Raw genomic sequence first — 56,941 nt, 5'->3', positions numbered from 1 at the left:
AGCCCTCGACCAGGCCCAGTGCCAGCCCCGCGACCAGCGAGTCGCCGGCCCCGGTCGGGTTCCCCTGGACGGTGTACGGCATCCGCGCCCGGAAGGTGCCCTCGCCCGTCACCGCGAGCAGCCCGTCGGCGCCCATGGAGACGACCACGGCCTCGGCCCCCCGCTCGCGCAGCGCGTGGGCGCCCTCCTCGGGGGTGCCGCCGGGGACGGCCCTGGCCAGCTCCTCGGCGTTGGGCTTGACGACGGACGGGCGCCCCTCCGGCGCGTGGCGCAGCGGGTCGCCGTCGGCGTCGACGATGGCCGGCACGCCCGCGCCGGCCGCGAGGGAGGCCAGGGTCGCGTAGACGTCGGCCGGCACGCCGCGGGGCAGGCTGCCGGAGATGACCACGGCCTCGGCGCCGGCCAGCAGCGACGTGTAGTGCTCCGTGAACGCCGCCAGCTCGGCCGCCGTGACCTCGGGGCCGGGCTCGTTGAACAACGTGGCGCCGCCCGGCTCGGAGACCACCAGCGTGGTGCGGGAGTCGGCGGCGACGCCGGTCAGGGCGGCGGGCAGGCCGGCGGCCCGCAGGTCGTGCTCGATCGCCTGCCCGGTGGGCCCGCCCGTCAGCCCCGTGACCAGGACCTCCTGGCCGAGGGCCGCCAGCACGCGGGCCACGTTGACGCCCTTGCCGCCGGCGCGCCGGTGGACGGCGCCGACCCGGTTGACGCCGTCCCAGGTGACGGACGGGACCTCGTAGGTCACGTCGAGCGCGGCGTTGAGCGTCACGGTGATGATCATCAGGGCTCCGTGATCCAGTCGCCGTTCTTCATCACGCCGTCGACCTCCAGCTCGCCGGAGAGCACGACCAGGTCGGCGGCCTTGCCGACGGCGATCGAGCCGATCTCCTCGGCCAGGCCGAGCACCCGCGCGGGGGTCAGAGAGGCCACCTGGACCGCGTCGGGCAGCGACATGCCCAGCTCCCGCACGCCGCGGCGGAAGGCGGCGTCCATGGTGAGGGTGGAGCCCGCGATCGAGCCGCCCTCGACCAGCCTGGCCACGCCGTCGCTCACGCGCACCCGCATGGGGCCGAGCACGTAGTCGCCGTCGCCGAGGCCCGTGGCCGCCATCGCGTCGGTGATCAGTACCGTACGGCCGGGGCCGGCCACCTCGTAGGCCAGGCGCAACATCGCCGCGTGCACGTGGACGCCGTCGTTGACCAGCTCGACCGTCACCCGCTCGTCCTCCAGCAGGGCGGCGATCGGGCCGGGCGCGCGGTGGCCGAGCTGCGGCATCGCGTTGTAGAGGTGGGTGGCGACGGTGGCGCCCGCCTCGATGGCGGCGATCGCCTGGTCGTAGTCGGCGTCACTGTGGCCGAGCGCCGCGATCAGGCCCTCGCCGACGGCCGTGCGGATCATGTCGAGGCCGCCGGGCAGCTCGGCGGCGACGGTGACCATGCGCGCGTGCCCGCGCGCGGCCTTGACCAGCCCGGACAGCTCCTGCGGCGACGGCTCGCGCAGCAGGGAGGGGTCGTGCGCGCCGCAACGCGCCTTGGCGATGTACGGCCCCTCGAAGTGGATGCCCGCCAGCAGCCCCTCCTCGCACAGCTCGGCCAGCGAGGAGGCGGCCCTGGACAGCCCGTCGAGCGCGTCGGTGACCAGGCTGGCCATCATCGTGGTCGTGCCGTGCCGCCGGTGCAGGGCCACGGCGTCGCGTGCCTTGTCCTGGTCGCCGGTCGGGAACGACCCGCCCGCGCCGCCGTGGTTGTGGATGTCGACGAACCCGGGGACGACGTGCCGCCCCCCGAGGCTCAGGCCGGGGCTGGGCGCCGATCCGTGGCCGACATGCGTGATGCGGCCGTCTTCGATGGTCAGCCATCCTTCGTGCACCCCTTCGGGGGTCACGATCCGGGCGTCGGCGAGAGTAAGGCTCATGAAGAAAGGATCACAGATCGCGTGAGGTGCATGGGCTCGTCGGGGTTCAGCCCACGGGCGAAGGCCCGCGCGACCGCCACCCGCTGGGCGCGCACCAGCTCGGCCATGGGGTCGAGGCCGCTCTCGACGAACGTGCCGCCGGTCGCCTCGACCTGCTCGCGCAGGCCCTCGGGGGCGGTGCCGAGCATCCAGGTGACGCGGCCGGGGCCCGCGATGCTGATCGGGCCGTGCCGGTACTCCATCGCCGGGTACGCCTCCGTCCACGACCGCGACGCCTCGCGCATCTTCAGCGCGGCCTCCTGGGCCAGGCCGACCGACCAGCCGCTGCCGAGGAAGCTGAACTGCTCGGCCTCGATCAGCTCGGCGGGCAGCGGCTCGGCCAGGGCCCGCTCGGCGTCGGCGATCGCGCCCGTGAGGTCCTCGCCGAGGCTGGCGCGGAGCATGGCGAGCTGGGTGGTGGCGAAGCGGGTCTGCACGACCGAGGTCTCGTCGGCGTAGTCGAGCACGACGACCTCGTCGGCGGCCGTCATGACCGGCGTCTTCGGGTCGGCGGTGATGGCCGTGGTGCGGGCGTTCGTCCTGGACAGCAGCTCCAGGACCTCGGTCGTGGTGCCGGAGCGGGTCAGCGCGAGCACCCGGTCGTACGAGCGGCCGACCGGCGCCTCGGAGGCGGCGAACGCGTCGGTCTCGCCCTGCCCGGCCCGCTCGCGCAGCGTGGCGTAGGCCATCGCGATGAACCACGACGTGCCGCAGCCGATGACGGCCACCCGCTCGCCGGGCTGGGGCAGCGCGCCGGCGGGCACATCGGCCACGGCACGCCGCCAGCAGGACGGCTGGGACTCGATCTCGGCTTCGGTATGGGTGGTCACCGCGTTCCTCCCCGTAGTTGTTTGTTTCTGCCTTTTTTATACAGTAAAAGCGCATCTTTGTGCAGTGGTCGCTCAGACCTGTCCGTCTGTGCCACGCTTGATCCTGTCCGGATCTCATTGGAGGCTTCGTGTCCCGCTACGATCGCTGGAACGCCATCCTGGAGCTGCTCGCGCAGGAGGGCCGGCTGTCGGTGGAGGAGGCGGCCGAGGCGCTCGACGTCTCCACCGCCACGATCCGGCGGGATCTCGACCAGCTCGCCCAGCAGCAGATGCTCATGCGCACCCGCGGCGGAGCCGTCACCCAGAGCGTCAGCTACGACCTGCCGCTGCGCTACAAGACCGCCAGGCACGCCGACGAGAAGCACCGCATCGCCGCCGCGGCGGCCGGCCTGGTCACCCCGGGGGCCGTGGTCGGCCTCAACGGCGGCACCACGACCTCCGAGCTGGCCCGCACCCTCGCCACGCTGTCCACGCTGGAGAGCGGGTTCACGATCGTCACCAACGCCCTGAACATCGCCGCCGAGCTGACCGTGCGGCAGCACGTCAAGATCGTGGTCACCGGCGGGGTGGCCAGGCAGCAGTCGTACGAGCTGATCGGGCCGCTGGCCTCGGGCGTGCTCGAACAGGTCACCCTCGACGTGGCCTTCCTCGGCGTCGACGCGATCGACGTCGACCTCGGCGCCTCGGCCCACCACGAGGGCGAGGCCAGCGTGAACAACCTGCTGATCAGCCGGGCCGCCCAGGTCGTCGTGGTGGCCGACTCCTCCAAGGTGGGCCGGCGGGCCTTCTCCCGCATCTGCCCGATCGAGCAGATCGACACGCTGGTCACCGACGCCCGGCTCTCCGACGAGCTCACCGGCCGGCTCACCGACGCGGGCGTCAAGGTCGTACGCGCCTGAATCCGTCCGGCGTTACATGGAACCGGGCGTACGGGTAGGTACTGACCGCAGACGACCCATGGGGGGATGATGACGGCTGGTAGGAGTGTGGCCCGGCTCGGGCCGGCCGAGCGCGCGGCGGCGCTGGCGGAGATGTCCGCCCAGGAGTTCGACGTGGTCGTGGTCGGCGGCGGCGTGGTGGGGGCCGGGACCGCGCTCGACGCCGCGACCAGAGGGCTCGACGTGGCCCTGCTGGAGGCCCGTGACTTCGCCTCCGGCACCTCCTCGCGCTCGTCCAAGCTCATCCACGGCGGCCTGCGCTACCTGGAGCAGCTCAACTTCGAGCTGGTGCGCGAGGCCTTGCAGGAGCGGGCCCTGCTGCTCCAGCGCCTGGCCCCGCACCTCGTCCGGCCGGTGCCGTTCCTGTTCCCGATGACCCATTTCGGGTGGGAGCGTCCATACGTGGGGGCCGGGGTGGCGCTCTACGACACGCTCGGCTTCGCCTCCGGGCTCACCCGCGGGGTGCCGGGCCATCGGCATCTGTCCAGGTCACGGGCGTTGCGGTTGGCCCCGGCGCTGAAGAAGAGCGCCTTCACCGGCGCCGTCCAGTACTGGGACGCCCAGGTCGACGACGCCCGCTACGTGATGACCATGCTGCGCACCGCCGCCACCTACGGCGCCCGGGTCGCGCCGCGTGCCCAGGTGGTCGGGTTCCTGCGGGAGGGCGAGCGGGTCACCGGCGTGCGGGCGCGCGACCTGGAGACCGGCGCGGAGTTCGACGTACGCGCCCAGCAGGTCGTCAACGCCACCGGCGTGTGGACCGACGACATCCAGGAGCTGGTCGGCGGGCGCGGCCAGATCCACGTACGGGCCTCCAAGGGCATCCACCTGCTGGTGCCGCGCGACCGCATCCACTCCAGCACCGGCGTCATCCTGCGCACGGAGAAGTCGGTGCTGTTCGTGATCCCGTGGGGCCGCCACTGGATCATCGGCACCACCGACACCGAATGGACGCTCGACAAGGGCCACCCGGCGGCCTCCCGTACCGACATCGACTACCTGCTCGACCACGTCAACGAGGTGCTGGCGGTGCCGCTGACCCGCGACGACGTCGAGGGCGTCTACGCCGGGCTGCGGCCGCTGCTGTCGGGGGAGTCCGACCAGACGTCGCAGTTGTCGCGCGAGCACGTCGTGGCGCATCCGGTGCCGGGGCTGGTGATGATCGCCGGCGGGAAGTACACGACGTACCGGGTCATGGCGCGCGACGCGGTGGACGCGGTGGCGCACGGGCTCGACCAGCGGGTGCCGCGCTCGTGCACCGACCGCGTGCCGCTGGCCGGGGCCGAGGGCTACCAGGCGCTGTGGAACTCCCGCTACCGCCTCGCCCACACCTCGGGCCTGCACGTCGCCCGGATCGAGCACCTGCTCCAGCGCTACGGCTCGCTCATCGACGAGGTGCTGGTGCTGGTCGAGGGCGATCCGTCTCTGGGCAGGCCGCTGGCCGGGGCCGACGACTACCTGCGGGCCGAGATCGTCTACGCCGCCACCCACGAGGGCGCCAGGCACCTCAACGACGTGCTGACCAGGCGGACGCACATCTCCATCGAGACCTTCCACCGCGGGCTGGCCGTGGCCCAGGAGGCCGCCGAGCTGCTGGCCGGGCCGCTCGGCTGGGACGCCGAGCAGGTCAAGCGGGAGGTGGAGTACTACACCAAGCGCGTCGAGGCCGAGCGGCGCTCGCAGGAGCAGGACTCCGACCAGGAGGCCGACGCCATCCGGCTGGGCGCGCCCGAGATCGTGCCCGTCGTCGCGCCGGAGCGCGGGTGACCGTCCCGGCGGACCGGTCACCCGCCCTCGCGAGGGGCCGCGGGGGTCAGCGCAGCGCGATCCACCCCTGACGGGCCAGAGTCGTGGCGTCGTTGACCTGGAGGCCGTCCCAGGACAGCGTCCAGAGGGCGTCGCCGATGATGATCGAACGCTGGATGCCGGGCTGGTAGGCGTAGTCCTCGGCCTGGTGCGTCGGGTGCTTGATCATGCCGAGCTTCGTCACGGCCGAGTCGTCGATCTTCAGCACCAGCGCGCCCGACTCCTTGGGGGTCATCAGCGGGATCACCGACAGGCCGGTCTTGGGCCAGTACAGGAACGCGTGCGGGTCCCACTCGGCCTCGGAGCCCGCCTCCTTCTGGAAGAGCTGCGACAGCCTGCGCGGGGCGGCCGGGTCGCTGACGTCGAACAGCGAGACCTGCGTGCCGAGCGTCCTGCCCTTGTCGCTGGCCTCCTGGCCGATGCCGATCAGCCGGCCGTCGGCGCCCGGGTGCAGGTACGCCGAGTAGCCGGTGATCTTCAGCTCGCCGGTCACCTTGGGGGCGGCCGGGTCGCGCAGGTCGAGCGTGTAGAGCGGGTCCACCTGCTTGAACGTCACGCAGTAGCCCACTGGGCCGATGAACCTGACCGAATAGATGCGCTCGCCCCGGCCGAGGCCGCCGACCTCGCCGACCTTGGCCATGGTGTCGGCGGCGAGCACGTACACGCTGCTGGCGCTGTCCTTGCCGTCGGTGGAGGTGAGGGTGGTGGCGACGCGGAGGTGGCCTTCGTACTCCGACAGCGAGTACTGGTTCAGCAGGCGGCCGGGGACCTTGCCGGAGGCCACGTACGTGGGAGCGCCGGGGGCGCCGATGTCGAACCGGTGGACCTCGGTCTCCTCGGGCGGGGCCGTCGGAGTGGGGTCGGGGGCGGGCTCGGACGTGGCGGGCGTGGCGGGCGCGGACGTGGCGGACGTGGCGGGCGTGGCGGGGGCGCTGCTGGTGACCGCCGGTTCGGCCGGGCCGGTGGTCACGGCCGGGTCGCTCGGCGTGGGCTCGACGGCCGGGGCCCCGTCGGTGGCCGTCGGCACGGGCTCGACGGGCATCGGTTCGGTGACCATCGGGAACCACCAGCGGGGGTTGCTGGCGACGTACAGGCTCTTGCCGCTGCCGTAGACGGTGTCGCCGTCGGCGGCCAGGCTGATGGGCTCGGTGCCGGTCGCGGCGACGTCCTGGGCCAGGTCGATGGTGTGGACGGTCAGCAGCGAGGTGCCGGTGTAGTCGGCGGGGTGGCTGACCCGCTCGCACTTGACCGTGTCCTTCTTGACCGCGCCGGACCCGCTGGTGATCTCGACCGTGGGCAGCCAGGCGGTGAGCGGCGCCTGCCGTACGACGGCCTGGTTGGCCTTCTTGCGGTCGGCCTCGGTGGTGTCCGGGCTCTTGGGCTCGGGGAAGGTGATGTCGGGCTGGCTGCGGGTGACGAGCCGGACCGTGGAGCCGATCATCCGGGCGTCCACGTACGAGCCCTGCGCCCGGATCGTGCTGAGCACCTTCGGCTGCCCGGCCAGGTCGACCACGACGTAGCGGGTCTCGCCGGGCGGCGCGAAGCGCTTGAGCATGATGTCGCCGCCGCGGAACAGCACCAGCGCGCGGTCGCCGGACAGCAGCAGGTCGGCGGGGGCGAAGGTCGGCTCGTCCTTCTTGGTGAGCTTGAGCGACGCGGTGACCTTCTTGGTCGCGGTGTCGATGATCCGCAGGTTGCCGTCCACGACCGTGACGATCCGGTTGCCGTCGGTCTTGATCAGGTCGGGCTCGTCCACGCCCGCCTCGTGCACGTTCGTGGTGGAGTGCTCAGGGGTGTCGGAGGTGGTCTTCGCCCTCGCGGTGGTGGCGGTGTCCTCCATGTACATGATCTGCGGGCCGCCGAAGCCCCAGGGGCCGACGTTCTCCGCGGCGTGCTCCCGCAGGCCCGACAGCATGTCGTCGCAACTGTCGTAGGCGACCAGGCGGACGGCGTCGAGCGTGACCTTCGGCACGGGCGCCTGGCCCGTCGCCGCCGAGGTGCAGGCCGCCGTGACCGTGGCGAGGGCCGCGGCGGTCACGGCCGTACGGATCAGCGTCTTCATGACCTCCTTGACGGCTGCGCGGGCCGGATGGTTCAGGAGCCCTTGGCCGGGTTGGCGGTGAAGACCGGGCTGAAGTCCACGTCGCCGGGCACGTCGAGGATCCTGCGCAGGAGGGTGCCCTTGAAGTCGACGACCTGGATCTCGTCCTTGGTGTTGTTGTCCTGTTCCCAGCAGTAGAGGCGGCTGTCGTCGTACCAGCCGAGCACCTTGTCGCAGTCGGAGGTGAACTTGTGCGTGCGGTCGCCCGACTCGGTGTCCCACACGCAGGTGTCGCCGTCGCTGCCGTTGGGGCAGGTGGACAGGAACGACTCGCCCGAGGGGGAGAAGATGTCCTGGGTGCCGGCGGGCAGCGTGCCGATCGAGCGCACGTCGCGCGTGGCCTTGCCGGCGGCGTCGAAGAAGCGCAGGTTGCGGTTCTTCTCGGGGCCGAAGACGTTGACCACGCCCTGGCCCTCGCCGTCCCAGCCGAAGGCGGTCTTGCGGACGGCGGTGTCGTCCACCATGACGATCCTGGCCTTCTTCGTGGCGACGTCCACGATGACGAAGCCCGGGTAGGTCCAGGTCTCGCCGCTCTTCCGCTCGATGTTGAGCAGGATCTTCGAGCCGTCCTCGGACCAGCCGCGGATGCTGGCGATCAGCGGGCCGCGGACGGTCTTGATCGTGGTGCGCTCGCCCGTCTGGCGGTCGCTGACGATGATGTAGTCGTAGTTGTCGTCGGTGTACTTGCGGCCCCGGGTGGCCAGGTAGCGGCCGCCTGGGGAGACGTTCGACTCCCAGTTGCCGGCGTACTTGCGGAACGGGCCGCGCAGCGAGTCCCTGGCGTGGTCGATCCAGTCGTCCTTCTTCTTGTCGTAGATCTCGTACGAGGTCAGGACGATGGCGTCGGAGGTGTTCTCGTACAGGCCGATCGCGGCGCCGGGCAGCGCCTGGCGCGGGCCCTCCTTGGGGACGGAGACCTCGGCGACCGACGGCGCGACCGACGGCGAGACGGTCGGGAGGCTCCGGTCGGACGGCTGGGCGGACGCGGGGGGCGTGCGGCCGTCGTCGGCGGCCACGGTCCCCCTGTCGTTGGCGATGAGCACGGCGAGCCCGGCCAGCACGAGTAAGGCGACGCCCAGCGTGACCCCGATGACCAGCGGTGCCCTGCTCTTCCTGGCCGGGTGCCCGGGGTGCACGTTCGGGTGGGTGGGCTGCGCGTACGGTCCGGCCGGACGCCACTGCTGCTGCGGGTACGGCTGCGGGCCCCCGGGCACGGGCCCGGTCATCGGCCCCGGCGGCGGCCCTTGATGCGGTCCCTGGAAGGGCCCCTGCGGGGGCGCGGTCATCGGTCCGGGCCGGGGAGGCCCGGCCGGGACGGCTTCGGCGGCGGCCGCCGCGAGGATCGGCGAGTTCGCCGGCATCGGGTGCTGGAGCAGGCGCATGATCACCTGCTCGGCCGTCGGCCGCTGCGCCGGGTCCTTGGCCAGGCACGCGGCCACCACGTCACGCAGCGCGCCGTCGAGCACGCCCAGGTCGGGCTGCTGGTTGAGGACCCGGTTGATCACGGCGGGCATGGTGTCGCTGCCGAACGGCGCCCGCCCCGACGCCGCGTAGACCATCGCGCTCGCCCAGGAGAACATGTCGGCCGCCGGCCCGACGGTGTGGCCCATGATCTGCTCGGGCGGCATGTACGACGGCGTGCCCACGACCATGCTGCTGATCGTCGAGGTGGCGTTGAGCGCCCGCGCGATGCCGAAGTCGATCACCCGCGGGCCGTCGGCGCCCAGGATGACGTTGGCGGGCTTGAAGTCGCGATGGACGATGCCGGCCTGGTGGATCGCGGCCAGCGCGGTCGCGGTGCCGATGGCCAGCCGGTGCAGCGTGGACCCGGTGCGCGGCCCCTCCTCCTGCACCACCCGCTGCAGCGACGGCCCTTCGATGAACTCGCTGACGATGAACGGCCGCTCCTGCTCGACGCCGGTGCCGAGGACGGCCGCGGTGCAGAACGGCGCCACCTGCTGGGCCACCTGGACCTCGCGCAGGAACCGTTCGACGCTCACGTCGTCGCCGGACAGGTCGGGACGCAGCCATTTGACGGCGACGTGCGTGCCGGAATGATCTTTCGCGAGGTAGACGACGCCCTGGCCGCCCTCGCCAAGCCTGCCGAGGAGATCCATGCCGGCCAGACTCGCCGGATCTCCCGGGCGTAGCGGAGCGAACGATGGCATAAGAGGATTCTGACCCCACCCCGCGAATCCGCAAAAACTACCCGCCGGTAGCCAAGCGGAATATCCTTCTGGCATGCACGTCACGTCCAGCGGCAAGACCCGGCAGATCACCGCCCCCTTCACCGGCGAGCCGCTCGCCGAGCTGCCCATTTCCACGGCCGACGACGTACGCCTGGCCTACGAGCGAGCCAGGGCCGCCCAGGCCGAGTGGGCGGCCAGGCCCGCCGCGGCGCGGGCCAGGCCCTTCCTGCTGCTGCACGACGCCATCCTCGACCGCAGGGACGAGATCCTCGACATCGTCCAGGACGAGACCGGCAAGGCCCGCAAGCACGCCTTCGAGGAGGTGCTCGACGTCGCCGGGTGCAGCCTCTACTACGCGCGGCGGGCCCCCGGCCTGCTCGGGCCGCGCGGCCGCAAGGGCATCTTCCCCGGCGCCACCCGCGTGGCCGAGCTGCGCCAGCCCAAGGGCGTGGTCGCGCTGATCTCCCCGTGGAACTACCCGCTCTCCCTGGGCGTGACCGACGCCGTGCCCGCGCTGCTGGCCGGCAACGCGCTGGTGCACAAGCCGGACACCCAGACCGCCATGTCCACGTTGTGGACCATCGACCTGCTGGCCGAGCTGGGCATGCCGCGCGAGATCTGGCAGGTCGTGCTGGGCGAGCCCGCCGAGATCGGCGACGCGCTGCTCGACGACGCCGACTACGTCGCGTTCACCGGGTCGACCAGGGGCGGCAGGAAGATCGCCGAGGAGGCGGCCAAGCGGCTCATCGGCTGCTCGCTGGAGCTCGGCGGCAAGAACCCGATGGTGGTGCTCGCCGACGCCGACCTGGCGCTCGCCGTCCAGGGGGCGATCAGGGCCTGCTTCACCAACGCGGGCCAGCTCTGCCTGTCCATCGAGCGGCTGTACGTGCACGCGTCCGTGTTCGACGACTTCGCCGCGCGCCTGGTCAAGCAGGTCGGGAACCTCAAGCTCGGCGCGGGCCACGACTGGTCGGTCCAGATGGGCTCGCTCACCTCGCGACGCCAGCTCGACGCGGTCAGCGCCCACGTGGACGACGCCGTGGCCAAGGGCGCGACCGTGCTGACCGGCGGGCGGGCCAGACCCGACCTCGGCCCGCTGTTCTACGAGCCGACCGTGCTCACCGGCGTGCGCGACGACATGGACCTGTGCCGCAACGAGACGTTCGGGCCGGTGGTCGCCCTCTACTCCTTCACCTCGGAGGAGGAGGCGGTCGAGCTGGCCAACGACACCATCTACGGCCTGAACGCCTCCATCTGGACCACCGACCTGGCCCGCGGCCGCGCCCTGGCCGCCCGCGTCAAGGCCGGCACGGTCAACATCAACGAGGGGTACGGCTCGGCCTACGCCTCCTACGACGCGCCCATGGGCGGCATGAAGGCGTCCGGTCTCGGCCGCCGGCACGGCGCGGAGGGCCTGCTGCGGTACACCGAGTCCAAGACCGTGGCCTCGCAGGCGTCCTGGCTGGGCTTCGAGCCGCCCTTCGACCTGACGTACGAGACGTGGGCCGACGTCCTGGCCGGCACCCTCAAGACGATGCGGAAGCTGCGGATCAAGTGACGTTCGACGTACTGGTCATCGGCTCGGGGTTCGGCGGCAGCGTATCGGCGCTGCGGCTGAGCGAGAAGGGGTACAAGGTCGGCGTGCTGGAGGCGGGCCGCCGCTTCGACGAGTCCACGCTGCCGGCCACGTCGTGGAAGCTGCGCGACTTCCTGTGGGCGCCCTGGCTCGGCATGAAGGGCATCCAGCGCATCCACGTGCTGCGCGGCGAACGCGGCACCGGCGTGATGGTGCTGGCCGGAGCCGGGGTGGGCGGCGGCTCGCTGGTCTACGCCAACACCCTCTACGAGCCGCTCGACCCCTTCTTCCGGGACCCGCAGTGGGCCGGCATCACCGACTGGAAGTCGGAGCTGGCCCCCCACTACGACCAGGCCAAACGCATGCTCGGCGCGGTCACGAACCCCACCTTCACCCGCGCCGACGACATCATGCGCAGGGTCGCCGACAAGATGGGCGTCGGCGACACCTTCCACCTGGCCCCGGTGGGCGTCTACTTCGGCGAGGACGGCGTCGACCCGTACTTCGGCGGCGCGGGCCCTGAGCGGCGCGGCTGCATCGAGTGCGGGCAGTGCATGACGGGCTGCCGCCACGGCGCCAAGAACACGCTGGTCAAGAACTACCTCCACCTGGCCGAGCAGGCGGGGGCCCGGGTCTACCCGGAGTGCACGGTCACCTCGGTGCGTCCGCTGCCCTCCGGCGGCTACCGGGTCGTCGCCCGCCGGACCGGGTCGGCGCTGCGCCGCCGTTCGTTCACGGCCAAGCAGGTGATCTTCGCGGCCGGCACGTACGGCACCCAGCGCCTGCTGCACAAGCTGCGCGCCACCGGCGACCTGCCCCGCCTGTCGCCCAGGCTCGGCACGCTGACCAGGACCAACTCCGAGGCCCTGCTCGGCTTCGAACGCACCTCGGCGGGCGGCGAGAAGCTCAACAAGGGCGTGGCCATCACCTCCTCCATCCACCCCGACGCCGAGACCCACATCGAGCCCGTGCGCTACGGCGACGGCTCCAACGCCATGGGCCTGCTCCGCACCCTGCTCGTGGACGGCGGCCAGTCCCGCTGGCGCGGCCTGCTCCGGGAGGTCGCCGCGCGGCCCATGGAGGCGCTGCGCCTGCTCGACCTGCGCCGCTGGTCGGAACGGACCGTCATCGCGCTGGTCATGCAGGCCAAGGACAACTCGATCACCATCCGGCGCACCCGCTGGGGCCTGCGGTCGGCCCGCGGCCACGGCGAGCCCAACCCGACCTGGATCCCGGCCGGGCACGAGGCCGTACGGCACGCGGCGGCCGAGATCGGCGGGGTGCCCGGCGGCACCTGGCTCGACCTGTTCGACATCCCGACCACGGCCCACTTCCTCGGCGGCTGCGTGATCGGCGACTCGCCCGAGACCGGCGTGATCGACGCCTACCACCGCGTCCACGGCCACGAGGGGCTGCACGTGGTGGACGGCTCGGCGGTGTCGGCCAACCTGGGGGTGAACCCGTCGCTCACCATCACCGCGCAGGCCGAACGGGCCATGTCCCTGTGGCCCAACGCGGGCGACCCCGACCCCAGGCCCGCCCCGGGCGCGCCGTACGTGCGGCTGCCCCCGGTGGCGCCCCGCAGTCCGGCCGTGCCGGAGCGGGCTCCGGGCGCACTGCGTCTGTATACACTGTAAACGTGAGTGAGCGAGGGACGGCGGCGCGCATCGAGGCCGTGGCCCGGCGCATCCTGCTGGAGGAGGGCGCCGAGGCCGTCAGCATGCGGCGCGTGGGCGAGGCCGTGGGCGTCACCGCCATGGCCATCTACCGGCACTTCCCCAACAGGGAGGCCCTGCTGCGTGCCGTCGCCGACGCCGCCGCCCGCGAGCTGGCCGAGGCGTGGGCCCGCCGGCCCCGGACGGGCGGCCTGGAGGAACGCGTGAGGGCGGCGCTCGACGACTTTCTCGACTTCGCGCTCGGCAGCCCCCACCTGTACCACTTCCTGATCTCCGACGCCTGGGCGCGGGCCCGCCGCTTCCCCGACGACTTCCACGACGGCCAGGGCCCGCCGTTCAGCGTGGTCGTGGCGCTGGTCGAGGAGGGCATGCGCACGGGCGTGCTGCGCGAGGACGACCCGCTGGAGACCACGCTCGCGGTCACGGCGAGCACCCAGGGCCTGGTCCAGCAGTACCTGAGCGGCCGGATGGGCATGGCGGAGCCCGACTTCCGCGCGCTCTGCCATCGCACGCTGACCCGGGTGCTCGACGGCCTGCGGAATAAACCCGCCGTGCCGCCGTGTCGTTGACGGACATGAAGATTCGTTACGCCGGTGGTCCTACCGCCGTCATCGAGCTGGGCGGCGTGCGGCTGCTGGTCGACCCCACCTTCGACGCGCCGGGCGACCACCCGGTCGGCGCCAGGGTGCTCAAGAAGACGGCCGGCCCCGCCTTCGCCCCTGACGAGGTGGGCCCGGTGGACGCCGTGCTGCTCTCGCACGACCAGCACCCCGACAACCTGGACAATGCGGGCCGTGCGCTCCTCGCCACGGTGCCGCTGGCGCTGTCCACCGCGTCGGCGGCCGAGCGGGTGGGCGAGCCGGTGCGCGCCCTGCCCAACTGGAGCGAGACCGAGGTCGGCCCGGTGCGGGTGACCGGCGTGCCCGCCCAGCACGGCCCCGACGGGACCGAGCACCTGACGGGCGAGGTCACCGGCTTCGTGCTGAGCGGCGAGGGCCTGCCCACCGTCTACGTGAGCGGCGACAACGCCTCGCTCGACGTCGTACGGGCCGTGGCCGCCAGGTTCCCCCAGATCGACGTGGCGCTGCTGTTCGCCGGCGGCGCGCGCACCCCGCTGGTGGACGGCTTCCTGACGCTGACCAGCGAGGACGCCGTCACCGCCGCCGACATCCTGGGCGCGCGGCACGTCGTCCCGCTGCACTTCGAGCAGTGGGCGCACTTCACGCAGGGCCGCGACACGCTGGAGAAGGCGTTCGCGGGGCTCGGCGAGCGGTTCGTGCTGCTCGCCCCTGGCGAACAGGTGGAGCTTTCCTGACCTCGTCCTGACATGGTGGTCCGGTGAGCTGGAGCACGCGCGCGCTCGACGCGCTGGCCGCCGGGCCCCCCACCAGGCTGATCGACTTCCCCGTCCGGGTCCCGGGCGTGCGCCTGCTGCTGAAGGACGAGTCCGGCCAGCCGACGGGCAGCCTGCGGCACCGGCACGCCAGGGCCCTGTTCCGGCAGGCGGTGCTCGACGGCCTGGTCACCGAGGGCACTACCGTGGTCGAGGCCACCGGCGGCAACGCGGCGGTCGCGCAGGCGTGGTTCGCCCGGCGGCTCGGCCTGCCCTATGTCGTGGTCATGCCGGGGAGGCACGACCCGGCGCGGGCTCGCGCGGTGGAGGCGCTCGGCGGCGAGTGCCGGTTCGTCACGCCGCCGCTGGCCATCTACGACGCGGCCAGGCGGATCGGCGGCCACTTCCTCGACCAGTTCGGCCGGGCCGCGCCGCACGACCTGGCCGAGGAGCTGTTCGCCCAGGTCCGTCCCGACTGGGTGGTGACGGGCGCGGGCACGGGCGCGACCTCGGCCACGCTGGGGGCCGTGGCCGGGCAGTTCGGCTGCCGGGTGGCCGTCGCCGATCCCGACAATTCCGCGTACTTCCCGGGCTGGACGCTCGACGTGCCCGACTACGCCACCGGCATGCCCTCGCGGATCGAGGGCGTCGGCCGTCCGCGCGTGGAGCCGGGGTTCCGGCCCGACCTGGTCGATCTGGTGGTCCCGGTGCCCGACGCGGCGAGCGTGGCGGGGGCCCGGCTCATCAGGGAGGTCACCGGGCTGCCGGTGGGCGGCTCGTCCGGCACCGCGCTGTGGGCCGCGCTCGACCTGGCCGCGCGCATGCGGGCCAGGGGCGAGACCGGCACGGTCGTCTCGCTGGTGGGCGACGCGGCCGACCGGCACCTGGCGACCTACCACGACGACGCCTGGGCCGCCGCCAAGGGCCTCGACGTCGCCGCACGCCTCACCGAGCTGCGGAAGCGGGTCTGATCCAGCCCTCCAGCCCCGCCAGGAAGTCCTCGAACAGGTGGCGGTGGATCGTGTGCTCGGCCCCCGCGACCACGCGCACCTCGAACCCCTTGCCCCGCAACTCCTCCTGGAACGCCGGCGGCACCAGGAGACTCGGGTCGGCCACCTGCACCAGCGACGGCACGACGGGCGCGGGCGTGAAGTCCATGCCGGACGCCTCGACGAGCGACAGCGCCGACCCGCGGTCCCAGCGTGCGAGCATCTCGACCTCGACCGCCACCTCCTCGGCCGAGAAGCCGGGGTGCAGAGCGGCGATCAGCTCGCCGGTCTCGTCGGTGAACTCCGCCATCGACTCCAGGGCGCCGCTCTCCGGCGTCGGCAGGCGGAAGGCCGGATCGGAGTAGATCGCCCGTACGGGCATGAGCCGTTCGACGGCGAGGCCGAGCGTGAGACCGCCGAGCGAGTGCCCGATGGCCAGCTCGGGGTGCGCGGGCACCGACTCCGCCAGCGACGAGGCGAACAGCTCGGGCGGATAGGCGTCGGCGCGGGGGCTCTCGCCGTGGCCGGGCAGATCGACGGCGATGACCCGGTAGCCGCGCGCGGCCAGCTCGGGGCCCACCCGCCACCAGCAGCGCGAGTCGGCCATGATGCCGTGGACGAGGACGGCCAGGCGGTCGCCCGAGCCCCATTCACGAGTGTGCAGCTTCATGCGGCAGCCTCTCCAGATTATACGTATAAGCAGTTGATACCATCCACCCCGTGAACACGACAAGGGGGGACCGCCCGCCGACCAGCGTCGACGTGGCCAGGGCCGCGGGAGTCTCACAGGCCACGGTCTCCTACGTGCTCACCGACAACCCCCACGCCCGCGTGAGCGAGGAGACCCGCAGGCGGGTCCGCGACGCCGCCGCCCGGTTGGGCTACGTGCCCGACGCCGCCGCCCGCACGCTGCGTACGGGCCGCAGCGGCATCGTGCTCATGCCGCTGTCGCGGGCCAGGGTGGGCCGGCTGGCGCAGCAGGTGTTCGACGAGCTGGAGGAGGAGTTCAGGGCCCGCGGCTACACCCTCGTCCAGTACGGCGAGCGCACCCTCAAGGGCGTGGCGGCGGCCAGGAGCTGGCTCGCCCTGCGGCCCTCGGCCGTCATCGTCGAGGCCGCGCGGCTGACCAGGCCCGCCGTGGACCTGCTGCACGCCTCGGGCGTCCGGGCCGTCGTCGGCCTGTCCGACCAGCCCTCGCCCCTGGTGCCGGCCGTGGTGTTCGACCACCGGGCCCTCGGTGCCGCGGCCGCCCGCCACCTGGTCGAACGGGGGAGCCGGCGGCTGGCGGCCGTCGTGCCCCGGGAGGAGGGCGTCGACGCCATGGGACGGGCCCGGCTGGCGGGGGTGCGGGAGGTCGTTCCCGGGGCCGCGCGCATCGACCTGGCCTTCTCCGAGGAGGAGGCGGGGCGGATCGTCCGCGCGGGCGACCTGCCCGACGGCGTCTTCGCCTACAACGACGAGTACGCGATGTTGCTGATCAGCGCGTTGCAGGACGCCGGTCTGCGGGTCCCCGAGGACGTCGCCGTCGTCGGCGCCGACGACTTGCCGATCTGCACGCTCATGCGGCCCCGGCTGACCAGCGTGCACTTCGACGCCACCGCGAGCCCGGCCGACCTGGCGGGCGAGGTCGACGGGATCGTCCGAGGAGAGCGGCCGTCCGTGGCCGGCGAGGTCGTCGCCCGGTTCGAGCCCCGGCTGGTGATCAGGGCCAGCGCCTGAGGTGCGTAACGAGTTGGACGCGCGTCTTGTCAGCCCTTCCCGTGCGACCTACAGTCCAGAGCAATCGTCGGTGATACGTATCATCACTGCTCGGAAAGGTCCCCCCATGGCTGAAGTTCTGAGCGGCGCGCACAGGGACACCCGGCGGCTCGGGCCGCTCCACCTGACGCTTCCGCTGGCCAACGTCGCCGTCATGTTCCTGTGGATGAGCGTGGGCGCGTTCGTCCTGCCCGTGCACGTGCAGCGCATCACCGGCGTCAACGACGTGGCCGCGCTGGGCCTGGCCAACTCGATCGGCCCGCTCATGGCCACCCTCGCCAACCCCGTCTTCGGCCAGATCTCCGACCGGACCAGGTCACGCTTCGGCCGCCGCTCGCCGTGGATACTCGGTTGCGTCCTGCTCGGCGTGCTCGCCCTGTTCGCGCAGGCCAACGCGGGCAGCGTGCTCATGCTCGGCATCAGCTGGGCGGGCGTGCAGACCATCATGAACGGCTACCAGGCCGCCATGACCGCGATCCTGCCCGACCGGGTCCCGCCGAGCCGGTACGGCACCTACTCCGGCCTGTTCGGGCTCGGCACGCCGCTGGCCACCATCGCGGCGTCGATCATGTTCGTCGTGTTCCCGCAGTTGGCCGCCGGCGGGGCGTACTACGTGGCGATGGTGCTGCTGCTGGTCGCGGCGGTGCTGGTCGTGGTCGCGACGCCGGACACGTCCTCGGTGGGGATGGCGCGCGAGCCGTTCGGCCTGAGGGCGTTCCTGGCCGGGTTCGTACGCCCGCTGAAGAGCCCGGACTTCACCTGGGCCTTCGTGTCCCGCTTCGGCGTCATGCTCGGATATTTCGTCATCTTCACCTTCAACCTCTTCCTCCTTGAGGACTTCATCAAGATCCCCAAGGGCGAGGTGGTCGCCACGATGGGCCTGCTGATGCTTACGGGCCAGGCCGCCACGCTGCTCGCGGTGCTCGTGATCGGCCCGATCTCCGACCGCCTCGGCCGCTTCCGGCTGTTCGCGCTCGTCGCCGGACTGTCCTCGGCGGTGTTCCTGGGCATCCCGCTGGTGATGCCGACGTTCGAGGGCATGATCGTCTACAACGTCGCGCACGGCATCGCGTTCGGCGTCTACCTGGCCGTGGACATGGCCCTGGTGGCGAAGGTGCTGCCGGACCCCGACGACGCGGGCAAGGACATGGGCGTCATCAACATCGCCAACGCCGGGCCGCAGATCCTGGCGCCCGCCCTCGCCGCCGTCGTGGTGGGGACGGGCGGCTACCCGGCGCTGTTCGTCGTGGGCATCGTGATCTCGCTGGTCGGCTCCGTCGGGGTCCTCAGGATCAGGGCCGTGCGCTAGCGTCGGCGACATGACAGAACTTGACCCCAGATTGCGCGCGATCACCGACTTGATGGTGTCCGAGGCGCGCGAAGGGGGCGGCAGGCACGAGTACGACGGCCAGATCCAGGACCTGTCTCCCGAGGGCGTACGGGCCGGTCTGGAGCGCCTGGGCAAGGGCGAGGCGCCGGCCGACCCGCACGACGCCGAGCACCTGCAGATCTTCGAGGAGACCATGCGCGCCCAGCTCGGCGAGCTGGAGCTGCACCGCAGGAACCCGCTGATCCACCTGTCCAACCTCGACCTGGCCTGCTACGACCGCGACTACGGCCCCGAGGCCGAGCGCGCCGCCGCCAAGGCCGCCCACCTGGCGCAGTGGCCGGCCGCCGTGGACGCCGCGATCGCCTCGCTCGACCAGGTCGCGGCGCCGGTCGCCACGTCCCTGCTGGGCGCGGTGAAGGGCCTGGCCGCGGGCATCACCGACGAGGCCGCGATCGAGGCCCACGGCAGGCTCGTGGCCCACGTCGCGCGGGCCGCCGCCGAGGGCGACCCCGACGCGGCGCTCGGCGGCGCGGCCCTGGTCAAGCTCATGAGCAGCGCCGAGGGCCTGCCGGTCGACCTGGGCAGGCTGGCCGAGCGCGCCGACGCCGAACGCGACCGGCTCATGGGGCTGCTCGCCGAGTCCTGCGCGAAGCTCGGACGCTCCGAACCGCCCCTCGACGTCGTACGCGAGCTGGTCAAGGACCACCCCGACGCCGACGGCGTGATCGAGGCGGCCAGGATCGGCACCGAACAGGCCATCGCCTTCACCCGCGAGAAGGACCTCGTGCCCTACCACGACGGCGAGTGCCTGGTCGGGCTGGCGCCGGAGTCGCGCCGCTGGGCCATGGCCATGATGGCGTGGAACTCGCCGGGCGAGCCCGAAGGGCCCTCCTGGTACCACATCACCCCGCCGGACGCGTCCTGGAGCGAGCGCGACCAGGAGGAGTGGCTGGAGGTCTTCAGCGCCACCACGCTGCCCGCCATCAACGTGCACGAGGTGGCCCCCGGCCACTTCTCGCACGCCCGCGCGCTGCGCCGGGCCCCCTCGGACGTGCGGCGGCTGCTGCAGTCGATGGCCTTCGTCGAAGGCTGGGCGCACTACGCCGAGGAGTTGTGCGTCGAGGAGGGCTTCGCGCCCGACGACCCGCGCTTCGAGATCGGCGTCTGGGTGGAGGCCCTGATCCGGGTCACCCGGCTGGCCTGCGCGATCGGCGTGCACACCGGGCAGATGACGGTCGAGGAGGGCGCCAGGCGCTTCGAGTCCGACACCCACCTGGCCGGTCCCGCCGCGCTGTCGGAGGCCCGCCGCGCCTCCTTCGACCCGACGTACGGCCGCTACACCTGGGGCAAGCTGCTCATCCTCGACCTGCGCGAGCAGGCACGCGAGCAGTGGGGGGCGGGCTTCACGCTCCAGCGCTTCCACAAGGCGCTGTTCGACCTCGGCTCGCCGCCCCTGGGTTTGCTCGGCGCGATCCTGTAGCGTCGGGGGGACCGAGCGAGCGCTAGGGAGGTTCAGGCGGTGCGTGAACTGTCCGGCAAGGTCGCGGTGGTGACGGGCGCGGCCAGCGGCATCGGCAGGGCCCTGGCCGTCCGGTTCGCCGCCGAGGGCATGGCGTTGATGCTGGCCGACGTCGACCCCGGCGGGCTGGCCGGGACGGCCGCGCTCGCGGAGAAGGCGTCCGCCGGGCCGGGCGAGGTGCTCACGCAGGTCACCGACGTCTCCGACGCGGCCGCCGTGCGGCACCTGGCCGACCGGAGCTTCGGCGAGCTGGGCGCGGTGCACGTGCTGTGCAACAACGCCGGCGTCTACCAGGGCGGTCACATGTGGACCAGGACCGCCGAGGACTTCGCCTGGCTGCTCGGCGTGAACCTGTGGGGCGTGCTGCACGGCGTGCACGCGTTCGTGCCGCGCATGATCCGGCAGGACACCGAGGGGCACGTCGTCAACACCGTGTCCGTGGCCGGGCTGCTCGCCGCGCCGGGCGCGGGCGGCTACGCGATCACCAAGTACGCCGCGCTGGCCGCCTCCCAGTCGCTCGCCCAGGACCTCGCCACCGTGGGCTCCAAGCTCCGCGTGACCGCGCTCTGCCCCGGCGCGGTCCGGACGCGGATCGACGACTCCGACCGCTCCCGCCCGGCCGACCTGGTCACCACCCCGACGGACGACGAGTCGGCCGCCCGAGAGGCCGTCGCGGCGGCCATGGCGCGCGGCGTCGAGCCCGCCGAGGTCGCCGCCCTCGTCGTCCGGGCCATCCACGAGGAACGTTTCCTCGTGCTGACCCACCCCGAGTTCGGCGACCGCCTGCGCAGGCAGACCGAGCTCCTGCTGGCCGGCGACCTGCCCGGCGCTACCAGCGGCGCTCGTGGACCAGCACGCTCACCACGCTCCCACGCCGGGGATTGACCAGCAGCCGGACGAAGTCGCCCGGCAGCACGTCCTGGTAGAACCGCTCCTTGGCCCGGTAGGCCGGCGCCCGCTCCGAGGTGCCGTCGTGCACCGCCACGTAACAGGTGCGCGAGGAGGACAGGTCGTCGCCGTGCTCGGTCACGATCCAGCGCTTGACCACCCGGCCCTCGACCTCCTGCCGCTTGGCCGCGCCGCCGTCGCGGGGCGCGGGCTCGACCAGGACGCCGCGCCACTCGTCGCCGGTGAAGATCCACTCCTGTCGCGGGTCCACCGGCGCGGGCTCGGGCCCGGCGACCTCGCGGCCGAGCGGCGTCAGCAGGAAGCCGCGCCCGCCCAGCAGCAGCGCGGTCCCGGCCACGAACGCCCCCGCCGTGGCGATCCAGCCGGGCCACGACACGCCCGCCTGGGAGATGGTGACGTACCAGGGGACGGCGAGCGTGGCGGCCAGCAGCAGCGGCACGAGCATGCTCTGCCAGCGCCGCCGGGCCAGCCCGAGGTCGATGGCGCTCTGCCGCACCAGGGGCACGAACTCGGCGTCGAGGTCGCCGCTGTCCGGCATCACAGCGACGACCGGCGCCTGCGGCGCTCCCGCCAGCCGCGCGGCCATCCGGTCGAGCACCCACCGCTCGTACGGCCACAACTGCCCCTCGCCGTTCGCGGAGAGCGTGAGCCGGTCGCCCCGGATCGTCAGGAACCCGCGCCTGGCCAGGTCGAAGACCGTGGCGTGGAAGACCTCGCCGGCGCGCAGCCCGCGTAAGAGCTCGACGACGGACGGCGGCGCCTGGGGAGCAGGGACGGGCGGGGGAGAGGCGGCCCGGCGCGTCGTCAACCCGAACGCGGCGGCCAGCGCGGCGGCCCACACGACCCACGCCAAGGCCGGCCAGACAAGATCCACCGTTCTGTGTTAGCACGAGTGCGGGTGTGAGGCCAGGCGTAATACCCGAGGCCGATACAATGAAGGCACCGCATTTCGCCTTTGGGGGGTTCTCACGGTGTCTGAATTCGACACAGTGCTGGTGGTCGACTTCGGCGCACAGTACGCGCAGCTCATCGCCAGGCGGGTGCGCGAGTGCCACGTCTACTCCGAGATCGTGCCCTCGACGATGCCCGTCGAGGAGATGATGGCCAAGAAGCCCAAGGCGATCATCCTGTCCGGCGGCCCGTCCTCGGTCTACGCCGAAGGCGCGCCGCCCGTGCCGCACGGCCTGTTCTCGACCGGCGTGCCCACGTTCGGCATCTGTTACGGCTTCCAGGCCATGGCCCAGGCGCTGGGCGGCGAGGTCGCCCGCACGGGCGTCGCCGAATACGGCGGCACCGCGCTCCAGGTGCTCGACGAGGGCGTCATCTTCCAGGGGCTGCCCGCCGCGCAGACGGTCTGGATGTCCCACGGCGACAGCGTGGCCGCGGCCCCCGAGGGCTTCGCGGTGACCGCGTCCACGAGCGAGACGCCGGTCGCCGCCTTCGAGCACCCCGAGCGCGGCCTCTACGGCGTGCAGTTCCACCCCGAGGTGCTCCACTCCGAGCACGGTCAGGCCGTGCTCAAGCACTTCCTCGACGCGGCCGGCTGCCGTCCGTCCTGGACGATGCTCAACATCGTCGAAGACTCCGTCGAGTCCGTGCGCCGCCAGGTCGGCGACGGCCGCGCCATCTGCGCGCTGTCGGGCGGCGTCGACTCCGCGGTGGCCGCCGCGATCGTCCAGCGGGCCATCGGCGACCGGCTCACCTGCGTCTTCGTCGACCACGGGCTGCTGCGCAAGGGCGAGGCCGAGCAGGTCGAGCGCGACTTCGTGGCCGTCACGGGCGTCAAGCTGCGCGTCGTCGACGCCTCCGACCGCTTCCTGAAGGCGCTGGAGGGCGTCACCGACCCGGAGGAGAAGCGGAAGATCATCGGCCGCGAGTTCATCCGCGTCTTCGAGGACGAGCAGCGCGCCATCATGGCCGACGGCCCGGTCGACTTCCTGGTCCAGGGCACTCTCTACCCCGACGTCGTCGAGTCCGGCGGCGGCACGGGCACCGCCAACATCAAGTCCCACCACAACGTCGGCGGCCTGCCGGAAGACCTCCAGTTCAAGCTGGTCGAGCCGCTGCGCGCGCTGTTCAAGGACGAGGTCCGCAGGGCCGGCGAAGAGCTGGGCCTGCCGCCCGCCATGGTCTGGCGGCAGCCGTTCCCGGGCCCGGGGCTCGGCATCCGCATCGTGGGCGAGGTCACCCGCGACCGCCTGGCGCTGCTGCGCGAGGCCGACGCCATCGCCCGCGAAGAGCTCTCCCGCGCCGGCCTCGACCGGCAGATCTGGCAGTGCCCGGTGGTGCTGCTGGCCGACGTGCGTTCGGTGGGCGTGCAGGGCGACGGCCGCACCTACGGCCACCCGGTCGTGCTGCGGCCCGTGACCTCCGAGGACGCGATGACGGCCGACTGGGCGCGGGTGCCCTACGACGTCCTGTCGCGCATCTCCACCCGCATCACCAACGAGGTACGCGAGGTCAACCGGGTGGTCGTCGACGTGACGAGCAAGCCCCCGGGCACCATCGAGTGGGAGTGACGCCGTTGTGCTGACGGTCCGGGCCGGCTTCGGTCCGGACCGTTCGCATGTCCGGCCATGAGCGGTTAATGCAGGTCAGAGCATTGGTTATGGTGGAAAGAGGTCGATTCGCCGTGCCCGCCGGATCCTGGCCCGTGACGATTGCTCAGCCCGTGGACGCATACCGGAAAGTTTTCTGGGAAAAGTCGGTGAGTTTGGGCCAAATCTTGGCCGGAGTGGGCAGTGGGGCACCTGAGGCGTCGATTCGCTAGAGCTCGGTGCCGGTGACGAAGGGTGCAATTGCCAACATGGCCCATGCGAGTGAGGATGACCGGCAGCCGTTGGTGTTGCTCGTGGAGGACGATCCGCAGGATGCGCTGATCGTCCAGGCGCTGCTGGAGGACAGCGGCCTCGCCGTGCGGCTGGAGTGGGCGCGCTCGGTCGACGAGGCGCGCAGGGCGCTGGCCCGGCTGCGTCCCCAGTGCGTGCTGCTCGACCTCGGCCTGCCCGACTCCTACGAGTTCTCCGCGTTGTCGTCGGTGCTGGAGGAGGCCGGGGACGCCGCCGTCGTCGTGCTGACCGGCCTGGCCGAAGAGGGCGCGGGCCTCGCCGCGGTGACCGCCGGAGCCCAGGACTACCTGGTCAAAGGCCGGGTCGAGGCCGAATGGCTGGGCCGCACCCTGCGCTACGCCATCCAGCGCAAGCAGGCCGAGCAGGCGGCCGTGGCGCTGCACACCGAGCGCATGCGGGCCAAGGAGAACGCCCGCCTGGAGCGCGGCCTGCTGCCGTCGCCGCTGCTGCAGCAGATGCCGCTGGAGGTCGCCTCCCGCTACCGGGCCAGCCGCGGGTCGTCCACGCTGGGCGGCGACTTCTTCGACGTCGTCGAGACCGACGACAAGGTCGTGCACGCGGTGATCGGCGACGTGTGCGGCCACGGACCCGACGAGGCCGCGCTCGGCGTCTGCCTGCGCATCGCCTGGCGCGCGCTGGTGCTCAACGGCGTGACCGGCGTCCCCCTGCTGCGCCAGCTCGAACGCATCCTCCTGGCCGAACGGGCCGGCTCGGAGATCTTCGTCACGATGTCCACCGTCGTCCTGGAGCCCGACCGGCACACCATGCGCGTCTGGCGCGCCGGGCATCCCGGCCTGCTGCTGCACACGGCCGACTCGGTACTCCTCGCCGACCCCCGCCAGGGGCCCGCGCTCGGCCTGCCCATCGAGGCCGATTGGGAGGAGGACCTGCTGGAGCTGCCCGAGGGCGGCGGCGTGACGCTCTACACCGACGGCCTCTTCGAGCGACGGCTGCCGGGGGAGGCGCCGCGGTGGCTGGGCGAGGAGGGCCTGTTGGAGCTGTCCCACCGGTGGACCGGCCTCGGCAGCGAGGCCCTGCTCGACGCGATCCTCGCCGACGTCGAGGCGGCCTCCGTCCACGACGCGACGGCCGACGACGTCGCCGTCGTGCACCTGCGCTGGAAAGACGAATCGTGAGCGGACAGGCGTCCGTGCCGGAGAGGCGGGCCGTGCACAAGGTTTCCCGTACGCGGGCGGATGAGCAGGGCTGGCGGCGGCTGACCGTGCACGGCTGGTTCGTGCTGATGATCGCGGCCGTGTCGGTCCTGGTGGTCACCTGCGTCGTGGTCGCCACCGTGATGCTCGACCGCACCGCCCGGCTGTCGGACCAGGTCATCCTGCGCATCTCGCCGGCCAGGATCGAGGCCGCCCAGTTGCGCAGCACGCTCATCGACCAGGAGACCGGCGTACGCGGCTTCCTGCTGACCGGCAACGAGGACTTTCTTGAGCCGTACACGGCGGGCGTGGAGGCCGAGCGGCGCAGCCGCGAACGCATCGCCGCGCTCATCGGCGACCGTCCGGAGCTGAAGGGCGAGCTGCAGGCCGTCAGCGACACGGCGGCCGCCTGGCGGCGCGACTACGCCGAGCCGCTCACCGCCGACAAGCGGGCCGACGGCGTCATCTCCGCGAGCCGCATCGAGAGCGGCAAGCACGCCTTCGACGAGATCAGGGCGCTGCTCGACCGGCAGGACGACCGGCTGGCCAAGACCCGCCAGCGCGCCCAGGAGGAGCTGGCGCGGGTCGAGCAGGTGCGCAACCTGGCCTTCGTCATCATGCTGATCCTGTTCCTGCTGGCCGGCGTCGCGATGGCGGTCCTGCTGCGGCGGGCGATCGGCCGTCCGCTCGACGAGCTGCGCGAAGCCGCCCGCGACATCGCCGGCGGCGACTTCGACCGGGTCATCCCCGTCAGCGGGCCGGCCGACATCCGCGAGGTCGCGCGGGACGTGGAGTCGATGCGCACGAAGATCGTCTTCGCCCTCGACGAGTCCCGCAAGCAGCACGTCCTGCTGCGCGAGCAGGCGGCGGGCCTCGACGCCCAGGCCGAGGAGCTGCGGCGGTCGAACGCCGAGCTGGAGCAGTTCGCCTACGTCGCCTCCCACGACCTCCAGGAGCCGCTGCGCAAGATCGCCACGTTCTGCCAGCTGCTCCAGAAGCGCTACGGCGACGTGCTCGACGAGCGCGGCGTCCAGTACATCCACTTCGCCGTCGACGGCGCCACCCGCATGCAGGTCCTGATCAACGACCTGCTCACCTTCTCCCGCGTCGGCCGCCTGTACGACGACCGCAAGCCGGTCGAGCTGGAGGAGTCGCTCGACAAGGCACTGGTGGACCTGTCGACGGTGATCGAGGAGACCGGCGCCGAGATCGAGCGGCCCGACCCGCTGCCGAACGTGATCGGCGACCCCACGATGCTCGGCATGCTCTGGCAGAACCTCGTCGGCAACGCGCTGAAGTTCCGCGCCCCCGACCGCGCACCCCGCGTCCGGATCACCTGCGAGCAGCGGGAGAAGGAGTGGCTGTTCTCGGTCACCGACAACGGCATCGGCGTGGACGCCGAGTTCGCCGATAAGATCTTCGTCATCTTCCAGCGCCTGCACAGCCGGGAGGCGTACAGCGGCACCGGCATCGGCCTGGCGATGTGCAAGAAGATCGTGGAGAACCACGGCGGTACGATCTGGCTCGACACCGGCCACACCGAGGGAGCCCGGATCAGCTTCACCCTGCCCGCCGTCACCGACGAAGGAGCACCCGAATGACCGTCCAGCCCATCGAAGTGCTCCTGGTGGAGGACGATCCCGGTGACGAGCTCATCACCCGCGAGGCGTTCGAGGACAACAAGATCCGCAACAACCTCCACGTCGTGCGCGACGGCCTGGAGGCGCTCGACTTCATCTACCAGCGCGGTGCGCACGTCGGCGCGCCCCGGCCCGACCTCGTCCTGCTCGACCTCAACCTGCCCAAGTACGACGGGCGGCAGGTGCTGGAGAAGATCAAGGGCGATCCGGAGCTGCGGGCGATCCCGGTCGTCGTCCTGACCACCTCCTCGGCCGAGGAGGACATCCTGCGCAGCTACAAGCTGTTCGCCAACGCGTACGTGACCAAGCCCGTGGACCTGGAGCAGTTCATGGCCGTCATCCGGCAGATCGACGAGTTCTTCGTCACCGTGGTGCGGCTGCCCGGCCGTACCCGGCTGCCCGACGGCCAGGATCTGGCCTAGCCGCCTTCCGCGGCGGGCGTGGCCCGGCGGCGCAGCGCCCGCCACGCCCACCTGGCCGCGGCGAGCAGCAGCCGTCCGACGCTCCCGACGAGCAGCGGCACCAGCAGCAGCCCGACGAAGATCGGCGTGGCCATGTACCGGAAGTCCTGCGCCGAGATGTTGGCCAGCACGGCGAGCTGCTGCCCGGCCACGACCGCCGCCACCCCGAGCACATAGCGGTTGCGCAGGGCCAGCGCCCCGAGCGCCACCGCCGCGTACGACAGGTAGGCCCACGACGCCCCCCGCCACAACACCCAGTCCCACTCCGGGGCCAGCGCCCCCGTCAGCCACGGCTCGGCCACCTGGTTCAGCTCGGCCGACAGCGGCCGGAGCGAGAACACCCCACGACCGGCGAAGTCCGGCACCTTGCCGGGCCCCACGTACGTGTCGGCGGTGGGCCGCCGGGAGAACCGGTACGTCATCCCGCCCACCACGAACGGGTCCTGCACCGGGCTCCACGCGATCGCCCCCCGGCACAACCGGGCGTCGACGATCATCCCGGGCTCGCTGGTCAGCAGCCGTTTCCACAGGTCGAGCAGCTCGGTCGCGTGCGCGTCGGCGGCCTGCCAGCTGAAGTCGCGGCGCCAGATGAGCAGGTTGACCGTGGCGCAGGTGCCGCCCTCCCACCACCTGGTGAGCGGCGCGACCGAGGTCATGAGCGCCTTGTCCTGCTCGGTGAACAGCTCAGGACGCTCCCTGAACGCCACCGCCACGTCGGCGAAGGCCGTGTGGTAGACGTACGTGCTGGACGGCGGCGTGATGCCGAACCGCGGGAACAGCAGGTTGGTGAGCAGCAGTGGCACGGCGGCCGCCACCGTGCCGACGAGCGCGAGGCGTACCCGTCGCGTGGCGACGACCACCAGCAGGACGACGACGGCGATGCCCACGACGAGGAAGCCGTTCGCGCGGAAGAGCCCGAGCAGCGTCATGAGCACGCCGAGCCCGGCCAGGGAGACCCGCCGGCGCGCGGCCATGCGCGCGCAGACCCCCGCGATCATGATCGCGCAGATCGTGAACGGCACGTCCTTCCACAGCGTGACCGTGAACGCCCCGACCGTCGGCGTCACCGGCGCCAGCACCGCCACCAGCGTCGTGGCCCACCGCGGCGCCCCCGACGCCCCGAGCGACCGCGCCAGATAGGTCAGCGCCCCCGCCATCGCCGTGGTCTGGGCGAACGAGACCGCCCCGAGGTCACCGGTCTTGGTGAAGCTCAGCCACAGCAGCGCGTCGTAGGCCACCGAATGATCGCTCATCCACGGCCCGACGACCGTGTGGCTGAGATAGAGCACCGAGTCGCGGCTGAACAGCCCGGGGTAGTAGGCCGCCCACCAGCAGGCGAGCACCGCCTGGATGATCAGGAAGGTCGCGAGCGCGCCCCACGGCCTGGGACGCGCTACGGCACCGACACTCTCCATGGCTCCAGCACTTCGGAGGGAGGCGTGCTCAGAAGTAGCTCACTCCGGACTCCGGCACCTTGCCGCGCAACAGCGTCGGGACGGTGACGAGGGTGTAGCCCTGCTTCTTGAGCTCCTTGAGGATCTCAGGCATCGCCTTGACGGTCTGCGGGACCGTGTCGTGCATGAGGATGACGCCGTCGCGCTTGGCCAGCTTGAGCACCGTCGCCTTGATCTTCTTGGCGTCGCGCAGCTTCCAGTCGAGGGTGGTGCCCGTCCACAGGATCTCGGCGAGGTCCTGCTGGTCGGCCATCCGCAGCACGCGCTCGTCGGTGTGTCCGTAGGGCGGGCGGTACATCTTCGGCCGGCGACCCGTGGCGTCCTCGATGAGGGCCTGCGTGGTGCGCAGCTCCTCGATGATGTCGTCGTCGCGCAGCGTCGGCAGCGAGGGGTGCGAGTAGGTGTGGTCGCCGATCGCGTGCCCCTCGGCGGCCTCCTGCCGAGCCAGCGCCGGACGCCGCTCGACCTGCTTGCCGACGAGGAAGAAGGTGGCCTTGGCCCCTTCCTTCCTGAGCACCTTGAGGAGCGTCGCCGTGTGCTCGCTCGGGCCGTCGTCGAAGGTCAGCGCCAGGCACTTGAGCCGGGCACAGTCGATCTTCGGGGCGGCGGCCGCGGGCGTGGCGGTCAGGGCCAGAGTGGCCGCGAGGAGGGCGTGAATCACCACAGGCGACAGCCTAGAACCATCCGGGCCCGCCCGTGCGCGCGGACATCGACTTGAGACCTGCGCCCTGGCTCGCGGCCTGCTCCGGCATGGGACCTTCCGCAAGCTTGGGACCCGCCCTCGATCCGGCTCCGGCGTGGGACCCGCCCTCGGCCCGGCTCCGGCAGCCCCCGCGCCTACCGCCCCAGCCTGGCCCGCAGGAAGAGCGTCACACCCTTCAGTGACCTGACCGGCAGATACCGCTCGGCGCGCACCACCATCGACAGGCCCGCGTTGACCACCGCGGGCGTCCGCTGCAGGTCGCTGCCCTGCGACCGCCGCCGGTGCCGGGCCACGAGCGGGCGCAGCAGCACGTTCCAGCTCCACAGCCGGTCCACCTTCAGCCCGGCCTTCTCCACCACGACGGTCAACGTGTCGCGGCCGTAGCGGCGTACGTGCCCCACGGCGTCGTCGTGCGCCGACCACAGCGCCATGTCGCACGGGACGGCGATCAGCGCGTGCCCGCCGGGCGCCAGCACCCGGGCGATCTCCTCGGTGACGAGATGATCCTCGTGGATGTGTTCGAGCACGTCGAACGCGGTCACCAGGTCCATGCTCGACGTCTCGAACGGCAACGCCCGCGCGTCGGCGTGCACGGCCTTGAGCCCGCGCTCCCTGGCCACCTCGACCGCCGTCTCGCAGTAGTCCGTCGCGGTGGCGTCCCAGCCCGCCTCGACCAGCACCCGGGTGTTCCCGCCGCCGGCCGCGCCGACGTCGAGGGCCCGCCCGGGACGGCCGAGCTCGCGCAGCTCCCTGCGGAGGATCGCGCGCCGCTCCCGGTACCACCAGTGGGTGTCCTCCAGGTCGAGCAGCCGACGGATTTCAGTGGTTTCCATGTACCTGGTTCCTTGTGCGGGAGAAGACCCAGCGGTCCAGTGCGGTGAAGCGGATCAGGGTGAGCAGTCCGTACGTGGCGACCACCGCGCTCATCTCCATCAGCCGCCCGGCCCCCGGAGAGACGCTGCGCAGCCCGAGCACGGCGGAGGTGGTCAGGAGGTAGTTGGCCACGAAGAGCAGCGCCGCCCGGAAGTGCATCGCGGTACGCCGCCCGCCCAGCCGGTTGAACGTCCACCGCCGGTTGGCCTCGGTGTTGACGAACCCGGTGAGCACGAGCGCGCCCAGGTTGGCCGGCGCGGGCGCCCAGACACCGCGCAACGGCAGGTAGATGAGCGCGTACAGCAGGACGGAGAACACGCCGATCGCGGCGAACGAGGCGAACTTCGCCAGCGTCACCGCCCTCGGCCGGGCGACCACCGCGTCGGGATGCGTGGGCGTGAGTTCCGAACGCGTCACCTCGACCTCGGCCCGGCCCATCGACATCGACCAGGCGACCCTGGCCAGCCCCTTCAGGTCGTCGATCGCGGTCCTGACCACCCGGACGCGCGAGTCGGTGTCCTCGATCCAGTCGACCGGCACCTCGTGCACGCGCAGGCCGTTGTGCTCGGCCAGCAGCAGCAGCTCGGTGTCGAAGAACCACGCGTCGTCCTCGATCTTGTCCATGAGCGGCCTGACCACGTCGGTCCTGGCCGCCTTGAACCCGCACTGCGCGTCGCTGAACCTGACCCCGAACCCGTACCGGAGCAGCGCGTTGTAGCTGCGCGAGACCACCTCGCGCCTGATCGAGCGCAGGGTGCGGGCGCTGTGCGCGAGCCGGGTGCCGATGGCGATCTCGGAATGCCCGCTCGCCACCGCCGCGACCAGCGGGAACAGCGCGCCGAGGTCGGTGGACAGATCGACGTCCATGTACGCGACGATGTCGGCCGGGCTCTCCCGCCAGGCCGCCTTGAGCGCGGCTCCCCGGCCCCGGATGTCGAGCCTGCGGGCGTGCACCCGCTCGTGCTCGGCGGCCAGCCCGGTGGCGATGTTCCAGGTGTCGTCGGTGCTGCCGTTGTCCACGACCGTGATGCGCCACGGCAGCGGGAACCTGTCCTCCAGGAACCCGGCCAGCGTGCGCACGCAGCCCGGCAGCGCCCGCTCCTCGTTGAGCACCGGGATGACGATGTCGACGGCCGCCAGGCCGGCCGAGGTGTCCAGGACGTTGGGGCTAGGGTCCATGGCGGCGCGCGTGTCCATAGAGTTCCCTGATCGCTTGTGGCGGTAGGTTCACGGAAATGGTGCTGGGGGCGTCCAGCGGGGCGCGTGCCGTTTCTCGTCACCATTCCATGAACGGGGACAAGCTTTACCCGGCTGTGAGCTCGTACACGGAGGAGTCGGCGTTGCGGAAGCGCAGTTCGGCGTATTTCCCCAACGCCGGATCATTGCCGGTGAACAGCCATTTGACGCCGTATTTCTGCCGGAGCCTGCGGACGTTCGCGGCCGACGGCTCGCGGAAGGCCGCGTCGTTGTCCGCCAGCCTGGCCTGGTCGGCGAACGGCACCTGGAGGTAGGGGGTCACGAACAGCTCGGCGCGCGACAGCGTGCTCTCGGCGTACGCCCAGCCCTCGACCAGCACCCGGCGCTCGGTGAACCCCGACACCCAGAAGTGCCTGCTGTCGCACGTACGGCGGGGCGCCGGGTTGCGGCAGTGCAGGTCGGTGGCGACCACGTCGCCGGGCGAGGAATGGTCGCGCAGCCACCGCCCGGCCTCCAGCGCCCCGGCCGGGATCAGCCGCTCGCGCTCCCACGACTCGGGCGCGACGTGCACGACCACCTCCCGCAGCGAGGTCGGCACGGCGTACCCCGCCAGCAGCGCCACCACCGCCAGCGAGAACCCCTTCCGCCGGAACGCCAGCACCACCACGGCCACCGCCGCGAGCACCAGGTACGGCACCATCACCCGCACCAGCGTCTCGCCCGGCGGCTCCAGCCGCGCGGCCACGACGGCCACCGCGACCCCCAGCCCGGCCAGGCCCGCGACCACCGCCCACGGCACCCGCCGCCGATCCATGGCCGCCGTCACCCCGCACACCGCGGCCACCGACAGGTACGGCCGCACCCCTTCGAGGAAGTAGAGCTGCGCGTCGGAGGGATGGCCGAGCACCATGATCGCGCCGATGCCCGCCAGCCCGATCCCGACCGGCAACAACACCGCGGGGTCCAGCAGCCGCGCCTTCAGCCCCGCCACGCCGCCCCACACGCAGACCAGGCAGAACAGGTGGACGCCGGCGAACACCAGCACCGGCCCCCACGGCTCGGCGGCCAGCGCGGGCGGCTGCACGTCCGCCACCACCCCCCACAACGTGCGCATTGTGGCGAACGGCGCCACCACCGTGCCCTGCGCCCCCCGCCCGAACACCACGAACTGCGCGATCAGCAGGCACCCGAACGTGATCGCCGTCGGCACCACCCACTCCAGCCGCGGCCGCCGGTCCACCGGCAACCGCACGACCAGCACGAACACCAGCCCGGCCAGCAGCATCGGCAGGAACGTCGCCTTCGCCCCGGTCAGCGCGAGCAGCAGCACGGCCACCGCCGCCCACCCCTTCGGCCGCATGGCGGTGAGCACCAGCACCACGGGCGCGAACAACAACGCGCCGAACGTCTGCGTCGGGCTGGCCCACGCGGTGAACATCGACCGCGAGGTGAACACCACGCCCTCCTGCAGCGCCGGGGCGAACAGGAAGTACGTGACGCCGACCGCCGCGACCCCCGCCCCCCACCGGCCGTCGAGCCGCCGCCCGAGCACCGCCACGAGCACGACCATCGCGAACGTCATCGGCAGCGTGGACAGCCGGTAGACCAGCGTCAGCGGCTCGATCCCGGTGACCCAGCTCGTGGCCGCCATCTCGGCGTAGACGAACCAGTGGTAGGACAGCCGCTCGCCCAGCACCGACGGCACCGTGGGCGGCACGTGGTTCCTGACCTCGCCGAGCAGGGCCAGGTGGTAGGGCATGTCGACGTACGCGTCGGTGATCGGCACCCGGTAGAGCGACCGGGCGCAGAAGGCCAGCAGGTAACCGGCGACCCCCGCCAGCGACCAGGCGCACCACCAGGGCATGCGTTCGCGTTCGGCCCGGCCCCGCCAGTGACGCCGCAACCGCGGCACCACGAGGAACGCCCCGACGACCGTGACGGGCCAGCCCAGCACGAGCAGCGGCAGGCCCGCCGCGCGGGCGGGGATGTAGGCCAGGACCTCGACCGCGTACCCGAGCGCCAGCCCGGCGGCCACGTCCTCGGCGAGCGTCCGTCCGCCGCCGGTGAGGGCCCGCCACAGCAACGTCCCCGGCAGCGCCACCCCGAGCCCGACGTACGCGGCGAAGGCCGCCAGGTCCCGTACCGAAACCCCACACCACAGCAGCACCCACACCGCCGCACCGAGCACGACCCCCGCCGGCACCCACCCCGACAGCTCCCGCCCCGGAAACCGGAGCCCCCGCCGCCCCGCCACCCCCTCCACCAGAACAACCGTCATCCCACCAACCCCCTACTCAACCAACCCCACAAACCCGACCCTCCCGCCGAGCCCCCAGCGAACGGGAAGGCACACCCGCTTCACCCCCGAACGACAACCCCAGGCAGCGGACCAGCCGTTCCACCCTCAACCGGCGGCCCCTCCCTCAGGACCCCCTCAGCACCAAGCGGCGGGACAGAGGGCGCGGGCGTCTCGGGTTCGGGGTGGTGTGCCTTCGAGTGGGGGGACGGCCGTCAGCAGTCGCCTGGCGGCAGGCGGAGAGAGCGTCGTCATCGGTGGCCCAGCCCCGTGCGCGGCCGGTTCGTCCGACAAGGGCTCATCTGACCACGGTCACCAGTCGCGTGAACTCGCCCGGCAGGTCGACCCCGTCCCACACCCGGTGGAAGCTCAACGCGCTCCCCACCGGCACCATGCGATCGACCCCACGCCCGGCGAGCCCCCGGGCCAGCTCCTCCAGCTCACCCAGCGAGAACCCGAAGTGCGTCAACGTCTGGTCTTTACGCTCGACCATCGGGATCAGCTCCGCCAGAGTCGACACCCGCGCGTGCGCGAAGGTGCCCGCACCCAGCCACCGCCGGGGCATGGCGGCCGCCGCCGCCAGCGTGACGTTGGCCAGCGCGTTGCCCCGGAACTCGATCAGGTCCACCAGCCCGTCGGCGGCCAGCCCGTAGACCGAGACCCGCTTCTCCACCGCCATCGCCGCGTCGACCTCCCACCCGCGCCCGGCCAGCACCCGCGACACCTGCTCGGTGAAGTCACCCCGCGCCGCCTCGCAGTCGCCGTCGGCCCCCACCCAGAACACCGTCCGGGGCGAGGAGCAGGCGGCCTGGTCGAACCAGTAGCTGTCGTTGACGAACCCCTCGGCCGCCGCCACCCGGGCCGCGCGCGGCGCGCACAGCCACGCCGCCGCGCTCACCACCGCGAACGACGACCGGTCGGGAAAGGTCAGGTCGCGGGCGTGCGGCGCGAGCGGATGGCGGCGCACCTCGCGTACGGTGTCGTCGCCGCCCCAGATCACCCGCAGGTCGCAGGCCGCCGAGAGACCTGCGGTGACGGCCTCGGCCCGCCGGTCGTAGGACACGATGCGCTGCGTGGCCGCCACCACCGGATCGGCGTCGGCCAGCGCCTCCCGCAGCGTGTCGATGATGACCTCGGCCACCGCCCCCGCGCGCGGCGACAGGCGGACGACGTTGCGGTTGCCCATCAGGGCCGACAGGGCCCAGGAGTAGACGAAGACGGTGTCGACGTTCGCGGGCGGCAGGTGGAAGACCAGGCCGCGCGGCACGCGTACGTGGGAGGTGCGCAGCCCTTCGAGGGTGCGGGCCAGCTCGCTGGGCCGCAGGAAGAACCCCAGCGAGCCCAGCTCGGGATGGCGGCGGGCCAGCGCGGGCCGCAGCAGGCGCTTGCCGAACGCCGCCAGGAACGCCCGCATCCGCTCGTCGCCCACCTCAAGGGGGACGCCCTGCCGCATCTGCGCGAGCAGGTCCTCGACGGCGACGGGCGAGGCGCCGGGCGGGAAGCGCACCACGACCCCGGCCGCGTCGCCCAGCCGCGGCATCCGGGCGGTGATCGATTGATCGGTCATCGGCCGCCCTGCCTGAACGTGTCGCTGCAACCGCGCGCCTCGGCCCTCGGCAGCCTGCCCAGTACGGTGAACCGCTTGCCCGGCCAGTGGCCGTCGTCGACGCCGTGCACCATGCCCAGGTCCTCCGTCAGCAGTGCGTGGCCGGGATAGGAGGTGGGCAGGGTGCTGACCACCTCGATCAGCCCCGGCACGCCGGGCGGGGCCTCCCGCCAGGTGTCGGGGTCGCGGATGACGACGTCGGCGAAGTCGGGGCAGTAGAGCCCGTCGCCGTCGGGGCCCTCCAGGAAGACCGTGCCGATCTGCTCGACCATGCCGTAGAAGTTGTGGACCCTGGTCAGCCCGCAGTCGGCCGCCAGCCGCCGGCGGAACCCGTCGTTGTCGACCGCTTGCTCGGCCAGCCGCTTCCAGCCGCCCGAGTGGATCAGCACCCCCTCGGACAGGTCGGCCCCCAGGTCGCGCAGGTAGAGCCAGACCATGAAGGTGAACCCGAAGATCAGGAACGGCTTCCTGCCGTGGCGGGCCAGGAACGCCTCGACGGCCTCCGCGTCGACCTCGCCCTGCTCGTCGAGGACGAAGGTGTGGTCTCTGCCGAAGTTCATCATCCCGAGCACCCCGGCTCCCCGGGCGCTCAGGGTCGGGTCGCGGACGACCGAGCGGCCGTCGACGATCAGCATCGGCAGCCGCCGCTCGCCCAGCACCGCCCGCAGGGTCGCGGCCAGCATGCGCGGCTGCGCGGCGGCAGCCTCCCGGTCGAGGTAGACCCGGCTCGGGCGCTGCCCGGTGGTGCCGCTGGAGGTCAGGACCCGGAACACCTCCTCGGACGGGACGCTGCGCAGCTCGTGCGTCTTGAACAGCCGCACCGGCAGCCACGGCAGGTCGACCACCCGCTCGTAGGGCGGACGGGAGTCGATCGCGTCGAGGATGCGCCGGTAGGGCGGGCACGCCCGCCGGTGCCGCTCGGTCAGCGCCGCCAGCTCCCCGGCCAGCACCGCCTCCCGCGCGGCGGCGTCGAGCGTGAACACACTCACCGCCCAGCCTCCCCCCACAACCCCCGAACACCCACCCCGACCAAGGGCAGCCGCATCGTCCACGCCTCCGGAACACCCACCCCGACCGTGGACAGCCCCATCACCCGGCCTCCGGGTTCGACTCCAGTGTCCGGTAGTCGATCTTGCCGGTGGGCAGCAGCGGCAGGCGTTCGACGGCGCGTACGTCGATGCCGCTCCAGTGCAGCCGCAGCTCGGCGCCCAGCCGGCGGGCCAGGTTGCGGCACCCGGCCGCGTCGAGCCCCTCCGCCCACACCGTCACCCGGTCGTCGCCGCTGGTCGCCGCGACCGGCACGGTGTCGCGCAGCAGGAGCTCGACGTCGTCGAGGTTGACCCGTACGCCGAAGATCTTGGCGATGCGCCTGAGCCGGCCGGTGATGTGGAGGAAGCCCTCGTCGTCGAGCCGGCCGAGGTCGCCGGTACGCAGCACCCCGCCCAGGTCGTCGCCCCTGGCCAGGTCGGCGGCGGTCTCGGCGTAGCCCATCATCACGTTGGGCCCGTGGTAGACGACCTCGCCGTCGTGGATCGCCAGCCGCCCGCCGGGGACGGCCTGCCCCGCCGAGCCCGGTTTGTCGGCGAGCCGGTCGGGCGGCAGGACGGCGATGCGGGCCGTGGCCTCCGTCTGCCCGTACATGACGAAGAAGCGATCGGCCTGGGTGGCGAACAGGGACACCAGCTCGGGATTGAGCCGCCCGCCCGCCTGGGTGAGCGTGCAGATCGTGGGATGCTCGGCGCGGTCGAAGCGGAGCCTGCGCAGCATCTCGTACTGGTAGGGGACGGCCGCGAGCGAGGTGCACTTGTGCTCGTCGAGGTGCGTCCAGAAGGAACGTTCGAGCAGCCCGGCCTCGGTCAGGACGACCGTCGCCCCCGCGTGGAGGTGGCTGTTGAGCACGGACAGGCCGTAGCTGTAGTGCAGCGGCAGGCTCGTGGGCGCGATCTCGCCGGGCATGATCGACAATGCCGAGGCGATGGCGGCGGCGTTGGCCGAGACCGCCTCGCGGGACAGCCGCACCAGCTTGGGGTTGCCCGTCGAGCCCGAGGTGGCCAGGAGCACGGCCAGGTCGGGATGCGGGTCGGGGGCCTGGCCGCGGGAGCCCGGCGGGCCGTCGGGCGCGTGGGTGAACCCCACCAGCGCCGCGGGCCGGAACCGGTTCACCAGGTCGGCCAGGGCCGCGGCCGACAGGTCGGGGTCGAGCAGCGCGATCGGCCTGCCGGTCTGCCAGGCGGCTAGATAGCGCAGCACGGACGCCAGGTTGTTGCGCATGCCGCAGAACAGCGGCCCCGGCCGCAGCCTGGACAGGGCGTCGGCCACGCGGCCGACGCGTCGCGTCAGCTCGTCGCCGCCCAGCCCCTCCTGGTCGCCGGCGACGACGAGCCGGGCCTGCCCGGACGGGAACATCACGGCACCAGCCCGCCGTCGACCCCGAGCACCTGGCCGGTGATGAACGACGCGCCGGGCGAGAGCAGGAAGGCGACCGCCTGGGCGACGTCGTCGGGCCTGCCGATGCGCCGGAGCGGGGTCGCCCAGATCGCCGTCTCGCGGGCCTCCGGCTGGAGCGTCTTCAGCATGTCGGTCTCGATGTAGCCGGGGGCCACGCCGTTGACCCTGATGCCGGTCGGGCCCATCTCCCTGGCGGCGGCCACGGTGAGCCCGATGACGGACGCCTTGGTCGCGGAGTAGGCCGCCTGGTTGGCGCCGCCCGCGCGGCCCATGAGCGAGGAGACCAGCACGACGGCCGGGCTCTGCCCGCGCAGCAGCAGCCGGAAGGCCAGTTGCAGCGTGTGGGCCGGGGCCAGGGCGTTGGTGCGGTAGAGCTCGTCGAGGGTCTCGGCGCGGGCCATGGCCAGCGGGCCGGACGCGTAGACGCCGGCGTTGACCACCAGGGCGTCGAGCCGCCCGTGGCGCTGGGCGATGTCGCGCATGTGACCGGCGACCGTGGCCCGGTCGGCGACGTCGCCGTGGACGGACCACGTCTGGCCGCCGGTCGCCGCGGCCACCTCGGCGGCGGCCTTGTCGGCGCGTTCGGCGTCGCGGCCGTGGAGGACGACGGTGTGGCCCGCCGCGGCCAGGGTGGTGGCGATGGCGCGGCCTATGCCCCTCGTCGACCCCGTGACCAGGGCGACGCGGGCCTCAGACCGCGGCTGCGCCGATTCCATGCTTCTCCAGCAGCTCGCCCGCCTTGGCGAACGAGCTCATGTCGATCATGTCGTCGGTGTCGATGATGACGGAGAACTCGTCCTCCATCGCCGCGATCAACGCCATGTGGGCCAGGGAGTCCCACTGGGGGATGCCGCGGTATTCGAGGCGGTCGACGTGTGTGTCGGCCGGCAGGTTGAGCGCCGTGCGGAAGACGGCCCGCAGGCGGTCGAGATGACTCATAATGTCTCACTCTCTGTCCTCAAGCCATGACGAAGTGTAGCGGTGATTGTGGTGGCAGGAGAAACCAAACCCCCGACGTGAGTAATGGAAGCGTATAACGGCGCGTGGTCGTCGTTCGGGGCTGGGAATGTCCCAAGAGGCGCGCCAACCGCTACAGGGGGAATGATGGACGAATCCAATCACTGGTACGGGCACTCGCGCATTCTGGGCAGGTACTGCGACGTGCCGGACGAGACGCCGAAGCGAATCCAGGGCTTCCTTCAACACGGATGGAACTATCTCCACGGATTTCCCCCGAACGACCACTGGTGCAGCCCCGGATATCCCCGTTTCGTCTGGTCTGACGTGCTTCGTCGTCGAGGCTGGTCGATGGGCAGACGTGGCCACTATCTCATCGGCGCGCCCTGGATCTACCTCCTTCACCTGGAGCCGGATCTCGGCGTGGTCTCCGAGCGGAAGGGTACGATCTGGTATCCCTTTCATGGCTGGGAAAAGTCCTCCGTGATCGGGGACCACGCCCACCTCGCCGACGAAATCCGAAATGTCGAGACCGAACCGGTAACTGTCTGTCTATATTGGCTGGAATATGCGAATCCGGACATCCGGCGGGCGTACGAATCGAGGGGATTCAAGGTCATCTGTCACGGTGAGCGCGGCTCCCGGTGGGAGACCAAGGGGCGCGACTTCCTGCGCCGGCAGCTGATCCAGTTGCGGCGCCACCGCAGGGTGGCCTCCAACCGGCTCGGCAGCGCGCTGTTCTACGGCGCCTCGGTCGGCTGCGAGGTCGCCGTGTACGGAGACCCGATGCAGTACGAGGACGAGCGCCCCGAGTACGGCGGCACGGCGCGCCGCATGCGGCTCTGGCCCGAGCTGCACGGCACGCACGTCGATCCCGAGCTGGCCGCCGAGGTGGCGCGGCAGGAGCTGGGATTCGAACATCAGGCGACACCGGAGGAGCTACGGCGAATGTTCGGATGGAAGCGGGTGCCCGGAGGAGCGCCGGCAGGAGGAGGCGCGGCGGGAGCCGGGCGGCCCGAGCCATGGGCGAAGGCGACCGCCTCAGGGCGGCCGGTCCTGCTCCACGGGGTGACGTCATGAGCGAGCGCGTGAACGAGGCGCCCGACAACGTCCGCCTGATCGGCGGCGAGATGCTGCTGTGGTCGGACCTGTCCAACATGGCCGGCGTCACCGACTGGCGCGGCGCGGCCCTTGAGCTGGTCGGGCGGATGATCCCGGCGACCGGCCGGGTGCTGCTGGTCGGGCCGCATCCGCAGGTCCTGGTCGACGACGTGGTGGGCCGGGCGGGCGAGACGGCCGTGCTGCTGCGGTCCTACCCCGACGCCTGCGCCCTCGGCGAACGGCATCCGGAGCTCGCCGTCCACTGCGGGCGGCTCGACGTGTTCGACGCGGACGAGCCGTACGAGCTGGTGCTGGCGCTCGACGGGCTGCTGCGCACGCACTCGGCCGAGGCGCCGGCGGCGGCGTGGATCGAGTCGCTGCACGCGCTGTCCGCGCTCGTCGCGCCCGGCGGGCGGCTCGTGCTGGGCGTGCGCAACGACCTGGGCGTCGACCGGTTCATCGAGGCCAGGCCCGCCGACCGGGAGGGCGGCGACGACCAGTGGGCCCCCCACGGGTTCGACCCGAGCTACCCGAGCGGGCCCGGCGCGCTCGACGGCGCCCTTGAGGCGGCGGGGCTGAGCGTCGAGCGCTGTTACGCGGCCTATCCGGGGCGGCAGGCCCCCCGGGCGCTGCTGGCGCGCGAGGCGCTCGCCTTCGACCTGCCGGAGGCGGTCATGTTCCCGCTGAGCGCCAGGGGCGGCGACCGGATGCACGTGGCCGACCCGCTGCGGCTGACCCGGCTGGTGTTCCGGCACCGGTTGGGGGAGGAGCTGGCCCCGCTGTGGCTCGCGGTCGCCACCCGGCCCCCGACACCGGAGTCCGCCAACCGGAGCGCGGCCGGGCGGGCGCCGCAGGCCGAGGAGGCAGGCGCGCGAGCCCGCCGGCCGGAGACCGAGGGGGAAGGCGCCGAAACCCGGCAACCGGCGGCCGAGGGGGTGGTCGCGTTGCCGCTCGGGCTGATCGAGGAGGGGGCCGTCGTCCACGAGCTGACCAGGGCCGGTGTGCGGCGGTTGCCCGACGGCGAGGAGCGTCCCGTCCCGGCCGGCCGGGTGGTCGAGGAGATCCTGGTCGAGGCGTGCGCCCGCGAGGACACCAAGACCGTGCGCGAGCTGCTGTCGGCGCTGGCCGCCTGGCTGGAGGCCGACGGCGGCCCCTGCGTGACCGCCGACGGCCTGGTCCACGACGGCGAGCGGTTCGCCGCCATCGTCCAGACCGCCGCGCCGACCGTCCCGCCCGAGCCGCGTGTGGTGCTGTGCAGGATCCTGTGGCGGTTCGCCGTACGGCTGCTCGCGGCCGGCCACCACCACCCCTGGCCGTGGCCGCTGGAGGCCGACCAGCTCACGCTGACGCTCTGCGGCATGGCCGGCCGTCCCTGCGACCCGGGCGACCTCGACCTGGCCCGCAAGTTCGACGCCGAGCTGGGCCACCCGGCCGAGCAGGCCGACCCGCCCACCTACCGTGACCTGCTCGGCGCCCGAGACCGTCTGGCCGACCAGCTCACCGCAGCCCTGGCCAGGGTCTCCCGTCTGGAGACCAAGCTCTCCTACCGTGAGCGGGAGCTGGTCAGGGCCAGGTCCAAGCTGAGAAGGACCCAGCGCAAGACCGCCGCCTACCGGCGCACGCTCGGGTACCGCCTCTCCCGCCGTCTGGCCCGCCCGCGAAAGGTCGCCCGCAGGGTCATCCGACTGCTGTCCGGCTGACGAGCCGACGACAACGCTGAGGAGTGCATGTGCCGGTTCTTTCGGTGATCGTCCCGTTCCACAATGTCGAGAAGTACATCGGTCCCTGCCTGGACTCCATCTCCGCGCAGACGATGTCCGACCTGGAGGTCATCTGCGTCGACGACGGCAGTCGCGACGACGGCCGCGCCGAGGTCGAGTCCAGGCAGGCGGCCGATCCCCGGATCCGTCTCCTCAGGCAGCCCAACCAGGGCGTCGGACGGGCCCGCAACGTCGGCCTGACCCAGGCCACCGGCCGCTACCTGGCCTTCGTGGACGGCGACGACACCGTGCCGCGGGAGGCGTTCAAGCGGCTGGTGTCCTCGCTGGAGTCCACGGGCTCCGACCTGGCCTGCGGGAACGTCATGCGGCTCTACCGCAACCTGCTCATCCCCTCCTGGGCCCATCGGGAGGCGTTCGCGACGCCGGTGAGGCGTACCCACATCACCCGCCACCCGTTGCTGATCCGCGACCGCATGTTGTGGAACAAGGTCTACCGCCGGTCCTTCTGGGACCGGCTGGGCCTGAGCTTCCCCGAGCGCATGTACGAGGACCAGCCCGTCGCCATGGCCGCCCACGTGGGCGCCCGCTCGGTGGACGTGCTGTCCAAGGTCGTCTACCACTGGCGGCAGCGCGACGAGCCCGGCTCCTCGATCACCCAGCGCCGCCTGGAGGCGGGGAACCTGCGCGACCGGCTGCTGTCGGTGCTGCAGACCGCCGACCTGCTGGCCCGCGAGGCGCCGAAGCTCAAGCCCGACTTCGACCGCGACACGCTCGACATCGACATGACGGTGGCGGTCGAGGCGGCCGCCACGACGGGCGTCCGGCCCGAGCTGCTGGACCTGATGGTCCGCTACCTCGACGGCGTGTCCCGCGAGTGCTGGCGGAGCGTCCCGTTCGAGCACCGGATCCAGGTGCACCTGCTGCACCGGCGCCGGCTGGAGGAGCTGGCCGAGGTGTACGAGCAGGCCCGCGCGGGCCTGCTGCAACCGCGCGTCAGACCGGCGGGCCTGCTGCGCAGGCGCTGGTACGGCCGCCACCCGGCGATCCCCGCGCACCTGTCGGAGATCTCCGAGGCGCTGACCCTGACCGCCCGCCTGGTGTCGCTGGAGTGGCGCGACGGCGTGCTGACCGGCGCGGGCCGGGCCGCGCTCGGCCGCTTCGACGTTGGGGCGCTGCGCCGGGTGCGCCTGCGCGCCTGGCTGGCCGAACGCGCGACCGGCGAGGTCATCCACCTGTCGGAGGAGGACAGCGCCCCCGTCTGGGAGACCGTCGAGCTGGAGGAAGGCGTCGCGGCGCCCGAGCACGCCTTCCCGTTCGCCTTCGCCGTCGACCCCGCCGTGTTCACGCCCGCCCAGCTCGCCCGGCGCGGCCACTGGGAGCTGCGCGTGATGCTCAAGGGCCACGGGCTGAAGCTCGACGCCAAGGTGGCCGGGCCGCGCTGGCTGCCGCCGCCGGTGCCCGCGCCGCGCCGCAGGTCGGGCGTGTGGCTGGTGCCGGCGCGCAGCGCCAAGGGCGCCTGGGGGCTGCGGCTGCGGCACGCCCAGGCGCTCATCGGCGAGTGCCGCGTCGACGACGGCGACCTGGTGTTCTCGGGCCGGATCAACGACCTCGGCGACGGCGAGCCCGTGGTGCGGCTGCGGCGCAAGAGCGACGGCGAGGAGATGTACTTCCCCGTCGCGCTGGCCGGCCAGGACTTCTCCGCGCGGGTGCCGCTGGCCGGCATCGACGAGTGCGTGGGCCGCGAGTCGTGGTGGGAGGTGGTCATCGACCAGGGCCGGCCCATCCGCCCGCTCGTACGGCGGCCCGGGCGCCAGGTCGCCACCGTGGACGACCGGCGCTTCCTCATCGACCGCAGCGAGGACGGCTGCCTGCTGCTGGCCGAACGCTGACCGCCCGGGCCCTCAGGCGAGGATCGCGGCGAGGGTCTCGACGACGAGGTCCTGCTCGCCGTCGGTCAGGTCGGCGAACAGCGGCAGCGACAGCTCCTCGGCGTAGTACGCCTCCGCGCGCGGGCACAGCCCACGCCGGTATCCGAGGTCCTCGAACACCGGGTGCCAGTACGCCGGGATGTAGTTGACCTGCACGCCGATGCCCGCGGCCCGCATACGTTCGTAGACCTCGCGCCGGCGGCCGTCGCGCACCCTGACCGGGTAGAGGTGCCAGCTCGGCGTGACGTAGGCCCGCCGGCCGGGCAGCGTGAGGCCGGGCACGTCGCGCAGCAGCGTGTTGTACCGGGCGACCAGCTCGGCGCGGCGGGCGCGGAAGCGTTCGAGGCGGCGCAGCTGGCTGACGCCCAGGGCGCACAGCACGTCGGGCAGCCGGTAGTTGAGCCCGAACTCGTGCACCTCCTGGTGCCAGCCGCCGTGGCCGGGGTCGCGCTGCCCGGCCGGGTCGCGGACCAGGCCGTGGTCGCGGAAGCGGGCGGCCCGCTCGAACCGGCCGGGGTCGGCCACGGCCACCGCGCCGCCCTCGGCCGTCGTCACGGTCTTGGTCGGGAAGAACGAGAACGTCGTCAGGTCGGCCACCGACCCCACCGGCCGGTCCTTGTAGGACGCCCCGATCGAGTGCGCCGCGTCGGCCACCAGCACGGCGCCGGCCCGTTCGGCGAGCGTGCGCAGCTCGTCGTAGTCGGCGGGATGGCCCGCGTAGTCGACGCCCGTGATCGCCCGCGTCCGGTGCGTGACCAGCGCGTCGACCGAGTCGGGGTCGATGTTGCCGGTGTCGGGCTGGACGTCGGCGAAGGCCACCCGCGCGCCGCGCAGCGCGGCCGTGGCCGCCGTGGCGACGAAGGTGAGCGGCGAGGTGATCACCTCGTCACCCTGACCGACGCCGGCCGCCGCGTACGCGACGTGCAGCGCGGCCGTGCCGGACGTGACCGACACGCAGGGCACGCCGCCGGTCCACCGCGCCAGCTCGCTCTCGAACAGCCTGACCGCCGGACCTGTGGTCAGCCAGTCGCCGCGCAGCACCTCAGCCACCGCCTCGATGTCGGACTCGATGATGGACTGTCGTCCGTAGGGCAGCATCAGCCGGCCACCATGTCGCGCAGGTCGCGCACGGACAGCCACCGGTCGTTGGTGTCGGAGCGGTAGGAGAACCCCTCGGGCAGCAGCTCGCCGGTCTGCGGCGCCTGGTAGCCCCAGGTCGCGATCGTGGGCTGGACGACGTAGCGGTCGGCCAGGCGCAGGGTCCGGCGGCCGTCGTCGGCGCCGATCATCTCCTCGTGCAGCTTCTCGCCCGGCCTGATGCCGATCTCGTAGACCGGGCTGTCGGGGGCCAGCGCCTCGGCCAGGTCGGTGATGCGCATGCTGGGGATGCGCGGCACGTAGAGCTCGCCGCCCTGCATGAGGTCGAAGGAGTCGACCACGAACCGCACGGCCTGGTCGAGGGTGATCCAGAACCGGGTCATGCGCTTGTCGGTGATCGGCAGGCTGCCGCCCTGCTCGGCCAGGCGCAGGAAGAACGGCACCACCGAGCCCCTGCTGCCGACGACGTTGCCGTAGCGGACGACGGCGAAGCGGGTCTTGTGGGCGGCGGCGTAGTGGTTGGCCGAGACGAACAGCTTGTCGGCGACCAGCTTGGTGGCGCCGTAGAGGTTGATCGGGCTGGAGGCCTTGTCCGTGGACAGCGCGACGACCTTGCGCACGCCGCAGTCGATGGCCGCCTCGACCACGTTCTGGGACCCGGCGACGTTGGTGCGGACGTACTCGAACGGGTTGTACTCGGCGGTGTCGACCTGCTTGAGCGCGGCGGCGTGGACGACGTGGTCGACGCCGTGCATGGCGCGGGTGAGGCGGTCGCGGTCGCGTACGTCGCCGATGAACCAGCGCAGGCGTTCGTCGTCGCGGAAGAGCTGCTTGAGCTCGTACTGCTTGAGCTCGTCGCGGGAGAAGACCACCAGGCGGCGCACCCCGAGCGAGTCGAGCGCGTAACGGATGAACGCCTTGCCGAAGGACCCCGTTCCTCCCGTGATCAGAATGGACGATCCACTGAGAATGCTCACGCGGCCCCCTGAAATCGCGCTGACGAACTGTGGTCGTTCGAGCTGGCCGGTAGCATAGCGCGATCGGTCAACCACGTATGGTCACACAGGGGAATGTGGTTTTGATGCGTATTGTCGGAATCATCCAGGCTCGGATGGGCTCCACGCGGCTGCCCGGAAAGGTGCTGCGCGACCTCGGCGGACGTTCGGTCCTGGGGTGGGTGGTGCGCGCCGCGCGCGAGTCGCGGGCGCTCGACGACCTCGTGGTGGCCACGACGACGCAGGCCGCCGACGACGCGGTGGCGGCCGAGTGCGACCGGCTCGGCGTGGCCTGCCACCGGGGGCCCGTCGACGACGTGCTGACCCGGTTCATGGACGCGCTGGCCGGGCGGGAGGCCGAAACGGAAGCGGGGGCGGTGATGCGCTTCACGGCCGACTGCCCGCTGCTCGACCCCGTCGTGATCAGGGAGGCGGCGCTCGTCTTCCGCGCGGTCCCGGGCCTCGACTACCTCAGCACGAGCCTGGCCAGGACGCTGCCGCGCGGGCTCGACGTGGAGATCGTCGGCAGGGCGGCCCTGGAGCGCGCCGACGCCGAGGCCACCGGTTTCCACCGCGCCCATGTCACCTCCTACGTCTACGCGCACCCGGGCGAGTCGCGGCTGCTCGGCCTCGCCTACCAGCCCGCGGCCGACGACCTGCGGGTCACGCTCGACACCGACGACGACTGGCGGCTCATCGCCCGCGTGGTCGAGGAGCTGGGCGACGCCTGCGTCCCCGTCCGCACGCTGGTGGGCTGGCTGCGGGCGCGGCCGGAGGTCTGCGAGCTCAACGCCCACGTACGCCAGAAGGAGCTGCAGGACGCATGAGCGGGCGGGTGGGCGTGCGCTGCGACGCCGCGGCGGGGAGTGGGGCCGGACATCTCGTGCGGTGCGTGGCGCTGGCCGAGGAGCTGTGCGCGCGGGGCGTCGAGGTGGTCTTCCTCGGCACGGTCTCCGGTTCGGAATGGGCGATGGATCAACTCAGGAGCCGGGGTCTGCCGCTGGTGACCGCCCCCGCGCCGCCCGACCGGCTGGCCGCGCTGGCCTGCGAGCTGCGGCTCGACGCCGTGGTGCTGGACTCGTACGAGCTGCCCGAGGGCACCGGCGCGGCGCTGAGGGCGGCGGGCTTCCCGGTGCTGGCGATCGTCGACGGCGACCCGCTGGGCCAGGAGGCCGACCTCTACCTCGACCAGAACCTCGGCGCCGAGGACCGGCCCTTCCCGCTGCCCCGCGACTCCTGGCGGCTGGCGGGCACCCGGTACGCGCTGCTGCGTGACAGCGTCCGGGGCCGGCGCAGGGTGCGGGAGGCCGGGCCGGTGCCGCGGGTGCTCTGCTTCTTCGGCGGCACCGACAGCGCGGGCGTGGCCCCCGCCTGGGCCGAGGCGCTGGCGTGCACGGGCGTGCCGTTCCAGGCCACGCTGGTCAGCCCGGAGCCGTTCGAGGCGGGGGAGGGCATCACCGTCATCCCGCCCACCGACCGCCTGCCGGAGCTGATGGCCGCCGCCGACCTCGTGGTCACCGCCGCGGGCTCGGCCATCTGGGAGCTGCTCCACCTCGGCGTGCCCACGGCGCTGAGCTGGGTGGCCGACAACCAGCTCGTCGGCTACCGGGCGCTGGTGGGCCGGGGGGTGGCCGCCGGGCTGGGCCGGGTGGCCGACGCCGAGGCGGTCGGCGTGCTCGCCCGGCTGCTCGCCGACCCCGCGCTGCGCGAGGAGCACGGCAGGCGGGGCGGCGGGCTGGTCGACGGCAAGGGCAGGGAACGCGTCGCCGACGCCTTCCTCGACCTGTGGATCAGATGAGGTCCCAGGTCAACGGCGTGCCGAGGGGCGCGTCGCGGGTGAACCTGCGGCCCATCACCTCGTCGGCGGCGTCGGGGTGCAGGCCGCCGGCCGGGCGGATCGACCGCACGTTCTCCCCGGTCACCGGCTCGCCCGCGCGTACGTCGCGGACCACGTGAAGCGATCGGCGGAAGCGCAGCCCCTCGCGCTCGGACTCGCGCGGCCCGAGCACCGGGCGGCCCAGCGACTGCCAGGCCCGCTCGCTCTCCTCCACCAGCGCCGCCAGCTCGGGCGGCTCCAGCGAGAAGGCGGCGTCCACGCCGCCGTCGGCCCGCGACAACGTCACGTGTTTCTCGATCAGGCAGGCGCCCAGCGCGACCGCCGCCAGCGCCGCCCCGATGCCGGGGGTGTGGTCGGAGACGCCGACCTCGGCGCCGGTGAGCGCGGCCAGCAGCGGCAGCGAGCGCAGGTTGCTCTCGGCCGGGGAGGCGGGGTAGGAGGCGGTGCAGGACAGCACGGCGAGCTGCGTGCAGCCCGCCTGGCGGGCCGCCGTGGCCGCGGCCTCGATCTCGCCCGCCGTGGCCATGCCGGTGGAGATGATCAGCGGCTTGCCGGTGGACGCGGCCAGCCTGATCAGCGGCAGGTCCACGATCTCCGACGAGGCGATCTTGTACGCGGGCGCGTCGAGCTTCTCCAGCAGCTCCACGGCGGTGGGGTCGAAGGGCGCGGAGAAGGCCGCGAGGCCGTGCTCACGGGCCCGCTCGAAGATCGGCTCGTGCCACTCCCAGGGGGTGTGGGCGCGTTCGTACAGGCGGTAGAGGCTCTCGCCGCCCCACAGCGCGTGCCCGTCGCCCACGCGGAAGGCGGGGCCGTCGGCGTCGACGGTGATCGTGTCGGGCCGGTAGGTCTGCAGCTTCAGCGCGTGCGCCCCGCCGGCCGCCGCCGCGTCGACGATGGCCAGGGCCCGCTCCAGGCTCCCGTTGTGGTTGCCGGACATCTCGGCGATCACGAACGGCGGCCGGTCGGCCCCGATCGTCCGCCCTCCGATGGACATCATCCTTGCTCCTCCTTGGTCAGCTGGACGGCGACGACCTCGCGCGACACCCCGTCGACCGGCCTCCGGTAGGTCGCGACCTCGGTGAACCCGAAGCGCCTGTGCAGCCGCCGCACCGACTCGTTGTCGGCCAGCACCTCGCCGCGCAGGGTCGTCAGCCCGAGCGGGCCGAACGCGTGCTCGATGGCGGCCCGCTCCAGGCCCACCCACGCCCTCAGCACCGCGCCGGACCGTTCGAGGCCGTCGAGGTCGAGGTAGAAGCCCCAGGAGGCGCTGTCGCCGCCGAGGTCCGAGTACGTCACCACCCCGGCGCGGGCCCCGGCATGGTCGTAGATCAGCACCTGCCTGGTCGCGTCCGCACGGACGGCGGCCCACCAGCGGGCGTGCTCGTCGGCGGAGATCTCGTGGCCGGTGAAGCTGGTGGCGCGCACTCTCGGATGGTTGCGCCAGCGGCGCATCACGGGCAGATCATCGTCCCGGACGCATCTCAGCACCGTTCCCCCTACCATTCGTGCTCGACTCATTGCACAACGTAGCGGATTCCGGGTCGGGTAAAGAGCTCATCAGGGACAGGCATCGGGCGCGGAATCGGCGAGGCGGCCACGGCATGCTGCCCTCGACCGCCTTCCACGAAAGCCAAGGAGCGTCATGATCCCCCTGCTCAGTGTCATCGTCCCGGTCCACAATGTGGAGCCGTACCTGACGGAGTGCCTGAAATCGCTGGCCGCGCAGACCATGGAGGACTTCGAGGTCATCATGGTCGACGACGGCTCGGTCGACGGCAGCCGGCGGCTGGCCGACGACTTCGTGGCCCGCGACTCCCGCTTCACGCTGGTCGAGCAGCAGAACCTGGGGCCGGGGCCGGCGCGCAACGAGGGGATCGGCCGGGCCAGGGGCACCTATCTCGCCTTCGCCGACAGCGACGACGTCGTTCCGCCGCACGCGTACGAGGTGCTGATCGCCAAGCTCGGCGAGACCGGCTCCGACCTGGCCTGCGGCGCGGTCAGGCGCATGGTGGACGGCGTTCTGGAGGAGTCGATCCTGCACGAGCGGGTCTTCCGGCGGCCCGTGCTGTGCACCCACATCACCGACAAGAAGGTCCTGATCAGGGACCGTACGGTGTGGAACAAGGTCTACCGCGCCGACTTCTGGCGGCGGCACGGGCTGCGCTTCCCCGCCGGCATCTACGAGGACGTGCCGGTCGCCATGCAGGCCCACGTCCTGGCCACCAGCGTGGACATGGTGGACGACGTCGTCTACCACTGGCGCAGGCGCGACGAGGGGGAGACCTCGATCACACAACGCCGCTCGCAGCTGCCCAACCTGCACGAGCGCCTGACCGCCATCCGCTCGGTGCGCGCCTTCCTGGAGGACGGCGCGCCGGAGCTGCTGCCCGAGTTCGACGCGCTGGTGCTGGAGAAGGACATCGTCTTCCTGTTCCAGGCGCTGGAGGCGGCGCGGGAGGCGGGCCACGACCTGGTGCCGCTGCTGGGGCTGGCCGACGCCTGGCTGGACGAGCTGAGCCCCAGGGCCCTGGCCACCGCGCCCTCGCTGCGCCGCCTGGAGCTGCACCTGACCAGACGTGGCCTGATCGACCAGCTCCGCGCGGTACGCGATTTCCGCCGCAGCCGGCTGGACGGCACGCGGGTGCGCCCGCGCGGCTTCCGCACCGTCAACTGGTACGGCGACTACCCCTTCTTCCGGCAACGCCGCCGGCTCGGCATCCCCGACGACGTCTACGACGCCCGCGACGAGCTCAAGCTGATCGCCCGGGTGGACGACTGCGCCTGGACGGGCACCGAGTACCGGGTGCGCGGCGAGGTGTCCTTCCACCGGGTCGATCGCAAGGTCGGCAAGGTGAGCGTGTGGCTGAGCGACGGCCGCCGCAGAGTACCCCTGGAGGTCCGGCGTGCCGGCCGGTACGGCGTGAGCGTCGGCATCGACCCCAGGGTGCTCGAAGGCGGCGGCCCGGCCTGGCGGCTCATGGTCAAGGCGGAGACCCGTGGCCTCGTGCTCAAGGGCTGGTTCCGCGACGGAGACGCGCACGGTGCGTGGCGGTTTTCCCTGCAAGGTTGGTCAAGAAGCGGCATGGACATGCCCCAGTAGTTCCAGACAGTAATCGTCAGACGGCGGACCGTAGCCATGCTGGGATCCATGAGGACCTATTCGCTGGATGACGTCTACGAGACACGCAAGCGGAGAGACTCCTGGTGGACCGTGTATTTCGTGGACCCGGTCGCCTGCCGGGTCGCCCTTCCCGTCGCCAACCGCACCCGGATCACGCCCAATGGGCTCACGGTTTTCTCGCTGGTCCTCGGCATGGTGTCAGCGGCCTGCTTCGCGCTGGACCAGCTCGTCGCCGGCGCCCTGATGTTCTACCTGAGCTTCACGATCGACTGCGTGGACGGCAAGATCGCCCGGCTCAAGGGCACGGGGACGCCCTTCGGGCTCTGGCTGGACTACGTGGGGGACCGGGTCAGGGTCGTCCTGTGCGCCGGGGGGCTGGCGTACGGGCAGTACGTCCTGACGGAGGATGTCCGGTACGTGGTGCTCGGCGCGGCGGTGGCCGTGCTCGACCTGTTCAGGTACGTCAACGCCCCGCAGATGAAGCGGGTGCGCGAGGCCGTCAGGGAGGAGCGGGGGGAGCCGGAGCTGCCCGGCGAGGACACCGTCCCCCTGGACCGGGCGCCCGCGGACCTCGACCTGCGCATGCTTGTCGAGCGCGGCACGCGCCCCGGTGGTCGCAGGCGCCGGCTGCCTTCCTTCTTCAGGCGCCTCAACAGGTTCCTGGCCAGGCACCGGGTGCGTTCGCACCTGATCAGCGGCATCGAGTTCCATGCGGCGGTCTTCGTGATCGCGCCGCTCGCCGGCGTGTGGGCGCTGATCCCGCTCGCGGCGGCCGCCGGAGTCCTGCTGCTGGCCAACGAGATCTTCCTTGTCTACCGGATGTGGCTCTTCACGCGCAGGCACAGCGTGCCCTCCCAGGAGAGCCGAGAGCACGTTCTCGTCTAAGTTTTCGGGGGTTAATACGAAATGTCCGACCGGCCAGTCTTCGTCATTGGATGCCCGCGGTCCGGCACCACGATGCTCCAGCTCATGCTCCACTCGCACCCGCGCATGGCGGTGCCGCCGGAGACGCGCTTCCTCGTTCCCGCTTATTACCGGCGCCGCACATGGGGCGACCTGCGGGTCCCTCAGCGGCGCAAGGCACTGGCGCAGTGGATCGCGACCGACCGCAGCACGAAGTTCCGCGAGCTCAAGATCGACAAGGACGAGTTCATCCGGCAGGCCGTGGAGGGGCCGGGCTCGCTCGGCTCGGTCATCGGCACGGCCTTCCGCATGTACGCCGACCGCTTCGACAAGGCCCGCTGGGGCGACAAGAGGCCCAGCTACGTCAAGCAGACCGACCTGCTGTTGCGCCTCTTCCCCGACGCCCAGTTCATCCACCTGATCAGGGACGGCCGCGACTGCGTGGCCTCGCTGAAGGAGATGCCCTGGTACACGCTGGACTCCTTCCACGCCATCTCCACCTGGGCCGAGGCCATCGATGCCGGTGAGCGGCTGCGCCGCACGCTGCCCGACGACACCTACTACGAGCTGCGCTACGAAGACCTCACCGACGACCCGATGACCGAGATGAAGAAGCTCTGCCACTTCCTGGAGGAGGACTTCGCGCCGTCGATGATCTCCCCCCGCGAGGCGGCCGTGCAGGCGGTCCCGCAGCACAAGGTCTGGCACAGCAACACCCACCGCGAGGTCACCCGCAGCCGCGTCGGAAGCTGGGCCAACCGCCTGGACGACTGGGAGATCGCGCTGTGCGAGCACGTGCTCGGCGAGCGGCTCCGGGCCAACGGCTACGAGCTGACCGACGCGCCCAGGCCGGCCAAGGAGCACGTGACGGCCTGCCAGAAGACCATGCAGAAGCGCAAGGCCAGCCGTTCGCGCAAGGCCATGCGCGACCGCTTCAACCGGCTGCGCGAGCCCAGCCCGGTCGGCGCGCTGCTCACCTCCACGCAACAGACGCTGGCCGGCATCCCGCAGCAGCGTCCCGAGGTGACCGTCTAGCGCTCGATGTGCGCGAACAGGGACTCCCAGCGGTCCAGCACGTGGTCGAGGCGGAACGCCTCGGCCCGTGCCCGGGCGGCGGCCCCCAGCCGCCGCCGCTCCCGCGCCGACCCCATCAGCGCGGCCAGCTCGGCGGCGAACGCGTCCACGTCCCCCGGCGGCACCCGTACCGGGCCGGCCGAGCGGACGCCGCCCGACACGTCGAAGGCCACCGACGGCACACCGTGGGCGCACGCCTCCAGCAGCACCACCGGCAGGCCCTCGTGCTCGCTGGTCAGCGCCACCAGCGAGGCGTTCAGGTACTCCTCGCGCATGCGATGAGCGGGCACCAGGCCGCGGAAGACCACCCGGTCCGCGACGCCCTCCCCCGCCGCGTGCGCCCGTAGCCGCTCGCGTTCGGCGCCGTCGCCGATCAGGTGCAGCTCCCAGGGCGGCGGCGGCTCGGCGCGGGCGAACGCGCTGATCAGCCGGTCGAACCGCTTGACGCCCTCCAGCCGGCCCACGCCCAGCACCCGCGGCACGTCGAGCGCCGACGTCTCCTCGGGCCAGGCGCCCAGCGGGTTGGGCAGCGTCCAGGTGTTGGGCAGCAGCGCGTGCTCGGAGAAGGCCCAGGCGTCGTCCTCGCTGAGGAAGAGCGCCTGGTCGAGGTCGGGATAGTGCTTCCTGATCGAGGCCAGGTGCCAGCAGTCGCGGGCGTGGCCGTACGAGCCGTGGTACTGCCCGATCGAGCGGAACCCGGCGGGCAGCAGCCCCGCCATCCTGGTCACCACCGACGGCGAGGTCAGCACCGCGTACCCGGGGCGGACGTCGCGCAGCAGCTCCTTCACCCTGCGGTCGGCCAGCCGCCGGGCCAGCGGGCCCTGCGTGCCGAGCGGGCCGCCGACCACGTGCTGCCGGTAACGCGGCCGGTCCACGTAGCGGAAGGGCGTGGCGGCCCGGTGCAGGCCGACGACGTGCACCTCGTGGCCGCGTCCGGCCAGGCCCTGGGCCAGGGTGTGGGTGACCTGCTGGATGCCGCCGAGCGTGTCGGCGTCCAGGCAGGCGAAGACGACGGTCATCGCCTGCGCCCCTCGAAGAAGTCGTCCACGATGCGGGCGGAGGCGTCCCCCTGCTCGTCGGCGCACCACAGGGCGCGGAAGGCGGCGTACTTGGCGGCGAAGGCGGCGTGCACCTCGGGCAGGTTCCGCAGCACGTCCACCAGCTCCGCCGTGGTCGTCACGCACGGGCCGGGCGCGATGGCGGGCAGGTCGTGGTAGACGCCGCGTTCGGAGAGCCGGTAGTCGTCCCAGTCGTCGATGAGGAACACCATCGGCCTGCCGGTCACCGCGTAGTCGCACATCACGGACGAGTAGTCGGTCAGCAGCGCGTCCGAGGCCAGCATCAGGTCGTTGATCTCCGGATAGGACGCGGCCGGCCGGACGAAGTGCCTGAGCCGTTCGGGCGGGTCGTACTTCTCGACCGGATGCGTGCGCAGGACGACCACCCACTCGCCGGCCAGTTCCCTGGCCATGAGGTCCAGGTCGGCGCGTACCGAGCGGCCGCTCATCTTGTCCCGGTCGCGGTAGGTGGGCGCGTAGAGCAGGACCTTGCGCCCCGGCGGGATCTCCAGCCGGGCCCGCACGTCGCCGGTCGCCTCCGCCCGCACCAGCGCGTCGCAGCGCGGCGTGCCGCACCGGTAGACCTTGCCGTCGTAGCCGTTGGAGGGCAGGAACACCCGGGAGAACTCCGCGCTCGGCGAGACCAGCGCGTCCCAGCGGGCGACGGCGGCCCGCCACTGCTCGCGCGGCCGGTCGAAGTCGCCGCGCAGGTCGGGCGCGTCGAAGCCGATCGACTTGATGCCCTGCCCGTGCCAGGTCTGCAGGTAGCGGGTGCCGGGCGGCTTCGGGTAGTCCAGCGGGAAGCCGTGGCTGTCCACCCAGATCCCGGCGCGGGCCATCGTCCACAGGTAGCGCCAGCTTCCCCGGCGGACCAGCCGTGCGTCGGCGGGGAAGTTCTTGCGGCCCTTGGCGACCGACCAGACCGCCTCGATCGGCAGGCCGCGCCGCCGCACCTCCTCGTAGATGGCCCGGGGGCTGCCGTTGTAGCCCTTGCCGACGTCCGACTCGAACAGGGCGAGGTCGTCGCGCCGCGGCACCACCTTGATCAGCAGCTTGTACGCGCGCAGCTTGGCGCGCGGCGTGTTGAGCTTCAGCAGCAGCCGGCGGGCCCGCCGCAGCGCCGAGCGGACCCGCGAGTGCGTGCGCACGCACAGGTAGGCGGCATAGCCCTCGGCCTTCACCGTGCAGCCGGGCAGCTCGATCGGCTCCAGGTTGGGGTCGACGATCAGCCGGTCGGTGGTGACGTGGCCGTCGGAGCGGCGTCTGAAGCCGATGCGCGGGTCGCTCCTGCCACAGGGGGAGAAGACGACCTCGCTGACGTACCCGCCGTCGCCGGAGGGGACCGGCCGGATCGGCACGCGCTCCCCGCCCGCCTCCAGGAACGCCTCCCACTCGGGCGGCAGCACGCCGAACGGGTCGTAGGTGCGCACGATCATCCGCACCCGCTCGCCGTTCGTGGCCAGGCCGGTCACCTCGTGCCGCAGCCGGGAGTCGGTGTAGGGCAGCTCGGCCAGGCGCAGCGGGGTGATGTCCAGCCACGGCGCGGCCGTCGTGCCCCAGTACGTGCGCCCGTCCACCTGCACGGCCGCCCGCGGCGCGGCCCGGGGACCGGTCAGCGAGCCGGCCGCCACGCGCAGGTCGTCGATCCTGTCGTCCAGGATGAGCCGGCAGCAGACCCGGTCCATCGGCTCGATCCGGTCGAACACCTCGCCGGGGATCTCCTCCAGGTACGGCCGCACGACCGAGGCGAACTCCTTCACCCACACCAGGTCGCGCGCGGGCAGCGGGTTGAGGTAGACCCGCAGGTCCTGCCGCAGGAACCGGTACTGCCGGTGCGGGACCAGGTCCTCGGCGCCGTAGCCGCGCAGGATGTCGTCGCTCAGCCGGGCCGCGATCACCCGCTGCCGTACGTTGTCCATCTCGTCGATGCTGAGCGAGATCGACTCGTTCGAGGACGCCCGGTGCCAGTGGTAGACCACCCACGGGACGATCGCGAACCGGCGGGCCACGGCGTACAGCTCGGTGGCGAAGACGTGGTCCTCGTAGTGGATGTCCTCGGGGAAGCGCAGCACGTGGTCGCGCAGCCAGGCGACGTTGTAGAGCTTGTTGGTGCTGAAGGAGTCGAGGAACAGCTCGGGCTCCGCGCGGATGCCCTCGACCACCCGCCGCCGGGCGAACAGCGACGGATAGTACGGGCGCAGCCGCCCGTCCCGCTCGAACAGGCGGGAGATCTGCCCCGACACGAAGTCGGCCCCGGTGCGCTCGATCTCGGTGAGCAGGCTCTTGCACGCGTGCCTGGGCAGCTCGTCGTCGCTGTCGAGGAACATGGCGTACGGCGCCCTGGCGGCGTCGATCCCGTCGTTGCGCGGGGCTCCGCAGCCGCCGCTGTTGCTCTCCCTGCGCAGGTAGCGCACCCGCGGGTCCTCGGCCATGAGCCGCGCGGCGACCTCGGGCGTGCCGTCCGTGCTCGCGTCGTCGGAGATGATCACTTCGAGGTCGCGCAACGTCTGTCGCAGCACGGACCGCACGGCCCTGGGCAGGCGAGCAGCGTCGTTGTACGAGATCACGACAACGCTGCAGTCCGGCATCCCGACGTCCCCCCAGTAATGACCTGCGGGAATGGCACTTCCCCGGGACGGCGTGAAGTGACCGGACTTTATGTGGTTTTTGCTGAAAATCAGCGTATAAGGCGACGAATCACCCAGATGAGGATCGTGAGCGCCACCAGGCCGCCCGCGATCGGCGCGATCCGTTTGAGCAGCGGCTGCCCGGCGATCTCCAGCAGGTCGAGCGCCTCCTCGTCAGGGGTGCGCGAGGTGCGCAGCGTGCCCGAAGGCCGCACGTCCGGCTCGGGGGCGGGCACCGGGCTCAGGTGCCGCTCCTCTTCCTCCACCTGCGACTCCACGGGCGCGACCGGCACCTGCGGCACGACCGGCTCCTGGGGCGCGACCGGCTCCACCACGGGCTCGGAGAGCAGCTGGGCGAGGTTGCCGGCGAACCGGTCGATCAGCTTGGCCCCGACCTCGGCCATGACCCCGCGCCCGAACTGCGCCGGCCGCCCGGTCACGTTGAACGTCGTCTCCACGGCCACCGACGTGCGCCCCTCGGCCGGCGTCAGGCGTGCCCTGACCGTGGCCGATGCCGTGCCGGAGCCCCTGGCCTCCTTGCCCGACGCCTGGATCGTGAGCGTGTGGGCGTCTTTGTCGACGTCCTCGAAACTGGCCGAGCCCCGGTAGGTGACGGTGATCGGGCCGACCTTGACCTTCAGCCGGCCGGTGAACTCGTCGCCCTCGAAGATGTCGAGCGTCGCCCCGGGCAGGCAGGGCGCGACCCGTTCGACGTCGAGCAGCACCGCCCATGCCTGCTCGATCGGAACCGGGACAGTGAACTCGTGCTCGAACCGCATCGCCATCGATCCGCTCCTTCCGAGGTTGGTTGCGACACTACGTCGAGGCGGGGGGCCCCCCCAACAGCCGCCCCCCCCCCGAAAAACGGCGCCCCGCCGCCCAGGGCAGCCCCCGGGCCGCCAGCACGCGCGCGCCCTGGTGGGCGGGGGACGAGCT

General features: G+C 72.3%; 47 protein-coding genes (1 of these 47 cut by a window edge). 23 read left to right on the top strand and 24 right to left on the bottom strand.

The window, feature by feature from the left end:
• The 3 genes in view from ABZ815_RS36925 to ABZ815_RS36915 are tightly spaced (each overlapping or abutting the next) and all read right to left on the bottom strand, a layout consistent with a single transcriptional unit that may run on beyond the window.
• A protein-coding gene (locus tag ABZ815_RS36925) for a 1-phosphofructokinase family hexose kinase (protein ID WP_357705864.1) crosses the window boundary here: on the bottom strand, positions 1-778 show its 5' portion. The gene continues 125 nt to the left of window position 1, outside the view; only the first 778 of its 903 coding nucleotides appear in the window; its start codon is at positions 776-778; its stop codon lies off the left edge, out of view.
• The gene (nagA, locus tag ABZ815_RS36920) at positions 778-1,911 is read right to left on the bottom strand and encodes an N-acetylglucosamine-6-phosphate deacetylase (RefSeq protein WP_357705863.1); all 1,134 of its coding nucleotides are present in this window, start codon (positions 1,909-1,911) and stop codon (positions 778-780) included. Before nagA ends, ABZ815_RS36925 begins: the two co-directional genes overlap by 1 nt.
• Positions 1,908-2,780, bottom strand: a complete 873-nt coding sequence (locus ABZ815_RS36915) for an SIS domain-containing protein (protein WP_357705862.1) — start codon at positions 2,778-2,780, stop codon at positions 1,908-1,910. Before ABZ815_RS36915 ends, nagA begins: the two co-directional genes overlap by 4 nt.
• Before the next feature lie 128 nt (positions 2,781-2,908).
• Here ABZ815_RS36915 and ABZ815_RS36910 point away from each other — a divergent pair, with 128 nt between their 5' ends.
• Positions 2,909-3,679 (top strand): DeoR/GlpR family DNA-binding transcription regulator, encoded by a 771-nt coding sequence (locus ABZ815_RS36910; RefSeq protein WP_357705861.1) that lies wholly within the window; start codon positions 2,909-2,911, stop codon positions 3,677-3,679.
• A gap of 69 nt (positions 3,680-3,748) precedes the next feature.
• A complete protein-coding gene (locus ABZ815_RS36905; RefSeq protein WP_357705916.1) occupies positions 3,749-5,485 on the top strand; it encodes a glycerol-3-phosphate dehydrogenase/oxidase in 1,737 nt (578 codons plus the stop codon).
• Positions 5,486-5,531: 46 nt separating this feature from the next.
• Here ABZ815_RS36905 and ABZ815_RS36900 read toward each other — a convergent pair whose 3' ends face one another.
• Complete coding sequence (locus ABZ815_RS36900) at positions 5,532-7,586, bottom strand: beta-propeller domain-containing protein (protein WP_357705860.1); 2,055 nt, start codon at positions 7,584-7,586, stop codon at positions 5,532-5,534.
• Between the two features lie 32 nt (positions 7,587-7,618).
• Positions 7,619-9,742 (bottom strand): serine/threonine-protein kinase, encoded by a 2,124-nt coding sequence (locus ABZ815_RS36895; protein WP_357705859.1) that lies wholly within the window; start codon positions 9,740-9,742, stop codon positions 7,619-7,621.
• Positions 9,743-9,866: 124 nt separating this feature from the next.
• Between ABZ815_RS36895 and ABZ815_RS36890 the strand changes: the two genes are divergently transcribed.
• From ABZ815_RS36890 to ABZ815_RS36870, 5 genes are read left to right on the top strand one after another with little or no spacing between them, the layout of a single operon-like run.
• Positions 9,867-11,372, top strand: a complete 1,506-nt coding sequence (locus ABZ815_RS36890) for a succinic semialdehyde dehydrogenase (protein ID WP_357705858.1) — start codon at positions 9,867-9,869, stop codon at positions 11,370-11,372.
• The gene (locus ABZ815_RS36885) at positions 11,369-13,027 is read left to right on the top strand and encodes a GMC family oxidoreductase (RefSeq protein ID WP_357705857.1); all 1,659 of its coding nucleotides are present in this window, start codon (positions 11,369-11,371) and stop codon (positions 13,025-13,027) included. Before ABZ815_RS36890 ends, ABZ815_RS36885 begins: the two co-directional genes overlap by 4 nt.
• Positions 13,028-13,029: 2 nt before the next feature.
• The gene (locus tag ABZ815_RS36880; RefSeq protein ID WP_357705856.1) at positions 13,030-13,635 is read left to right on the top strand and encodes a TetR/AcrR family transcriptional regulator; all 606 of its coding nucleotides are present in this window, start codon (positions 13,030-13,032) and stop codon (positions 13,633-13,635) included.
• 5 nt (positions 13,636-13,640) lie between these two features.
• The gene (locus ABZ815_RS36875; RefSeq protein ID WP_357705855.1) at positions 13,641-14,381 is read left to right on the top strand and encodes an MBL fold metallo-hydrolase; all 741 of its coding nucleotides are present in this window, start codon (positions 13,641-13,643) and stop codon (positions 14,379-14,381) included.
• A 23-nt stretch (positions 14,382-14,404) separates the two neighbouring features.
• Positions 14,405-15,370, top strand: coding sequence for a pyridoxal-phosphate dependent enzyme (locus tag ABZ815_RS36870; RefSeq protein WP_357705854.1), 966 nt, complete (start codon positions 14,405-14,407; stop codon positions 15,368-15,370).
• Here the strand turns inward: ABZ815_RS36870 and ABZ815_RS36865 are convergent.
• Positions 15,345-16,058 (bottom strand): alpha/beta fold hydrolase, encoded by a 714-nt coding sequence (locus ABZ815_RS36865; protein WP_357705853.1) that lies wholly within the window; start codon positions 16,056-16,058, stop codon positions 15,345-15,347. The genes ABZ815_RS36870 and ABZ815_RS36865 overlap by 26 nt on opposite strands.
• A gap of 50 nt (positions 16,059-16,108) precedes the next feature.
• Between ABZ815_RS36865 and ABZ815_RS36860 the strand changes: the two genes are divergently transcribed.
• From ABZ815_RS36860 to ABZ815_RS36845, 4 genes are all read left to right on the top strand, one after another.
• Positions 16,109-17,107 carry a LacI family DNA-binding transcriptional regulator gene (locus tag ABZ815_RS36860; RefSeq protein ID WP_357705852.1) on the top strand — a complete coding sequence of 333 codons (999 nt, stop codon included), beginning with the start codon at positions 16,109-16,111 and terminating at the stop codon, positions 17,105-17,107.
• 106 nt (positions 17,108-17,213) lie between these two features.
• A complete protein-coding gene (locus ABZ815_RS36855) occupies positions 17,214-18,455 on the top strand; it encodes an MFS transporter (RefSeq protein WP_357705851.1) in 1,242 nt (413 codons plus the stop codon).
• Positions 18,456-18,465: 10 nt separating this feature from the next.
• Complete coding sequence (locus ABZ815_RS36850; protein ID WP_357705850.1) at positions 18,466-19,956, top strand: DUF885 family protein; 1,491 nt, start codon at positions 18,466-18,468, stop codon at positions 19,954-19,956.
• 39 nt (positions 19,957-19,995) lie between these two features.
• A complete protein-coding gene (locus ABZ815_RS36845) occupies positions 19,996-20,880 on the top strand; it encodes an SDR family NAD(P)-dependent oxidoreductase (RefSeq protein WP_357705849.1) in 885 nt (294 codons plus the stop codon).
• On the opposite strand, the gene ABZ815_RS36840 is transcribed toward ABZ815_RS36845, so the two are convergent.
• Complete coding sequence (locus ABZ815_RS36840; protein ID WP_357705848.1) at positions 20,825-21,778, bottom strand: hypothetical protein; 954 nt, start codon at positions 21,776-21,778, stop codon at positions 20,825-20,827. The two genes, ABZ815_RS36845 and ABZ815_RS36840, sit on opposite strands and share 56 nt — an antisense overlap.
• A 97-nt stretch (positions 21,779-21,875) precedes the next feature.
• Between ABZ815_RS36840 and guaA the strand changes: the two genes are divergently transcribed.
• The 4 genes from guaA to ABZ815_RS36820 all read left to right on the top strand — a co-directional run bounded on the left by guaA (position 21,876) and on the right by ABZ815_RS36820 (position 26,969).
• Positions 21,876-23,423, top strand: coding sequence for a glutamine-hydrolyzing GMP synthase (guaA, locus tag ABZ815_RS36835; RefSeq protein ID WP_357705847.1), 1,548 nt, complete (start codon positions 21,876-21,878; stop codon positions 23,421-23,423).
• Positions 23,424-23,710: 287 nt separating this feature from the next.
• Positions 23,711-24,889, top strand: a complete 1,179-nt coding sequence (locus ABZ815_RS36830) for a SpoIIE family protein phosphatase (RefSeq protein WP_357705846.1) — start codon at positions 23,711-23,713, stop codon at positions 24,887-24,889.
• Entirely contained in the window at positions 24,886-26,508 is a 1,623-nt protein-coding gene (locus ABZ815_RS36825) for a CHASE3 domain-containing protein (protein ID WP_357705845.1), read from the top strand. The genes ABZ815_RS36830 and ABZ815_RS36825 overlap by 4 nt, the downstream gene beginning before the upstream one ends.
• Positions 26,505-26,969 (top strand): response regulator, encoded by a 465-nt coding sequence (locus ABZ815_RS36820; protein WP_357705844.1) that lies wholly within the window; start codon positions 26,505-26,507, stop codon positions 26,967-26,969. The genes ABZ815_RS36825 and ABZ815_RS36820 overlap by 4 nt, the downstream gene beginning before the upstream one ends.
• On the opposite strand, the gene ABZ815_RS36815 is transcribed toward ABZ815_RS36820, so the two are convergent.
• The 10 genes from ABZ815_RS36815 to ABZ815_RS36770 all read right to left on the bottom strand — a co-directional run bounded on the left by ABZ815_RS36815 (position 26,966) and on the right by ABZ815_RS36770 (position 38,524).
• The gene (locus ABZ815_RS36815) at positions 26,966-28,423 is read right to left on the bottom strand and encodes a hypothetical protein (protein ID WP_357705843.1); all 1,458 of its coding nucleotides are present in this window, start codon (positions 28,421-28,423) and stop codon (positions 26,966-26,968) included. The genes ABZ815_RS36820 and ABZ815_RS36815 overlap by 4 nt on opposite strands.
• Before the next feature lie 28 nt (positions 28,424-28,451).
• On the bottom strand, positions 28,452-29,126 hold the full coding sequence (locus ABZ815_RS36810) for a polysaccharide deacetylase family protein (protein WP_357705842.1): 675 nt from the start codon (positions 29,124-29,126) through the stop codon (positions 28,452-28,454).
• 173 nt (positions 29,127-29,299) lie between these two features.
• A complete protein-coding gene (locus tag ABZ815_RS36805) occupies positions 29,300-29,998 on the bottom strand; it encodes a class I SAM-dependent methyltransferase (protein WP_357705841.1) in 699 nt (232 codons plus the stop codon).
• Positions 29,985-31,235 (bottom strand): glycosyltransferase, encoded by a 1,251-nt coding sequence (locus ABZ815_RS36800; RefSeq protein WP_357705840.1) that lies wholly within the window; start codon positions 31,233-31,235, stop codon positions 29,985-29,987. The genes ABZ815_RS36805 and ABZ815_RS36800 overlap by 14 nt, the downstream gene beginning before the upstream one ends.
• A gap of 106 nt (positions 31,236-31,341) precedes the next feature.
• Entirely contained in the window at positions 31,342-33,513 is a 2,172-nt protein-coding gene (locus ABZ815_RS36795) for a hypothetical protein (RefSeq protein WP_357705839.1), read from the bottom strand.
• Between the two features lie 316 nt (positions 33,514-33,829).
• Positions 33,830-35,098, bottom strand: coding sequence for an acyl-CoA reductase (locus tag ABZ815_RS36790; RefSeq protein ID WP_357705838.1), 1,269 nt, complete (start codon positions 35,096-35,098; stop codon positions 33,830-33,832).
• Positions 35,095-36,126 (bottom strand): acyl-protein synthetase, encoded by a 1,032-nt coding sequence (locus tag ABZ815_RS36785; RefSeq protein WP_357705837.1) that lies wholly within the window; start codon positions 36,124-36,126, stop codon positions 35,095-35,097. The genes ABZ815_RS36790 and ABZ815_RS36785 overlap by 4 nt, the downstream gene beginning before the upstream one ends.
• Before the next feature lie 100 nt (positions 36,127-36,226).
• Positions 36,227-37,543 (bottom strand): AMP-binding protein, encoded by a 1,317-nt coding sequence (locus tag ABZ815_RS36780; RefSeq protein WP_357705836.1) that lies wholly within the window; start codon positions 37,541-37,543, stop codon positions 36,227-36,229.
• Positions 37,543-38,301: an SDR family oxidoreductase gene (locus tag ABZ815_RS36775; protein ID WP_357705835.1), complete on the bottom strand. Its 759-nt coding sequence runs from the start codon at positions 38,299-38,301 to the stop codon at positions 37,543-37,545. The genes ABZ815_RS36780 and ABZ815_RS36775 overlap by 1 nt, the downstream gene beginning before the upstream one ends.
• Positions 38,276-38,524, bottom strand: a complete 249-nt coding sequence (locus ABZ815_RS36770) for an acyl carrier protein (RefSeq protein WP_357705834.1) — start codon at positions 38,522-38,524, stop codon at positions 38,276-38,278. Before ABZ815_RS36770 ends, ABZ815_RS36775 begins: the two co-directional genes overlap by 26 nt.
• A gap of 162 nt (positions 38,525-38,686) precedes the next feature.
• Here ABZ815_RS36770 and ABZ815_RS36765 point away from each other — a divergent pair, with 162 nt between their 5' ends.
• Genes ABZ815_RS36765 through ABZ815_RS36755 form a run of 3 tightly spaced genes read left to right on the top strand, consistent with a single transcriptional unit; the run spans position 38,687 to position 43,253 of the window.
• Positions 38,687-39,622 carry a hypothetical protein gene (locus tag ABZ815_RS36765; RefSeq protein ID WP_357705833.1) on the top strand — a complete coding sequence of 312 codons (936 nt, stop codon included), beginning with the start codon at positions 38,687-38,689 and terminating at the stop codon, positions 39,620-39,622.
• Positions 39,619-41,343 carry a hypothetical protein gene (locus ABZ815_RS36760; RefSeq protein WP_357705832.1) on the top strand — a complete coding sequence of 575 codons (1,725 nt, stop codon included), beginning with the start codon at positions 39,619-39,621 and terminating at the stop codon, positions 41,341-41,343. The genes ABZ815_RS36765 and ABZ815_RS36760 overlap by 4 nt, the downstream gene beginning before the upstream one ends.
• A 29-nt stretch (positions 41,344-41,372) precedes the next feature.
• Entirely contained in the window at positions 41,373-43,253 is a 1,881-nt protein-coding gene (locus tag ABZ815_RS36755) for a glycosyltransferase family 2 protein (RefSeq protein WP_357705831.1), read from the top strand.
• A gap of 12 nt (positions 43,254-43,265) precedes the next feature.
• Here the strand turns inward: ABZ815_RS36755 and ABZ815_RS36750 are convergent, their stop codons facing one another.
• Together ABZ815_RS36750 and pseB are read right to left on the bottom strand one after the other, a co-directional pair.
• A complete protein-coding gene (locus ABZ815_RS36750; protein ID WP_357705830.1) occupies positions 43,266-44,390 on the bottom strand; it encodes an aminotransferase class V-fold PLP-dependent enzyme in 1,125 nt (374 codons plus the stop codon).
• Complete coding sequence (gene pseB, locus ABZ815_RS36745) at positions 44,390-45,367, bottom strand: UDP-N-acetylglucosamine 4,6-dehydratase (inverting) (RefSeq protein ID WP_357705829.1); 978 nt, start codon at positions 45,365-45,367, stop codon at positions 44,390-44,392. The genes ABZ815_RS36750 and pseB overlap by 1 nt, the downstream gene beginning before the upstream one ends.
• A gap of 104 nt (positions 45,368-45,471) precedes the next feature.
• On the opposite strand from pseB, the gene ABZ815_RS36740 reads away from it, so the two are divergent.
• Together ABZ815_RS36740 and ABZ815_RS36735 are read left to right on the top strand one after the other, a co-directional pair.
• Positions 45,472-46,212 (top strand): glycosyltransferase family protein, encoded by a 741-nt coding sequence (locus ABZ815_RS36740; protein ID WP_357705828.1) that lies wholly within the window; start codon positions 45,472-45,474, stop codon positions 46,210-46,212.
• Entirely contained in the window at positions 46,209-47,183 is a 975-nt protein-coding gene (locus ABZ815_RS36735; RefSeq protein WP_357705827.1) for a hypothetical protein, read from the top strand. The genes ABZ815_RS36740 and ABZ815_RS36735 overlap by 4 nt, the downstream gene beginning before the upstream one ends.
• On the opposite strand, the gene pseI is transcribed toward ABZ815_RS36735, so the two are convergent.
• Positions 47,176-48,219: a pseudaminic acid synthase gene (gene pseI, locus ABZ815_RS36730; RefSeq protein ID WP_357705825.1), complete on the bottom strand. Its 1,044-nt coding sequence runs from the start codon at positions 48,217-48,219 to the stop codon at positions 47,176-47,178. The two genes, ABZ815_RS36735 and pseI, sit on opposite strands and share 8 nt — an antisense overlap.
• The gene (locus ABZ815_RS36725) at positions 48,216-48,725 is read right to left on the bottom strand and encodes a GNAT family N-acetyltransferase (protein ID WP_357705824.1); all 510 of its coding nucleotides are present in this window, start codon (positions 48,723-48,725) and stop codon (positions 48,216-48,218) included. The genes pseI and ABZ815_RS36725 overlap by 4 nt, the downstream gene beginning before the upstream one ends.
• A 139-nt stretch (positions 48,726-48,864) precedes the next feature.
• On the opposite strand from ABZ815_RS36725, the gene ABZ815_RS36720 reads away from it, so the two are divergent.
• From ABZ815_RS36720 to ABZ815_RS36710, 3 genes are read left to right on the top strand one after another with little or no spacing between them, the layout of a single operon-like run.
• Positions 48,865-50,322, top strand: coding sequence for a glycosyltransferase (locus ABZ815_RS36720; protein WP_357705823.1), 1,458 nt, complete (start codon positions 48,865-48,867; stop codon positions 50,320-50,322).
• A gap of 48 nt (positions 50,323-50,370) precedes the next feature.
• Positions 50,371-51,228 carry a CDP-alcohol phosphatidyltransferase family protein gene (locus ABZ815_RS36715; protein ID WP_357705822.1) on the top strand — a complete coding sequence of 286 codons (858 nt, stop codon included), beginning with the start codon at positions 50,371-50,373 and terminating at the stop codon, positions 51,226-51,228.
• Positions 51,229-51,249: 21 nt separating this feature from the next.
• A complete protein-coding gene (locus ABZ815_RS36710; protein ID WP_357705821.1) occupies positions 51,250-52,281 on the top strand; it encodes a sulfotransferase in 1,032 nt (343 codons plus the stop codon).
• Here the strand turns inward: ABZ815_RS36710 and ABZ815_RS36705 are convergent.
• From ABZ815_RS36705 to ABZ815_RS36695, 3 genes are all read right to left on the bottom strand, one after another.
• A complete protein-coding gene (locus ABZ815_RS36705) occupies positions 52,278-53,339 on the bottom strand; it encodes a glycosyltransferase (protein ID WP_357705820.1) in 1,062 nt (353 codons plus the stop codon). The genes ABZ815_RS36710 and ABZ815_RS36705 overlap by 4 nt on opposite strands.
• Complete coding sequence (locus tag ABZ815_RS36700) at positions 53,336-55,966, bottom strand: CDP-glycerol glycerophosphotransferase family protein (RefSeq protein WP_357705818.1); 2,631 nt, start codon at positions 55,964-55,966, stop codon at positions 53,336-53,338. Before ABZ815_RS36700 ends, ABZ815_RS36705 begins: the two co-directional genes overlap by 4 nt.
• 89 nt (positions 55,967-56,055) lie before the next feature.
• On the bottom strand, positions 56,056-56,790 hold the full coding sequence (locus ABZ815_RS36695; RefSeq protein ID WP_357705817.1) for an SRPBCC family protein: 735 nt from the start codon (positions 56,788-56,790) through the stop codon (positions 56,056-56,058).
• Positions 56,791-56,941: the final 151 nt, after the last annotated feature.

Source organism: Nonomuraea sp. NPDC047529, assembly GCF_040642995.1.
GTDB lineage: Bacteria > Actinomycetota > Actinomycetes > Streptosporangiales > Streptosporangiaceae > Nonomuraea.
Note: the sequence above shows the minus strand (reverse complement) of the source record. Positions and strands in the feature narration are given on the sequence as shown.

What these genes read in the sequence shown, in the direction of transcription:
- nagA (WP_357705863.1), bottom strand. Translation starts at nt 1,911, where the DNA reads ATGAGCCTTACTCTCGCCGACGCCCGGATCGTGACCCCCGAAGGGGTG.
- ABZ815_RS36905 (WP_357705916.1), top strand. Translation starts at nt 3,749, where the DNA reads ATGACGGCTGGTAGGAGTGTGGCCCGGCTCGGGCCGGCCGAGCGCGCG.
- ABZ815_RS36900 (WP_357705860.1), bottom strand. Translation starts at nt 7,586, where the DNA reads ATGAAGACGCTGATCCGTACGGCCGTGACCGCCGCGGCCCTCGCCACG.
- ABZ815_RS36895 (WP_357705859.1), bottom strand. Translation starts at nt 9,742, where the DNA reads ATGGATCTCCTCGGCAGGCTTGGCGAGGGCGGCCAGGGCGTCGTCTAC.
- ABZ815_RS36890 (WP_357705858.1), top strand. Translation starts at nt 9,867, where the DNA reads ATGCACGTCACGTCCAGCGGCAAGACCCGGCAGATCACCGCCCCCTTC.
- ABZ815_RS36875 (WP_357705855.1), top strand. Translation starts at nt 13,641, where the DNA reads ATGAAGATTCGTTACGCCGGTGGTCCTACCGCCGTCATCGAGCTGGGC.
- ABZ815_RS36865 (WP_357705853.1), bottom strand. Translation starts at nt 16,058, where the DNA reads ATGAAGCTGCACACTCGTGAATGGGGCTCGGGCGACCGCCTGGCCGTC.
- ABZ815_RS36855 (WP_357705851.1), top strand. Translation starts at nt 17,214, where the DNA reads ATGGCTGAAGTTCTGAGCGGCGCGCACAGGGACACCCGGCGGCTCGGG.
- ABZ815_RS36850 (WP_357705850.1), top strand. Translation starts at nt 18,466, where the DNA reads ATGACAGAACTTGACCCCAGATTGCGCGCGATCACCGACTTGATGGTG.
- ABZ815_RS36830 (WP_357705846.1), top strand. Translation starts at nt 23,711, where the DNA reads ATGGCCCATGCGAGTGAGGATGACCGGCAGCCGTTGGTGTTGCTCGTG.
- ABZ815_RS36820 (WP_357705844.1), top strand. Translation starts at nt 26,505, where the DNA reads ATGACCGTCCAGCCCATCGAAGTGCTCCTGGTGGAGGACGATCCCGGT.
- ABZ815_RS36815 (WP_357705843.1), bottom strand. Translation starts at nt 28,423, where the DNA reads ATGGAGAGTGTCGGTGCCGTAGCGCGTCCCAGGCCGTGGGGCGCGCTC.
- ABZ815_RS36805 (WP_357705841.1), bottom strand. Translation starts at nt 29,998, where the DNA reads ATGGAAACCACTGAAATCCGTCGGCTGCTCGACCTGGAGGACACCCAC.
- ABZ815_RS36800 (WP_357705840.1), bottom strand. Translation starts at nt 31,235, where the DNA reads ATGGACACGCGCGCCGCCATGGACCCTAGCCCCAACGTCCTGGACACC.
- ABZ815_RS36795 (WP_357705839.1), bottom strand. Translation starts at nt 33,513, where the DNA reads ATGACGGTTGTTCTGGTGGAGGGGGTGGCGGGGCGGCGGGGGCTCCGG.
- ABZ815_RS36790 (WP_357705838.1), bottom strand. Translation starts at nt 35,098, where the DNA reads ATGACCGATCAATCGATCACCGCCCGGATGCCGCGGCTGGGCGACGCG.
- ABZ815_RS36780 (WP_357705836.1), bottom strand. Translation starts at nt 37,543, where the DNA reads ATGTTCCCGTCCGGGCAGGCCCGGCTCGTCGTCGCCGGCGACCAGGAG.
- ABZ815_RS36775 (WP_357705835.1), bottom strand. Translation starts at nt 38,301, where the DNA reads ATGGAATCGGCGCAGCCGCGGTCTGAGGCCCGCGTCGCCCTGGTCACG.
- ABZ815_RS36770 (WP_357705834.1), bottom strand. Translation starts at nt 38,524, where the DNA reads ATGAGTCATCTCGACCGCCTGCGGGCCGTCTTCCGCACGGCGCTCAAC.
- ABZ815_RS36765 (WP_357705833.1), top strand. Translation starts at nt 38,687, where the DNA reads ATGATGGACGAATCCAATCACTGGTACGGGCACTCGCGCATTCTGGGC.
- ABZ815_RS36760 (WP_357705832.1), top strand. Translation starts at nt 39,619, where the DNA reads ATGAGCGAGCGCGTGAACGAGGCGCCCGACAACGTCCGCCTGATCGGC.
- ABZ815_RS36750 (WP_357705830.1), bottom strand. Translation starts at nt 44,390, where the DNA reads ATGCTGCCCTACGGACGACAGTCCATCATCGAGTCCGACATCGAGGCG.
- ABZ815_RS36740 (WP_357705828.1), top strand. Translation starts at nt 45,472, where the DNA reads ATGCGTATTGTCGGAATCATCCAGGCTCGGATGGGCTCCACGCGGCTG.
- ABZ815_RS36735 (WP_357705827.1), top strand. Translation starts at nt 46,209, where the DNA reads ATGAGCGGGCGGGTGGGCGTGCGCTGCGACGCCGCGGCGGGGAGTGGG.
- pseI (WP_357705825.1), bottom strand. Translation starts at nt 48,219, where the DNA reads ATGATGTCCATCGGAGGGCGGACGATCGGGGCCGACCGGCCGCCGTTC.
- ABZ815_RS36725 (WP_357705824.1), bottom strand. Translation starts at nt 48,725, where the DNA reads ATGGTAGGGGGAACGGTGCTGAGATGCGTCCGGGACGATGATCTGCCC.
- ABZ815_RS36720 (WP_357705823.1), top strand. Translation starts at nt 48,865, where the DNA reads ATGATCCCCCTGCTCAGTGTCATCGTCCCGGTCCACAATGTGGAGCCG.
- ABZ815_RS36715 (WP_357705822.1), top strand. Translation starts at nt 50,371, where the DNA reads ATGAGGACCTATTCGCTGGATGACGTCTACGAGACACGCAAGCGGAGA.
- ABZ815_RS36710 (WP_357705821.1), top strand. Translation starts at nt 51,250, where the DNA reads ATGTCCGACCGGCCAGTCTTCGTCATTGGATGCCCGCGGTCCGGCACC.
- ABZ815_RS36705 (WP_357705820.1), bottom strand. Translation starts at nt 53,339, where the DNA reads ATGACCGTCGTCTTCGCCTGCCTGGACGCCGACACGCTCGGCGGCATC.
- ABZ815_RS36700 (WP_357705818.1), bottom strand. Translation starts at nt 55,966, where the DNA reads ATGCCGGACTGCAGCGTTGTCGTGATCTCGTACAACGACGCTGCTCGC.
- ABZ815_RS36695 (WP_357705817.1), bottom strand. Translation starts at nt 56,790, where the DNA reads ATGGCGATGCGGTTCGAGCACGAGTTCACTGTCCCGGTTCCGATCGAG.